We start from the raw sequence: 43,053 nt of genomic DNA on the forward strand, positions 1-43,053 counted from the left end.
CCGTACGCCAACTGCCGCAGCGGTGCCGACGTGCGCACCAACCGCGAGTGTCGCTGGGTGGCGTACACCAACTCGATCCAGGGCTACTGGTCGCAGACCCTGCAGGGCTATCAGATGACCCAGACCAAGATCTTCACCGGCCAGATCAACACCGCGTGCGGTGCCGCGTCCTCGGCTGTCGGCCCGTTCTATTGCCCGGCCGACCGGTTCGTCTATCTCGACACCGGCTTCTTCGACCAGCTCACCCAGCAGCTCGGCGCCAAGGGCGGGGACGCCGCCGAGGCGTACGTGATCGCCCACGAGTATGGCCACCACATCTCCAACCAGATCGGCACCATGGAGCAGGCGCAGGCGGCCGGCAACCAGACCGGTCCGGACTCCCCGCAGGTACGCCTGGAGCTGCAGGCGGACTGCTTCGCCGGGGTCTGGCTGAAGAACGCGACCGCCGACCCGAACAGCCCGATCGCCCAGATCACCAACGACGACCTGGCCCGGGCGGTGGACGCGGCGATCGCGGTCGGTGACGACCGGATCCAGCAGCGCACCCAGGGTCGGGTGGACCGCGAGTCGTGGACCCACGGCTCCTCCGCGCAGCGCAAGAAGTGGCTGTCCACCGGCTACAACTCGGGCAACCCGAACACCTGCGACACGTTCGCCCGGGACGCCCAGGTCGCCTGACCCACTTGGCGCGACCCCGCCCGCTCGGCCCTCGTGCGGCACGGCAGGATGGGTGCCATGAGGATCGTTGAAGAGGCCGCGCTGGCGGCCCGGCTGGGTGCCGTACCCGACGGGTCGCGGGTCGTGGCGACCGGAAACTTCGCCACCCCACGCGCGTTGATGGGCATCGTCGACCGCGCGATCGAGACCTATCGGTTGTGCATGCTGAACGCCCAGCCGGGCATCCCGGACCGCGCGGGGGTGGTGCACGAGTCGTCCTTCGTCGGCCCGGGGATGCGCCGCAGCGACCGGCTGCGCTATCTGCCCGCGCGGCTGTCGATGGTGCCGACCCTGTTCGCCGGGCCGCTGCCGCCCGAAGTGGTCGTGCTGCACGTCTCGCGGCCGCGGGGTTCGATGGTGTCGATGGGCATCGAGGTGAACATCCTGCCGGCCGCGATCGAGGCCTGCCGGCAGCGCGGTGGGCTGGTGATCGCTCAGGTGAACGACCGGATGCCGTTCATCGGCGGGGACGCACTGGTCCCGGTCGACGACATCGACCTGGCGATCGAGGTCGACGAGGAACTCGCGACCCACGCCCCCGGGGCGATCGACGACGAGTCGGCGGCGATCGGCGCGGCGGTGGCCGCCGGCGTCCGCGACGGGACCACCCTGCAGACCGGTATCGGCGCGGTCCCCGATGCGGTGCTCGCCGCGCTCACCGAGCGGCGCGGGCTGCGGGTGTGGACCGAGATGTTCTCCGACGGGGTGCTGGCCCTGGACCGGCAGGGCTGCCTGGATCAGGATCATCCGCTGATCACCTCCTTCCTGTTCGGGTCGGCGGAGCTGTACGCCTGGGCCGACGGCAATCCGCGGGTGCGGATGCTGCGCACCGAAAAGACCAACGATCCGGCGCTGATCGCGCTGAACCGGCAGATGCTGAGCGTGAACACCGCCCTGCAGGTCGACCTGTTCGGGCAGGCGAACGCGTCGCGGATCAAGCACCGGATCTATTCCGGCACCGGCGGCCAGACCGACTTCATCGTCGGCGCGATGCACGCCCCCGGTGGTCGGGCGGTGCTCGCGCTGAAGTCCTGGCACCCCAAGGCGGACGTGTCCACCGTGGTCGGCCACCTCACCGAGGCGACCACGTCGATGCAGATGAGCGCGGTGGTCACCGAGCAGGGCACCGCCGAGTTGTGGGGTCACACCCAGACCGAGCAGGCGGCCAACCTGATCGAACACGCCGCCCACCCGCGCGCCCGCGAAGCCCTGTGGGACGAGGCCAAGAACCTCGGCCTCGCCTGAGCCAGCGGACCGGACCGCTAGCGGCGGGGGCAGATCCAGAGACCGTCGGCGGACCAGAGCCGCCGTTGGCAGTCGAAGTTCTGGGCGAGGGCGGCGGCCACCCGCGGGTTCGCCGTGGCCGGGTCGAACCAGTCGAGCTCGATCACGGCGGCGCCCGCCCGAGGGTCGGAGAGGCAGTCCAGGTTTTCCGCGAAGCTGCGGGTGCCCTCGACCCGAGCAGCCTGCCTGCCGACCGCCCGCTGCAGGAACGTCGGAGAGGCATAGCGGCACGGCGTCGGGTTGCCCAGCACCCACGGCGTACCGAAGGCCAGATAGACCACGGGCACGTCGGGAGCCAGCACCCGGTGCGCCCGCTCGGCGGTGGCACCGGCGTGCTTGGCCTCGGCCAGGTTGACCGCCGGGGTGACGGTGCGGTGGGCCAGCGAGAACGAGTACGCCGCCCGCGGTGAGAGGGTGACCAGCAGCGGCAGCAGGCAGGCCATCGCCATCCAGCCGCGGCCGGTGGAGATCCGGTCCCGCCAGCGGTCGCGGAAGACCGACGGCTGCCACCAGACAAGTCCGACGCCGACGGCCAGCACCACCAGCACCGCGGCCAGCGCCAGCCAGGTGCTCCGCCCCCGGAACTCGTTCCCGGGCACGAACAGCAGCGTGGACATCCCGAAGGCGAGCGCAGCGGTGGTCGGCAGAGCCACCGGTACGCCCTCCCCGATCCGCACCGCGCGGTGCGCGATGGTGGCCACCGACACGGCGGAGAACACCGGCAGCGCAGCCAGGTGATAGAGGAAGTTCTGATGCTGCACCACGAACGGCAGCACCAGCAGCGCCATCAGCGCCAGGTTCCACAACGCCCAGCGCCGGTGCCCGCCACCGCGCTGCCACAGCCACACCTGCGCCACCAGCGCCACGATGGTGATCGGGGACACCACCAGCGCGTTCACCAGGCCTTTGCCGCTGCCCAGCACGGCCCCCACGCTCAGCGGCGGGTTGAGCCGGGGCAGGTCCATCAGCCACTGCCACTCGTGCGGTTCGGCCAGCACCGTCAGCACGAACAGCGCGACGGTGGCGAGCAGCGTGACCAGGGCGGTGAGCCGGGCCAGTCGGGTGTCTATCGCGGCCAGCAGCAGCAGTGCCGCCAACGCCGTCGGAGCCGTGGTGAACTTGAGCAGCACCACGACCGCGAGCAGGATTCCGGCGGCGATCGGCGGCAGGATCCCGTGATCGGCGAGCAGCGCCACCCCGATCGCCAACGCGGCCAAGGCTACGGCGTACCACTCGGGTTCGGCGAAGTCCCAGCCGGGCGCCCAGGCCAGGCCGCCGAAGGTCGCCAACCCGATCCATTCGGCCCCCCGTACGCCGGCCCAGCGGCGCAACCCGACGGCAAGTGACGCCGCGGCGAGGCCGGCGATCACCATCGACCACAACCGGACCAGGATCTCCTCACTCCAGTAGTGGGTGGGGGAGAGCTGATCGATGGCCCACATCAACCCCCGGGAGAAGAAGGGGCGGTGCACCCACACCTCGTACCACTCCAGCCCTCCGGCGCGGGTGGTCTGCAGCGCGCCGAGCACGTAGCGGACGTCCTGATTGATCCCGGGGCGCACCACCTGGATCACCGTGACCAGGCAGACGAGGGTGATCAGCAGCCAGCGCCAGAGCCGGGGAAAGCGCCGTGTCTGCACGCTCCGAACCTAGCGCAAGGGGTTACTGAGGCTACGCTGACGGGGATGATCAAGTACCTGGGCTCGAAGCGGACCCTGGTGCCGGTGCTCGGGGAGTTGTTCGCCCGATCCGGGGCCGGGACCGCCGTCGACCTGTTCACCGGGACGACCCGGGTGGCCCAGGAGTTCGCCCGCCGAGGCGGGTTCGTGCACGCCAACGACACCGCGGCGTACGCCCACCTGCTCGCCCAGTGCTATCTGGAGAGCGACCCCGACCAAATCGACCCGGCTGAGCTCGCCGACGCCCTCGCCCACCTCGCCGCACTGCCGGATCGTCGCGGCTACGTCACCCGGGTGTTCTGCGAGCAGGCCCGCTATTTTCAACCACACAACGGAATGCGGATCGACGCCATCCGCGCCGGCATCGACGAGCACTATGCCGACCACCCGCTGCGCCCACTGCTGCTCACCTCGCTCATCGAAGCCGCCGACCGCGTCGACTCGACCGTCGGGTTGCAGATGGCCTACCTGAAGTCGTGGTCGGCCCGCTCCCACCAACCGCTGCGGTTGCGTACGCCGCAGCCGGCCCCCGGGACCGGGCGGGCCTGGCAGCTGGACGCCGCCGAGGCGGTACGCCGCATCCCCGCGGTCGACCTGGCCTACCTCGACCCGCCCTACAACCAGCACCGCTACTTCACCAACTATCACGTCTGGGAGACCCTGGTGCGCGGCGACGAACCCGAGCACTACGGGATCGCCTGCAAGCGGGTCGACTCCCGCGGCGAGGAGACCAAGAGCCCCTGGAACAGCCGGCGGACGATGCCCGCCGAGTTCGAGCGGGTGCTGGCCGGGCTGCGCGCCGAGGTGCTGGTGCTGTCGTTCAGCAACGAGGGGTTCCTGCCGCTGGAGACGCTGGTCGAGCTGGGTGCGGCCGGTGGCCGGGAGGTACGGGTGCTGCAGTTCGACACCCGCCGCCACGTCGGCGCCCGGATCGGCATCCACAACCTCGCCGGGGTGAAGGTGGGTCGGGTCAGCCACACCCGCAACACCGAATATCTGTTGGTGTGCGGGGAATCCGCCCGGGTGGACGCGATGGTGAACGGGTTGCAGCCGCTCGCCGCGGCGACGTGAGATCCGTCTAGGCTTGCCCCATGGTTCCCAGCGCCATCGCCGACCTGGTCACCGCCGCCCGCCGGATCACCGTGCTCACCGGGGCGGGGATGAGCGCGGAGTCGGGGGTGCCCACCTTCCGGGACGCGCAGACCGGGTGGTGGGCGCGTTACGACCCGATGCAGCTGGCCACGCCGGAGGCGTTCGACGAGGACCCCGATCTGGTCTGGGCCTGGTATCTGCGGCGGCTGCAGCTGGTCCGCGGAGCCCAGCCACATTCGGGACACCATGCGCTCAGTTCCTGGGCGGTGCTGCGCCCGCTGAGCATCGTCACCCAGAACGTTGACGACCTGCACGAGCGCGCCGGCTCCACGGTGCTGGCGCACCTGCACGGCAGCCTGGCCGAGTTTCGCTGCGCTTCCTGCGGGGGTACGCCGCAGCGCCTGCCGGAGCTGCCCGACGAGGTGCCGGAACGGGTCGCGCCGCCGTTCTGCACCGACTGTGGCGGACGGATCCGGCCCGGGGTGGTCTGGTTCGGGGAGGCGTTGCCGCAGCAGCCGTTCGCCCACGCCGAGCAGGCGGTGACCGATGCCGACCTGGTGCTTGTCGTGGGCACCTCCGGGCTGGTCCAGCCGGCGGCCGGTCTCCCGCTGCGGGCGCGCGCCGCGGGCGTACCGACGGTGGAGCTGAACCCTACCGACACCGCGCTCAGCGACTATGTGCAGCACCGTTGGCGGACCACCGCGGCCGAGGGACTGCCGCGGCTGCTCGAGCTGCTCGGCTGAACGCCCTCAGAGGGCCAGCAGCATCGTCTCGGAGGTTCCGCTGAAGCCGACGGTCCGAAAGCCCAGCCGCTCGTAGAGGTCGCGGGCCGGGTTGTCCGGGTCGACGCTCAGGCTCACCCCCGGCAGTCCGCGTTCGCGGGCCAGTTCGAGCAGGGCGCAGAGCAGCTCCCGGCCGGTGCCCTCGGCGCGGTCGTCGGGGTCGGGCACGGCGACGGTCAGCTCGGGGATGCTGGGGCCGACGAACCCGTAGCCGGGGTCCTCCCCGGTGAAGAACCGCAACCAGGCCACCGCGACCGGGCGGTCGTCCTCGGTGACCGCGACCAGGCCCAGGTCGGCCCGCGGATCGTCGCCCGTGGCCTCCGCCGGGCGGGGATCCCGCCAGTAGTGGCTGAGCGCCGGATCGGACGCCACCTGCTCCATGCCGATCTGCTCGGTGGAGGTGAACCGGCCGACCGACCAGTTCACGGCGGCGTACACGGCGTGGCGGAGCAGGTCCTCGTCGGCGGAGGTGAGTGGGCGGTGACGCATGGGGCTCAGGTTAGACTCCGCCCGTGCAGGCACCCGGCTGGTATCCCGATCCGAGCGGTCAACCGCAGAGCTTCCGTTTCTGGGACGGCCAGTGGTGGACACCGGTCACCACCCACGACCCGCGGACGCCGTGGCCGACCCCCGAGGAACTCACCCGACCCGGACTGCAGCCTCTGGGAGCAGACCAGTCCCAACAGGGCCCCCAAACCCAACCTGGCCAACCCGCGCCCGGCCAACCCGCGCCCGGTACTCCCGGGCCGGGCGTACCGGCACCCGCCCGCTCCCGGACCCCGTTGTTCATCGGCCTGGGCGCGGTGCTGGTGCTCGCGCTGGTGATCGCCGGGGCGCTCTGGTTCACCCGCGGCGGTGAGACCACCGGCCCGACCTCCCCGCCGATCGCGCCGCCGACCAGCGGGCCCACCTCGGTCGGGTCGAGCGGCCCGCCGACGCCGACGCGGTTGCGCTGCGACAACGGCAACGGCAACCAGACCTCCCAGCAGGCGGCCAGTTATTCCTCCACCGGTCTGCGGATCGACACGCCACCCAGCTTCACCTTCCGTTTCGACCGCAACTACTGGACCTGGGCCGACGACTTCGCCGCCTGGGGCCGCGGTCCCGAGGGGGCCGGGGTCGTGCTCGCCGGGATCCGCGCCGAGAACGGGTTCTCCGACCCCTCCAGGGCCGGGGAGCAGGTGCTGGAGTGCATGGTCGCCAGCCTGTCCCGGCAGGGCGGCAAGACCACCAGCGAGGGGGCCAGGACCGCGCCGACCACCGTCGACGGGATGCCCGCCCACCGCACCACGGCCCGGCTGCTGTCCAGCGAACCCAAGCCCCTGGTGGTCAGCATCACCGTGATCGACTCCGGTCAGCCGGGCAAGCTCGGTCAGCTGATCGCCTTTCATCCCGAGGGCAGCCCGGTCCAGGCCGAGATCGAGCAGGCGGCGGCGAGCGTACGCCGCGGCTGAGACCGGCTCAGCGCTGCTGCAGCACCGCCACCGACCAGGGGGCGACCGCGTAGTGGTCGTGCAACGCGTCGGCCGTGTCTGGGGACCAGAGGTTTCCGAACGATTCGGCCCAGGCCGCGGTGTCGACGATCCGCAGCCAGTCGACGCCCGGATCGAGTCGGAAGTCGGCGTCGGTGGCGCCGGCGTTGACCAGCAGCAGGAAGTCGGTGTCCCCGCACCCCGAGCCGTCGATGTGTACCGCGACGGCCCGGTCACCGGCGTGGCAGTGCGAACCGTCGGGGCGGCTGAACAGATAGCTCACGTCGTCATCGTCGAGCACGTGATTGCCATATTCGCGCTGCCGCAGCGACGGGTGCGCGTGCCGCAGCGCCATCAGTGAGCGGGTGAAGGACAGCAGCGGGTTGCCCGGCCCCGGGGTCGCACCGATCACGTCGAAATAGGCGTACCCAGGGTTGTCCGGGTCGACCGGCTCGGCGGTCGGGGTGGGGGAGACCGCCTGGGCCCAGTTGTTCCAGATGCCGACGGTGTCCAGTGACCACGGGTTGTTGTTGCCGTTCTGGGTGCGGCCGTATTCGTCGCCGGAGACGATCATCGGCACCCCGCGGGAGAACATCAGCACGGTCCAGAACGCCCGGAAGCGGGCCCGCCGCAGCGCATGGTCACCGCCGGAATCCCAGGCCAGGTTGTCATCGGAGCCGCCGTCGCTGGGTCCGAACGGGTACGCCTGGTCGTTGTGCTTGGTGGTGAAGGAGACCAGATCCATCAGCGTAAACCCGTCGTGGGCGGTGACGAAGTTGATCGACTTCTGCGGGCCACCCTGGTCGTTGAAGTTGGCGTAGTCACCGTTCACCCGCTCGATGAAGTCATCGGTGTTGCCGTCCCCCTTGAGGAATCGGCGTACCGCGTCGCGATATCGGCCGTTCCACTCGCCCCAGCCGGCCGGGAAGTTGCCGACCTCATAACCCCACAGGTCCCATGCCTCGGCGATCATCTCCAGCTCGTGCTGTTCGGCCAGGTCGATGATCTGCGCCAGCAGCGGATGGGGCGGGAAGAACCGCTTCTGCTCCTCCCAGTGCTCGCGCTCGAACGCGTTCGGCGTACGCCCCAGCACCGGCGCCAGGTCGAAACGGAACCCGTCGACGCCCATCCGCTCGGCCCAGTGGGTCAGCGAATCCACCACCAGTCGCTGGCTGGCCGCGGTGGAGAAGTTGACCTGGTTGGAGCAGCCGGTGGCCCCGTCGATCAGCCGGTGGTCCTTGGTCTGCACGTAGTAGTCGTTGACCGCAAATCCACCCACGGTGGCAGCTCGGCCGGTACGTTCTGGATGCCGTCGAAGCCGGCCGCCCGGGCGAACAGCTCGCCGAGCCGGCGGGCGCTCGGGTGGGCGGTCAGGTTGCGGATGTGCGCCTCGTAGATGATCGCGTCCTCGGGCGCCAGTCGCGGACGCTCGCCGGTGGGGGTGTCGTCGACGACCAGCACCGACTTGCCGGCCAGCCGGCCGGTGTCCAGCTCGCGCCGCGGCCGACCGTGGTGCGGGTCGCCGCCGGTTCCGAACCAGCCCCCGTCGCCGCCGGCCGCCCGTACGTCGGGCGCGGCATGGGAGTGGGTGATCTCGGCGGCGTAGGGATCGATGAGCAGCTTGTTCGGGTTGAACCGGTGGCCGTCGGCGTCCACGTCGACGACGAACCCGGCAGCGGATCCGCCGCGGGTCCAGTCAGGGTGGGCCGGCCAGTTCGGACCCCAGCAGCGGAACCCGTACAGGGTGCCGTGCCCGACCCCGGACAGCTCCGCCCGCCAGGCGCCGTCGGGGCCCCGGACCAGATCGAAGTCCGCTATCGGGTCGCTGCCGGTCGCGTCCCGGTGGATCTCCAGCAGCACCCGGGTGGCCTCGGGGGCGTGCACGGCGAAGGTGGTACGCCCAGTCCGTGCGTCGGGCGTCGGGCCGAGCGGCCGGTCGGCCCGCGCCCACTGGTCGGGGGCGAACGCGGTCGGGATGGCGGTGGGAGCGTCGGTCACGGTCGCATCCTCGCAGGCGGGCCGGGTCAGGGGAGTCAGCGGAAGACGGCCAGCTGCTCGGGCAGGGCGACCGCGTAGTGGCCGGGGACCTCCGGGTCGCGTTCGGCGGGCGACTCGGTGGCCGCGACGGCGAGCAGTCCGGCGATGGTGAACTGGGCCGGCTCGGCGGCAGTGGTGCCGCTCGGGTTGCAGGCCACGTGGGTGATCCCGCGGAAGTCGACCAGCGGGCGGGTCGGGTCGGCGCGCTGGTGCCCCCGGAACGTGCGCGGGGCCTCGCAGGCCAGCCAGTGGTCGTCGCCGAGGGTGGTCGGCTCCCCGGTCTCCGGGTCGAGGGTGATCAGCCGGTTGTTGCTGCCGATCACCGGGGTGTTCGCCGGCGAGCGGACCGCCAGCCCGCCGCTGGCCGGGGCTACCGGGTTGGCCACGTCACGGTGCCACAGCTCCTCACCGCCGGCGTCCAGCCCGACATAGCGGACCAGGCCGCCGCCGGGGCGTACGCCGGTGCCGCGGTTGGTGCGGGTGAACCCGAGCCGGTCACCGGTGCAGCTCAACGTCGCGGTGTTTCCCGGGCAGACGAAGGAACGCCCGGTGCGCGACCAGAGCAGTTCACCGTCGCTCAGGTTCACCGACGCCTGCACCACCTCCGTGGCCGGGAAACTGGCAGCGGTACCGAGCGGGGCGATCCGCGCGGTGACCCGCAGTTGGGCGCCGGTGGTGTCGAACTGCAGGTCGAGCCAGCTGGTGGCGGGGTCGAGGTCGCGGCCGAGCCAGGCGCTGACCGGCTTCTCCCAGTGACCCAGTTCACCGTCGACGCCGACAAACGTGGCGTTGCCGCGGCGGATCAGATAGCCGCCGTTGCCCAGGTTGCGTACCTGTTCGACCGGGCCCTGGCGCAGCCGCAACGGGGCCAGGGTGCCCTGCTCCGGGTCGACCCGCAGCAGGGTTCGTTGGGTGCCCTCGACCCGTTCCACGCAGAACCCGCCGATCACCCGGCAGGGGCCGAGGATCCCGGCGGTGCCGACCGGTTGCTGCTGCACGACCCGGCCAGTGGCCACCTCGGCCAGCACCAGCGTCTGCAACCCGCGCTGGGGCGGGGTCAGGTAGGCCACCACCGGGTGCCCGGCGAACGTACCGGAGGTGATCCACGGCTCGCTGCCGTCGCCGACCGACCCCAGGCTGGTCGGCGTACGCCATCGCTCGCGCCCGTCGGCGAGATCGAGAGCGACCAGATCGAGCTGGTCGTCCCGAGCCGATTCATGGACCAGCACCACCCCGCCCGTCACCACGGGTCGAGAGACCGCGCGGAACGGGATCGTCCAGGCCGGGGTGACGTGGTGCAGCATCGCCTCGATCGGGGTGGTGGCGCGCAGCGACAGGTCGACCACCAGCCGCGGCTGCGGGCGGACACAGGAGGTGAGCAGCAGCGCGAGCACGGCGAGCGCGACGATCAACCCGCCCCGCGTACGCCTGCCCACCGGGGCAGACTAAGGGTTGCCCGGTCCGTCTCCCTGAGTGCCGGTCAAAGGACGGCCGGCTGCGCCTGCGGCGGCCTACGCTGGGGGCGTGAGTCAGCCATACGCCGCCGGTCCCAGTGCCCCTTCTTCTGTCGTGATGCCCCCGAGCCCGCTCGATCTCGGTCGGACGATCACCACCGCGTTCAAGGTGGTGCGTTCCCGGATCGGTCAGCTGGTCCTGCTCACGCTGCTGCCGATGGCGGTGGCGATGGTGCTGGTGGCGGCCTCGATCATCCCGTTCGTCATCGGGGTGGTGACCGCGATCCAGCGGGAGCGGTTCAGCCCGATGATCCTCGTCGGGGTGCTGGTGATGTTCGTCGCGATCGTGATGTCCGCGCTGATGCAGCTGAAGGCGCAGGGGATGATGGTGCTCGCCGCCCACGACGCGATCGAGGAGCGTCCCTCCACGATCAACGACCTGTGGGGGCGGACCCAGGGACTGGTGGGTCGGGTGCTGCTGCTGTACCTGCTGGTGATTGGCGCGGTGATGGTGCTCTATGGGGCGGTCGTCACCTTCTTCGTGCTGATGGCTGTCAGCGCGGTGCGCAGCACCAACGGCCGCAGCAACCCCGAGTCGATGATCGCCACCATGATCGGCGCCTATCTGCTGCTGGTCGTGGTGATGATGATCGTCGGACTGGTCGCGGTCTATCTGCAGGTCCGCTTCCTCTACTTCATGCCGGTGCTGGCGGTCGAGGGGAGCGGGGCGATCGACTCGCTGAAGCGGTCCTGGTCGCTCACCCGCAACAACGTGCTGCGCACCCTCGGCTTCTATCTGGTCGGCTCGTTCCTGGTGTCGGCGGCCAGCGGGGTGGTGTCGGCGCTCGGTCAGATCGTCGCGATCCCCGCCGCCGGCTCGAGTGGCAGCCGCAGCAACAGCGATCCGGCTGCCGCGCTCGGCCAGCTCGCGGTCATGGCTCCCGCGCTGATCATCATCATGCTGCTGCAGCTGGCCGTTTCGCTGCTGGCGGTGCCCTTCATGGCGTCCTACATGACCGTGATGTACGTCGACCAGGTCCGCCGCAACCAGCTGCCGAATGGCGGTCGCGGCGGGTCCTACGGCACGGCGTACGCCGGCTATCCCGCCCAGCAGGGCTATCCGCAGCAGCAGGGCTATCCGCAGCAGCAGAGCTTCCCGCAGCAGAGCTATCCCCAGCAGGGCTATCCCCAGCAGCAGAACTCGGGCTGGCAGCAACAGCCCGGGCAGCAGGGGTGGCAGCAACCGCCCAACCAGGGCTGGTGACTGGTCACGGATTGCCACTCAACGCGCCCACCGGGCCGAAAACGGGGCGATACGGGCGTTGAGTGGCACTCCATGACCACCGGTGCGGAACCTCAGCTGCCCGTGAATGCATCGCGATGACCCGCGCCGCGAGTGCCCGGATGTCCAGCCAGCGCCGGCAGTGCCTCGACCGCAGACGCTCCGTGCTCCGTGGTAGAGGTTGTACCCATCGACGTAGACACCCACTTTCATGCAGGCACCGATGGTTCGGATCGCACGCTGTCGGGGGTCACAAGTAGGCAGCGGCAATGAGCTGGAGTGGCTCCCCCAAGAGCAACAGGACTCAGCGCCCGGCCGACCGATCAGATCGGCCCGCACTTCACGCCGGTGGAGTGCACGGGGCAGTAGCCGTTGGGGTTCGCATCCAGGTATTGCTGGTGGTAGTCCTCGGCCCAGAAGAACTCCGGCGCGTCCACCAGTTCGGTGGTGATCTCGCCGAACCCCTTCTCGGCGAGGGCGTCCGCGAAGCGTTCCTTCATCACCTTGGCCGTCTCGGCCTGTGCGGGCGAGGTGGTGAAGATCGCCGAGCGATACTGGGTGCCGACGTCGTTGCCCTGGCGCATCCCCTGGGTGGGGTCGTGGTTTTCGAAGAACACCTTGAGCAGGTCGGCGTACGACACGACCGAGGGATCGAACACCACCCGCACCGTCTCGGCGTGCCCGGTCCGGCCGGCGAAGCACACCTCCTCATAGGTCGGGTTCGGGGTGAACCCGCCCTGATATCCGGCCGCGGTCACCCGCACCCCGTCGAGTTGCCAGAACAACTTCTCCGCACCCCAGAAGCAGCCGAGGGCGAGGTACGCCTCCTCGCAGCCGGCCGGGGTGGAGTGCACCTCGGTGCCGAGCACCCGGTGCATCGTAGGGGTGGCCAGCACCGGTTCGGCGCGCCCCGGGAAGGCGCGCTCGGCGCTCACCATCGTCTGCTTACCAAGTCCGAACACCATGTCCTCCAGTATGCGCGGCCGACCCAGCCGCGGCGCAGCGGTCCAGGGATCAGCGGTTCAGATCCCAGTCGATCGGCTCGGCGCCCTGCCGCTCCAGCAACGCGTTCACCTTGGAGAACGGTCGGGAGCCGAAGAAGCCGTTGTGCGCCGACAGCGGGGAGGGGTGCGGTGACGTCACGTGCGGCATGCCGCCCAGCATCGGGATCAGCGACTGGGCATCGCGGCCCCACAGGATCGCCACCAGCGGGCCGCGTCGTTCCACCAGCGCCTCGATCGCGCGTTCGGTCACCTTCTCCCACCCCTTGCCGCGGTGCGCGGCCGATTTGCCCGGCTGCACGGTGAGGCAGCGGTTCAGCAGCAGCACCCCCTGCTCGAACCACGGCGTGAGGTCGCCGTCGGGGGCCGGCGGGATGCCGAGGTCGTCGCGCAGTTCGCGATAGATGTTCACCAGCGACTTCGGCAGCGGGCGCACCCCGGGTGCCACCGAGAAGGACAGCCCGACCGGATGCCCGGGGGTGGGATAGGGGTCCTGTCCGACGATCAGCACCCGCACGTCGGCCAGCGGGCGGGTGAACGCGCGCAGCACGTGCTCCCCGGCCGGCAGATAGCCGCGCCCGGCCGCGAGCTCGGCGCGCAGGAACTCACCCATCCGCGCGATGTCGTCGGCGACCGGAGCCAGCGCCTCGGCCCAGTCGGGGGCGACCAGTTCGGGCAGGGGCCTGGCGGTCATCGGTTCTCCTTCTCGGTCGGTCCCGGCTTCTCCTGAGGCGTCGGTGGTGAGCTCGGTTCGCTGGCTGGTACGCCCGGCGGCATGCGTACGCTCCAGCCGGCGCCGATCAGCAGCAGCAGCGCACCGGCGGCGTACGCCATCGGCATGCCGACGTGGTCGGCGATCAACCCGGCCACCACCGGACCGAGGATCGCGCCCACATCGGACATCATCGAGAAGATCGCCACCGGCGTACCCCCGCGCGCTCCCGCGGCGTCACCGACCGCGGCGGCCGGCGCGGTGCCGAGGGCGGCCGCGGCCAGCCCATAGACCGCCAGCACCGCGATCAGCACCCAGATGTTCGGCGCGAACGGCACCGCCACCATCCCCGCGGCGCCGACCAGCCCGGCGGCGATCATCGCCGGGCGACGGCCCACGGTGTCCACGAAGCGGCCGATCGGCGTCAGCGCCAGGGTCTGCGAGACCGCGGCGATGGCGAACGCGATCCCGGTCCAGGAGGTGTCGCGGTGCAGCACCTCGACCACCAGTACCGGGGTCAGCGCGGTCCGGGTGCCCATGGAATTCCAACCCTGGCTGAGATTCGCCAGGCAGGCCGCCTGGAAGCGGGGATCCCGAGCCACCTCCGCCAGTGGCCGGACCGGCGTCGGGTCGGCGGCCGTCTCGCCCGGCGTACCGGTGGAACGCAGCATCAGCAGCCCGACCGTGCCGGCCACCGCCAGGGTCGCCGCATAGTAGTAGAACGGGGCGGCCAGGGAGATGTGGGAGATGATCCCGCCGATCGCCGGCCCCGTCATCCCGCCGAGCAGAAACCCGCCCTGGAAGAACCCGGCCGCCCGGCCGCGCAGCTGCGGTTCCACCGAGTTGAGCAGCAGCGTCATCGCCGACACCGTGAACATCGCCGAGCCGATCCCGCCGAGCCCGCGCATCACCAGCAGCCACGGATAGCTGGTCGCCAACCCGCACAACGCGCTGGACAGGGCGACGATCCAGATCCCGACCGCCAGCGTGGTACGTCCGCCGAGCAGGTTGGCGATCCGGCCGCAGAACGGGCTGGTCACCAGCCGGACCAGCGCGAACACCGAGACGACCATTCCGGCCATCAGGTTGTCCACGCCGAACGACTTCGCGAACACCGGCAGCACCGGGATCAGCACCCCGAAGCCGACGGCCACGCAGAACGCGATCACGCCGAGCACCAGCACGTCGCGGGGGAGGGTGGTCCGCCGGCGTACCCAGTTGCGCAGTCCCGAATGCGTTCGGCGACCGAACGAGGCGGGGGACCAACTCACCCGCGCGACGATACTTCACCCGGGCGAGTGGGTATTAGGCTTCCACCGACCGACGACACCAGGAGGGGCATGATCTTCGACAGCCGCGCGCAGGAGGAGAACCGCCTGCTGCGCACCCAGCTGGCCCGGCTGCAGGGGGCCGAGGAGGTCGCCAAGCGGGAGGCGCTGAGCGAGCGGGAGCGCCAGCGCGAGTTCGACCGGGTGGTGCCGCGCGGGCTCCAGGTGGCGGCCGGGTGGGCCTGGCGGCTGCTGCTGCTGGCGGCCCTGGCGTACGGCATCGGCTGGGTGATATCGACCCTGAGCAGCGTCACCATCCCGCTGGCGATCGGCATCATGCTCACCGCCGGCCTGGCCCCGATCGCGGCCATCCTCCGGAAGTGGGGGGTGCCGAGGACGGTGGCCGCTGTGGTCACCCTGATCGGCGGTCTGCTGGTGGTCGGCGGCGTGCTCGCCTACATCGGCGTGACCGTGGCCAGCCAGTCGGCCGAGCTCACCCAACGGGTCACCGAGGGCTGGCGGCAGCTGCTCGGCTGGCTCTCCCAGGGGCCGCTGCACCTGGGCAGCGACCAGCTGAACAACTACTACGAGCAGGCGCTCGGCTACGTGAAGCAGCAGCAGTCCAAGATCGCGACCTATGCCGCGACCGCGGGTGGGGCGATCGGCAACTTCCTGGCCGGGCTGGTGCTGGCGGTGCTGGCCATGTTCTACATGCTCTATGACGGGCACCGGATCTGGGCCTTCCTGCTCAAGCTCGTGCCGAAGGCCGCCCGCGACAAGGTGGACGGTGGCGGCCAGGTCGGCTGGACGTCGCTCGTCGCCTACGTCCGCGCCACGGTGATCGTGGCCGCGGTGGACGCCGTCGGCCCGCTGATCGCGGCCCTGGTGATGGGCGTACCGATGGCGCCCGCGCTGGGGGCGCTGCTCTTCCTGTCGGCCTTCGTACCGATCGTCGGCATCCTGGTCGCCGGGTTCATCGTCACCCTGGTCACCCTGGTCACCGTCGGCTTCGTGCAGGCGATGATCATGCTGGGCGTGATCATCCTGGTCAACCAGATCGAGGGCAACGTGCTGCAGCCGGTACTGATGGGCAAGGCGGTCGCCCTGCACCCGATGGCGGTGATGTTTGGGATCACCCTCGGCATCGCCGTCGGCGGCATCATCGGCGCCCTGTTGGTGGTACCGATCATGGCCTTCGGCAAGACCTTCATCGAATACTGCGCCTCCGGGCGTACGCCGATCGGGGTGGACGACCCCAAGGCGGCGCACACGGAGCCGGACTCCGCACCCGCCTGAGCCTGCGGCGTACGCCCCGGACGCGATCAGTCCGCTGCGTGCCGCGGTGCGGGCGGCGGGTTGCTGACGTCCACCATGTACGCCGCCGTCAGGTCGCTGCTGGCCTCGTGCAATCGGCCCATGTCGACCGCCTCGTAGCGCTTGGCGACCGGCTCCTCGATCACCGCCAGCACGGCGGCCCGGTCCTTCTGGGCGGCGAGCACGGCGAGGTCCTTGCGCACCTCGGGGCTGAGCACCCCGCCGGGGCGGGCGGCCAGGGCGGCCACCTCGGCGGCGTGCGTCTCGGCCTTCGCGACGGCTGACTCGTCCTCGGCGGACAGCATCGTGGCGGTACGCCGCAACAGCGCGATTCCGCGCTCCAGGTCGCCGTGGCCGAGCTCGCGGACCCCCTCGCGCAGCAGCTCGTGGCGGGGGTCGGCGGCCTGGTCGGCGAGCAGGCTGTACTGCAGACCGAGGATCCGCTCCCGGGTGCGGCCATGGCCGCTCAGGGTGGGCACCAACTCGGTGGCCGAGCCGCTGCTCTGGCTCATCGTGGCGAGCACCTCGCGCCCGGCCTCGGTCGGGGTGTGCACGGTGTCGCGCAGCGGGACCGCCTTGATGAACAGGGTCGCCAGCAGGGCGAGGACGCCGACCGGCAGGCCGATCAGGAAGGTGTTGTGCAGGGCGTCGGCGAGTCCCTGGCGGACGGCGGTGGCGATCACCGGCGGCAGCTTGGCCAGCGCGCTCGGATCGAGCACCGAGGAGGCGTTCATCGATCCGCCCAGCTGGGCGCCCGCACCCGGGGGCAGGTATTTCATGATGGCCGAGTGCATCGTGGAGGTCATCACGGTGCCATAGATGGCGATGCCGACCGTCGAGCCGACGTTGCGGAAGAACTGGCTGGAGGCGGTGGCCACGCCCAGGTCCTGGCGGCGGGCGTTGTTCTGGATGACCAGGGTGTAGAGCTGCATGCAGGTGCCGAGGCCGACCCCGATCACCACCATGGCCAGGGTCAACTCGAGCTGGCTGGAGCCGAAGCGCATCCGGGTGAGTAGCCAGTAGCCGATCGTCAGCACGATCACCCCGAGCAGCAGGAACTCCTTGTAGCGCCCGGTCCTGGTGACCAGCTGACCGACCAGCATGCCGAAGATGATCAGTCCGAGCATCATCGGCATCAGGATCAGCCCGGAGTTGGTGGCGTTCACCCCGATCACGCCCTGGGCGTACACCGGGATGTAGATGATCGCGCCGAACATCATGATCGCGATCGCGAAGCTGGCCACGCAGCTCAGGGTGAAGATGGAGCTGCGGAACAGACGCAGCGGCAGGACGGGGTCGGCCGCCCGGGTCTCCACGATGATGAAGATCACGGCGAAGACCGCGCCGATGGCGTACAGGGTCAGGATCTGCCAGGACGACCAGGCCCAGGTGGTGCCGCCGAAGGAGGTCGCCAGCAGCAGGCAGACCAGGGCGATCGCCATGGTGATGATGCCCAGGAGGTCGATCTTCACCTCGCGCCGCTCGTGCGGCATCCGCAGGAAGCGGTGGATCGCGGCCGTGGCCACCAGGCCCACGGGCAGGCTGACGAAGAACAGCCAGCGCCAGCCCCAGTGGTCGGTGATGAACCCACCGGCCAGCGGCCCGGCGACCGAGGTCAGGCCGAACACCGCACCCATCAGCCCCTGGTACTTGCCGCGGGCCCGCGGCGGCACGATGTCGCCGATGATCGTCTGCGACAGCGGCATCAGCGTGCCCATGCCCAGCCCCTGCACGGCGCGACCGGCGACGAGCATCCAGAAGTTCTGGGAGAACCCGCACACCACCGAGCCGAGCATGAACACCACGAGCCCGGCGAGATAGAACGGCCGGCGGCCATAGATGTCGGACAGCTTGCCGACGATCGGCACGGTGATCGCCGAGACCAGCATGGCGGCGGTGGCCAGCCAGGAATAGTGGTCCATGCCGCCGAGTTCGGCGACGATCCGGGGCAGGGCTGGTCCGACGATGGTCTGGCTGATCGAGGCGACCAGCATGCCCAGCATCAGGCCGATGAACACCCGCTTCGAGGCGGGATCGAGCCGGAACTCCGCGGGCTCCTCCCGGGTGGCGGTGGTTGTCTCAGCCATGCTGTTCGTTTCGGGCCCGGGTCGGGTTCTGGTTTTCACGCTGATCGTCGGAATCCTTGTCCAGTAGTGGAGTGCAGGGATGGAAAGTGGATTGCCCGACCTCGTTGGCGAGCCTGGTCATCAACCGTTCGAGGGCGGCGACGTCATCGGCGGACCAGGCGCCGAGACGTTCGGTGAGCAGTTGCCGGCGCTCGGCCCGCGCACGGCGCATCGTCTCTTCCCCGGCGGGGGTGAGGGTGAACAGCTTGGCGCGCCCGTCGGCCGGGTCCGCGTGGCCGACGACCAGCCCTTGGCCCTCCAACTGGCGCACGTGGCGGGAGGTGGTCGACACGTCCAGGTCGGCGGCCTCCGCCAGGCCGGTGAGCCGGAGTTGGCCTCGCTGCTGCAGCACGCCCAGCAGGAAGTAGCTCCCTCGATCCATGGTGAGCCGACTGGAGCGTTGGGCCGATCGGCCGATGCTGACCATGGCGTCGATAAGCCGGTCGGCGACCGCGGTGGAGGTGGGGGAGTTCGGCACCGCCCAAGCCTAGATTGATTACTTGCACTATGCAAATGAGTGGGCCGAGGGATGTGGTAGGCATTCCACCATGCGCATGCCACCCCTGACCGCGGCCGCCGACTGGAGCGTCTGTGTCCGCGACGCCGACGACGACCGCGTGCTCGTCGACCACTGGCCCGAGCGGCTGCTGCGTACCGCCAGCGTCGGCAAGCTGTTCCTGCTCGCCGAGATCGCCCGCCAGTGGGAGACCGGTCGGCTGGACCCCTGCGAACAGCTGGCCTGGCACGACGAGGAGCTGCTCGCCGACTCGGGGCTGTGATACCTGATGGCCAGCCGCCCGCCCTGGTCACCGAGCGGGGTCTGTCGCTGGTGATGATCAGCCACGACCTGTCGGTGCTGGCCGAGACGTGCAGCCGGGTGCTGGTGATGCGGCGCGGCCAAATGGTCGAGGGCGGCCCGGTCGAGCAGGTGCTGCTGGATCCGCAGCACGAATACACCAGGACGCTGCTGGCGGCCGCACCCCGCGGCCTGGGGGAGCGGTGAGCGGAACCGGACGGGGGCCGCTCGGACCGCTGGTGCCCGGCGATCGGGTCGCGCTGGTCGGCAGCGCCGGCCCGCCGCCGCAGGAACGGCTGGCAGCGGCCGAGGCCCTGCTGACCGACTGGGGTCTGCAACCGGTACGCCTCCCCTCGGCCCTGGCGCGGCACGCCCGGGCGGACTATCTCTCCGGTGAGGACGCCGAGCGGGCCGCCGACTTCCATCAGGCGTGGGAGGACCCGTCGCTGTCCGGCATCGTCGTCGTCCGTGGCGGTTACGGCACGGTGCGGATGCTGGACGACCTGGACGTGCACCGGCTCCGCGCGAGCGGGCCGAAGCCGGTCTATGGCAGCTCGGACGTGACCGCCCTGCACGAGCTGTTGCGTGAGCAGGTCGGAGTGCCGAGCTGGTTCACCCCGATGCCGGCGACCGCCGACCTGCTGGACGACCCGGTGGCGGTGCAGCACCTGCGCCGAGCGATGCTCGAGCCGTGGACCGAGCGGGTGCACCGCGGCGGGGGCGCGCTGGCCGAGGGCACGGCCTCGGGCACGCTGATCGGCGGCAACCTCTCGCTGCTGGCGATGACGCTGGGCGCCCGGAGTCGGCCACCGGTGGACAACACCGATGCCCTGGTGGTGCTGGAGGACGTCAACGAGGAGACCTACCGGATCGACGGCTATCTCACCTCGCTGCTGCGGGCCGGCTGGTTCGAGGGCGTGGCCGGCGTGCTGGTCGGCTCCTGGAAGGGGTGTGCGCTCGCGGAGGTGCACGCCCTGATCGCCGAGTTGCTGGGCGAGTTGGGCGTACCGATCGGGACCGGGTTCGAGTTGGGCCACGGGCCCGGGGCGGAGAGCCTCCCGCTGGGCGTACCGGCTCGACTGGAGGCGTCCGCGGAAGCTCGCCTTGTCATCCCGGCCCTCGGGGAAACCCTGAAACCCGCCTGAGTTGGAAAGTTGCCCTTTAGGAATTCGAAAGCCCGTTTTACATTTGATGCATGAGCAGCCCTGATCTCACCCCGATCCTCAAGGATCTGGCCGCCGGCCGCATCGACGCCGCCGAGGCCTCACGCCGAATCGAAGCCGCGACCGGGGAGCCTGCTCCCGAGTCCGGCCCCAAGCCCCCGCCGTCCAATGACGGTCCTGGTGCCGAGCGCGGGGTGCCGCGGTGGCAGCAGTACGCCCGGGACACGTTCAACCGGGTGGTGGGCGAACCGGCCGCCGAGAGCGACCCCAAGCCGGGACCGACCAACCCTGCCGAACCCGCGTCCGGCACCGGAGATGACGAGGTGCCACCGGCCGACCGGCACACCACCAACACCAAGGGGGTCGATCGCGTCTCCATCCGGGCGGTCGGTCGCCGGGTCCGGGTGGTCGGCGAGCCTCGGGTGGCCACCGCCTCGGTGGACGGCGCGCACGTGCTGCGCCGCAACGGGTCGGTGCTGGAGATCACCTCCGACGGAGAGATCGGGGCGTCCATCGACGGATTCACCCTGCTCCGTCCGCCGCGCAGCCTCGATGACGTGCGCAACCTCGGGCTGGGCAAGGAACTGTTCATCCGGGTCAACCCGAACCTGATCGTCGACGTCGAGCTCACCGCCGGCTCGCTGACCTGCGAGGACGTCCGCTATCTCGGCAAGGTGCGCGTCACCGCCGGCGGCGCCAAGCTGACGGGGTTGAGCGAGGCGCACGACGTGCTCGTCCAGGCCGGGCAGGCGACGGTCAAGGGCCGGATCGCCACCGGCCGATCCCGGATCCGCTGCGAGTCCGGCTCGCTGACCGTGCAGCTGGACGATGACTCGAACGTCACCGTCCGCGCCGAATCGCAGCTCGGCAAGGTGGTCTGGGCCGGTGGGCACACCGGCGCTGGCGACGAGGTCGTGATGGGCAACGGCGCCGCCAAGCTCGATGTCGGTGTGGTGATGGGCCATGCCGCCGTCCACGTCGGATCCGAGGGAAGTGGGCAGAAGTGACCGCACACCACCAGCACGCCAACGGGCACAACGAGGCACACCGTCCGCCGAGCGACTGCCCGGTCTGCGGGGACCAGCTGCACGTCACCCGGCTCGGCTGCACCACCTGTGGCTCGGAGCTGGCGGGGGTATTCACCTCGTGCGAGTTCTGCGCGCTGAACGCCAGCGAGATCGAGACCCTGCGGGTGTTCCTGGCCTCCCGCGGCAACCTGCGCGAGGTGGAGAAGCACCTCGGGGTGTCCTATCCGACGGCGCGGCTGCGGCTCACCCAACTGCTGATGAAGCTCGGGCTCTCCGGTGAGGAGAGCGAGGGCGAGGCAACGGGTACGCCCGCGGTGGACCGCGACGAGGTGCTCGGCCGCGTCGCCCGTGGCGAGCTCAGCCCCGCCGAGGCGCAGCGCCTGCTCACGCAGTGACCGCAGGAACGAGCGAGCCGCCCCGGGTGACCCGGGGCGGCTCGCCTGATGGCGGAAATCGCGGGGGTCAGCCGGTGAAGGCCTCCACCTTGGTGATCTTCACCGAGATGGACTTCCCGTTGGGAGTCTCGTAGCTCACGGTGTCGCCCACCTTGCGATCCAGGATCGCCGCCCCCAGCGGGGACTGCGGGCTGTAGACGTTGAGCGCATCGGCCGCGTCGTCCAGACCCAGCAGCTCGCGGGAGCCGAGCAGGAAGGTGTCGGTGTCGCCGGGATCACCGTCGAAGGCGATGGTGATCTTGGTGCCGGGCACGGCCTGGTCGGTGTTGGTCGGCGCCTCGCCGACCTCGGCGCGACGCAGCATGTCCTGCAGCTGGGCGATCCGCGCCTCCTGCTTGCCCTGCTCCTCGCGGGCGGCGTGATAACCGCCGTTCTCGCGCAGGTCGCCCTCTTCGCGGGCCGCGGCGATCCGGTTCGCGATTTCGGTCCGGCCGTCACCCTCGAGGTACGCCAGCTCGTCGGCGAGCTTGTCGTAGGCCTCCTGGGTCAGCCAGACGGTGTTGGTTTCGGTGATTTCTGCCATCGCACGATGCTACCAATAGCCACGGCCGACTCAACGCGACGCGCGACAGATCCGACCGCCGGTCAGGTTTGCTGCCCCGTGGGCGACGAGGATCACTCGGCCACGCACTGACTGACGGCGGCCGATTCCGGCGGACGGAAGGTGCGCAGCGAGGTGCGTTCCCGGGTGACCTCCGCCCCGGCCGGGCGGACGGCGTACCAGATCTCCCCGACCTTCTCCCCGCCGTGCGCGCTGGCCTGGACCAGACACCGACCCGACACCTCGGGGCGGGAGCGATCGATCATCAGCTCGACCTCCATCGCGTTCGGTCCGGTCACCACGAAGCTGGTCACGCTGGCGGTGAGCGGCGGGTTGGCCTTGACGGTGGAGATCCACAGCCAGAAGCCGAGCAGCGGCAGCACCACCGCGGCGATCACCCAGATCAGCCACGGACGCCGCGGCTGGGGATAACGGGCGGCGATCCGCGCGCGATCGGTGGCCGTGGACATGGCCTCCACCCTAGTGCGGCGGCCGAGCGGCCCCGACTGGACAGCCTTCCGGGTGGTCGGGGAATCTGGTGGGTGCCGGCGGTGTTGCTGGTATTGGAACTGCCACCCGATCCGCTGGAGAGACCTGCATGACATCCGCCCCGACCCGCACCGCGACCCGGCGTACCGCAACCGGTGACGACCTGCGCCTGCTGCACGTGCACGCCCACCCCGACGACGAGTCGAGCAAGGGTGCGGCGGTGACGGCGAAATATGTCGACGAGGGCGTACGGGTGATGGTCGCCACCTGCACCGGCGGGGAGCGCGGGTCGATCCTGAACCCGGCGATGGAGCGTCCCGACATCATCGCCCACCTGCCCGAGGTACGCCGCCGCGAGATGGACCGCGCGCGGGCGATCCTCGGCATCGAACAGACCTGGCTGGGTTTCATGGACTCCGGGCTGCCCGAGGGCGACCCGCTCCCGCCGCTGCCCGAGGGGTGTTTCGCGCTGCTGGACCCCGCGCAGGCCGCCGGGGAACTGGTTCGGGTGATCCGCGAATTCCGTCCGCAGGTGCTGACCACCTATGACGAGCTGGGCGGTTATCCGCACCCCGACCACGTGCAGACCAACCGGATCTCGCTGGTCGCCGTCGAGGCGGCCGCCGACCCCGACCAGTGGCCCGAGCACGGCGAGCCGTGGCAGGTGAGCAAGGTCTATTACCAGCACACGTTCAACCGGCAGCGCACCCTGGCGCTGCACGAGGCGATGCTCGAGCGTGGCCTCGAGTCACCGTATGGCGAGCGGCTGGCCAACTGGGACACCTGGAAGCGGGTGCCCGACTCCCGGATCACCACCGCCGTCGAGTGTGCCGACTACTTCGGCGTACGCGACCGCGCGCTGCTCGCCCACGGCACCCAGGTGGACCCGAACGGCGCCTGGTTCCAGATCCCGCTCGAGGTGCAGCGGGAGGTGTGGCCGACCGAGGAGTTCGAGCTGGTCATCGACCACACCGGGCAGCCGGCCCGTGCCGACGGCGAACTGGAGAACGACCTGTTCGCCGGGGTGGCGATCGAGGCGTAGAGTCACCGGTGTGCTGATGCCGCTCGAACTGGACCCCAACTCGGTGGTCGCCGGTTGGATCCCGGTCGTGGTGATCCTGGTCCTGGCGATCGCCTGCTTCTTCCTGTTCCGCAGCATGCGCAAGCAGATGCGCCGCATCGACATCCCCGAGGAGGGCGTGCAGACCCGCCCGGAGCCCGATCGGGACCAGACCCGCAGTTGAGTCGATGATCCCGCGATGACGACGATCGGTGTGGTGGCTCCCGGCGCGATGGGCGCCGCCCTGGGGCGGGCCTGGGTGGCCGCCGGGCATGACGTCGTGGTGACCGTGGCCGGTCGTTCCGAGCGTACCCGATCGCTGGCGCACGGGTTGCGCTGGCTCGACTCGTTGACCGACGTGGCGGCCGCCGCCGACGTGGTGGTGTCGGTGGTACCACCGGCCCGGGCGCTCGGCAACGCCGAGCAGATCGCCGACGCCTGCCGCAGCGCCGGCGTACGCCCGCTCGTCGCCGACCTGAACGCGGTCTCCCCGGCCGAGGCCGAGCAGGTGGCCGCGGTGCTGGCGGCCGCCGGGTGCGACCCGGTCGACGGGGCGATCAGCGGCCCGCCGCCGGAGCTTGGAAAGCGGACCACCGTGTTCGTGTCGGGGGAGCGGGCCGGTGAGCTGGCGGGCCTGGGCGCCGACGGCCTGAGCGTACGCGTGGTCGGCGAGCGGGTCGGTCAGGCGTCGGCGGTGAAGATGTGCACCGCCGCGGTCTACAAGGGGATCACCGCGCTGCTGATGCAGTCGCTGCGCACCGCCGGTGAGCACGGGGTGCAGGAGCTGGTGCTTGAGGACCTGACGCCCGGGCTCGGCTGGATGGCCGAGCAGGCGCCGATGGCGATCGCGGTGGCGGTGGCCAAGTCGGACCGGTTCCCCTATGAGATGGGCCAGATCGCCGACACCCAGGAGCAGGCCGGGGTCGGCGGCGAGCTGTTCCGCGCCTTCGCCGAGGTGTACCAGCGCAGCAACGACACCAGCCTGGCCGAGCTCACCCCCGAACAGGCGGCCGAGCTGGTCGACCTCGACCGCGTGCTGCAGGGGTTGCGTACGCCGCGGCAACGCTGATCAAACACGTTCAGCCGGTTGACGCATTCCAGAATCGTGTCAAGTTTGGCCCGGATTCTTAACAGATTGACTGGATCCTCTACATGGTTGAGGTTGTCCGAGACGCCGCCACACGACAACCCGGAAGATCGGCGCCATCCGCTCCTGCCAGGAGGACATTGCCGAACGGGCGCGTGCTGCAACCCCGGGTGGCCGAGACGCCCAGTTCCTGGCCGTCCTGTTCGAGCAGCCGTACTGCCGGATCAGTCCCGTCGCCGAACGCTGTGACGTTTCGCGGCAGACCGCGTCGACCTGGCTGCGCGCCCTCGTTGCCGCCGGGCTCCTCAGTGACGTCAAGGTCGGACGGGAGATTCTCCTTGTGAATCACGATTTCCTGGAGGTACTGACGCGCCCCGAGTAGGGCACGCCGTCAGCGGAAGGTGGCCAACGCGATCGCGGTGTAGTGGCAGGCCGAGCCCAGGATTGTGAAGCTGTGAAAGATTTCGTGGAAACCGAACCAGGCCGGTGACGGGTCCGGTCGCTTGCGGCCATAGACGACCGCGCCCAGCGAATAGCAGATCCCGCCGGCGACGATCAGGGTGAAGACCAGCGGTCCGCCGTTGGCCCAGAACTGGTTCAGCCAGCCCAGCGCGGCCCAGCCCATGGCCAGATAGAGCACGGTGTAGAGCCAGCGGGGTGCCGACAGCCAGAGCACCCGGAACAGCAGCCCGAGCAGTCCGGCCGACCAGACCACGATCAGCAGCGCGATCCGCGATTTTCCCTGCAGCAGCAGCAACGACAGCGGGGTGTAGGTGGCGGCGATGAATACGAAGATGTTCGCGTGGTCCAGCCGGCGCAGCACGGCGGTGGCTCGGTCGCCCCAGTGGAAGCGGTGATAGATCGCGCTGGTTCCGAACAGCAGCAAGGATCCCGCGAGGAAGACCGCACCGCCGATCCGGCCCAGCAGGGTGGGGGCACCGATCACCAGGATGAGCCCGCCGAGCAGGGCGAGCGGGGTCCAGCCGGCGTGCAGCCAGCCCCGCAGCTTCGGTTTGAGCGGGCCTACCGCATCGGCGACCTCATGCGGCAGGGGTCTGGCCTTCATGTGCCACCTCCGGACGGATTCGCTGGGTCATCGGTGATTCTACTGGTCCGTAACTTACGGTCCCGTAGGTTACTGTAGCTCGCGGCGCGTACGCCCGCCAACCCTGCTGGGCGTACGCCGGTCAACTGCCAAAGCGACGCTCGCGCTGGGCGTACGAGCGCAGCGCCCGGATGAAGTCGACCTTGCGGAAGTCCGGCCACAACGCCTCGTGGAAATAGAACTCGCTGTGTGCGGACTGCCAGATCAGGAAGCCGGAGAGGCGCTGCTCCCCGGAGGTGCGAATCACCAGGTCGGGGTCGGGCTGCCCGGCGGTGTAGAGGTGTTCGGCGATGTCGCTCACGTCGACGGTCTCGGCCAGTTCGGCCAGCGTGGTGCCGCGGGCGGCCTCGGCGGCCAGCAGCGAGCGGACGGCGTCGCGCAGTTCGTGCCGCCCGCCATAGGAGACGGCCACGTTGACGTGCATGCCCCGATTCTCCCGGGTCCGCTCGGCGGCTCGGCGCAGTCGCTCGGCGGTGTCATCGGGGAGCAGGTCCAGTGCGCCGACCGGCATCACGGGCCAACGTCCGGTCGCGGCCAGGTCATCCACCATCTGCTCGATCACGTCCAGCAGGGGGCGCAGCTCCGCGGTGTCGGAGCGCTTGAAGTTGTCGGTGGAGAGCACCCACAGGGTGACCACCTCGACCCCGACCTCGTCGCACCAGCGCACGAACTCCTCGAGCTTGGCGGCGCCGGCGCGATAGCCGGCGACCAGGGGCTGTCCGGGGGCGTTCAACCGTGCCCAGCGGCGATTCCCGTCCGCCATCACCGCGACGTGCTTGGGCAACTGGGCGCGATCCAACTCCGCCATCAACCGCTGCTCATAGGTGGAATAGAGCAGTCCGGAAGGGTGGAGCCGGTCCAGCAGCTCCCGCAACCGGTCGGTACGTGCCATGTGACGCACACTATCCACGCCGAGCCCGGGCTGTGATCGGACCCGGGTCGGGGTGAACGAGGTCTGAACATCGGATTACGGCGACACGCTGGTGCACGAGCCTGCTCCGGTTCGTGCCGGTGATGACCTAGGTTCGGGGTCAACGGGCGGTGGGGAAGCCGCCTGCTACCGGAGGACTCGTCCATGCGTCGTCCTGCTCGATCGAGCGAGACCCGCGGGCCAGCAGGCCCACAGGCCCCCCGGCCAACCACCTGACACAGGTGGGGCCGGGCGCAGAGCTCGCGCGGTCCCATCGGGAGGAAGTGACCGTGCCCCAGTCCAAGACCGCCGCGGCCAACGCCAATCCGGCCCAGTCCGCCCCAGAGTCCCAGTCGGCCCCAGCGCCTCAGTCCGGTCGCCGCACCTACGTCATCGACACCTCCGTCCTGCTCAGCGACCCGCACGCGATGCGCCGGTTCGCCGAGCACGATGTGGTGCTGCCGGTCGTGGTGATCACCGAGCTCGAGGCGAAGCGGCACCACCCGGAGCTGGGTTATTTCGCCCGCACCGCGCTGCGCCACCTGGACGACCTCCGGGTGACCCACGGACGGCTGGATGCGCCGGTACCGGCCAACGATCAGGGCGGAACCATCCACGTGGAGCTCAACCACAGCGATCCGAGCGTGCTCCCCAGCGGCTTCCGGTTGGGCGACAACGACACCCGGATCCTGGCGGTGGCCCTCAACTTCCGCGCCGAGGGACGCAACGTGGTGCTGGTGTCGAAGGACCTGCCGATGCGGGTCAAGGCGTCGGCCGTCGGGCTGCCCGCCGAGGAATACCGCGCCGACGGGGTGATCGAGTCCGGCTACACCGGCATGGTCGAGCTGGAGGTGGCGCCGCAGGTGATCGACGGGTTGTACGAGTCCGGGGTGGTCGACCTCGACGAGGCACGGGATCTGCCGTGCAACACCGGGGTGGTGCTGCTCGGCGGCGGGTCGTCGGCGCTGGGTCGGGTCACCGCTGGCAAGCAGGTACGCCTGGTCCGCAGCGACCGCGAGGCGTTCGGCCTGCACGGCCGCTCAGCCGAGCAGCGGGTCGCGCTGGACCTGCTGCTGGATCCCAGCGTCGGGATCGTGTCGCTGGGCGGTCGGGCCGGCACGGGCAAGTCGGCGCTCGCGCTGTGCGCCGGCCTGGAGGCGGTGCTGGAGCGCCGGCAGCACTCCAAGGTGATCGTCTTCCGGCCGCTGTTCGCCGTAGGCGGGCAGGAGCTCGGCTATCTGCCGGGCACCGAGACCGAGAAGATGATGCCGTGGGCACAGGCGGTGTTCGACACCCTCGGCGCGGTCACCAACAAGAACGTGATCGAGGAGGTCGTCGACCGCGGTCTGCTGGAGGTGCTGCCGCTCACCCACATCCGCGGCCGGTCCCTGCACGACGCGTTCGTGATCGTCGACGAGGCGCAGTCGCTGGAACGGGGTGTCCTGTTGACAGTGCTGAGCCGGATTGGGCAGGATTCCCGCGTTGTCCTCACGCACGACGTCGCCCAGCGCGACAACCTGCGGGTCGGTCGGCACGACGGCGTCGTCGCAGTGGTGGAAAAGCTCAAGGGTCACCCCCTCTTTGGCCACATCACCCTGAACCGCTCGGAGCGGTCGCCGATTGCTGCCCTGGTTACCGAGATGCTTGAGGATCAGGCCGGCTGAGCCGGCCCCCGCAGTCGTGGCGGGGAGGGGTGAAACGATGATCCCCCTCCCCGCCACCCATATTTCGTGCGTCAGCCGGCGTCGAGGGCGGAGCGGTGGCGTACGGCGTTCTCGGCGTAGTGCACCGCGCCGGTCCGCAGACCCGCGCGCTCCTCGTCGGTGAGGGGGCGGCGTACCTTGCCCGGAACGCCCGCAACCAGTGAACCGGCCGGGATCTCGGCCCCTTCGAGCACCACCGCGCCACCGGCGACCAGGCATTCCTCACCGATCACCGCACCGTTCATCAGCACCGCACCCATGCCGATCGTGCAGCGGTCGCCGACGGTGCAGCCGTGCACCACCGCGTTGTGCCCGATCGTCACCTCTTCCCCAACCAGGCAGGGGAATCCGACATCGGCGTGCAGGGTCGCCGAATCCTGCAGGTTGGACCGACGGCCCAGCCTGATCTCGGTCTGGTCGGCCCGGATGGTCGCGCCGTACCAGACCGACGACTCGGCCTCGAGGATCGCCTGTCCGATCACCCGGGCTCCGGGCGCGACGAATGCGGACGGGTCGATCTCGGGCTGGTGCCCGTCCAGGGTGAGGATCAGGGGCTCGTTGCTCATGGCCCCACCCTCTCACCAGCGACGAATTCGCGGCCCCTTGGCCCCTGCGGGAGAATGGCGCGGTGGCGAACAACCAGGCACGCGCATCCGCGGGGGACATGATCCGTTCCTTGGCGGTGATCATGATCCCGATCCTGCTGCTGACCTGGCTGCTCACCTCCAGGCCCAAGGACTACGAGGTCAAGCCCGTCGACTGGCGGCCCGTGCTGGCCCAGGCTCGCGCCGAGGCCGGCTGGCCGGTGCTCGCTCCGGTCGGTCTCCCCGAGACTGGGGGCGCGGCGTGGGTGGCCAACGTCGCCAGCTGGGTACGCCTGGGCCAGGGCACCGCGGCGGGCCCGGCCCCGCGCAACCAGTGGCAGCTCGGCCTGCTCAACTCCGACAAGGTGCACTATGCGGTGACCCAGGGTGACGGCCGCACCGACGACCTGGTCAAGGAGAAGACCCGCGAGGGCCACCAGGTCGGTGAGGACCAGCTGCTGGGCCGCACCTGGCAGCGCCTCGAGTCGCCCGACGGGCGGACCCGCGCGTTGGTGCACCGGACCGAGCAGGTGACCACCGTCGTCTCCGCCGACACCGACTTCAACAGCCTGCTGCAGTTCGCCGGCACGCTCAGCGACCGCTGAGCAGCGCCTCCAGCTCGACCACGTCAGCGGCCACCGCTGACGCCGCGGCCCGCTCCTCGGCGCTGCCGTAGCCCCAGCCGACCAGGATCGTCGGCACGCCGTGGCGCGCCGCCCCCTCGACGTCGTGGCTGCGATCCCCGACCAGCACCGGTCGTTCCGCAAGCACCCCGAGTGCCCGCAGGTCCGCCAGCGCGCGACCGACCACGACCGCCTTGTCCGCGCTCGTCGCGTTGTCGCCGGCGCCCTGGATCACCCGGAACGGCTCCGCCAGCCCGTGCAGCTCCAGCAGCCGCAGCGCCGCCGCCCGCTGCTTCGAGGTCGCCAGCGCCAGCGGCATCCCCGCCGCGTGCAGCCGCTCCAACAACCCGACCACCGGCTGGAACACCGGGGTCTGCGGCAGCAGCTCGGCGTACAACGCGCGATAGGACCGCACCATCCGCTCCACCACCTCGGGCGGCTCCCCGGTGACCTCGCCGAAGGTGAACCACGGCGGCGGGCCGACATAAGGGCGCAGGCTTTCCGGGCTCACCGGGTGACCGAACTCCGCGCAGGTCTGTGCCTGGGCCCGGCAGATGATGTCGGAGGAGTCGGCGATGGTGCCGTCCAGGTCGAACAGCACCGCGTCGAAACCGCTCACTCCGCCTCCGCCGCCTGCTGCTCGCGCGCGGCCCGGGCCTTCTCCACCCGCTCCCGGGCCCCGTCCAGCCAGCGCTGGCAGGTGTCGGCGAGCTGTTCGCCGCGCTCCCACAGTTGCAGCGACTCGGCCAAGGAGACTCCGCCGGCCTCGAGCCGCTGCACCACCTTGACCAGCTCCTCGCGGGCCGCCTCGTAGCTCAGCTCACCCTCGGACTTGTCGGTCTCACTCATCGCTCACCTCGGCTGCCTCCCTGCCTGAACTGCGGTTGTTCGTCTGCACCTCGCGCACCTCGACGACCAGCTGACCGTCGGCCAGATAGACCTGCAGGTCGTCGCCCTCGTCGACCTCGCGGGTCGAGGTGACCCCGTCTCCGGCGCCGTCGGCCAGGATGGCGTACCCCCGCTCCAGCGTGCGCCGCGGGGACATCGCCCCGGCGCGCTCCCGCAGGTGTTGCACGCCGGTCCGCTCGCTGACCAGTCGTTGGTCGAGTGCCCGGTCCAGCCGCCACCGTTGTTGGGTCAGCTGGTCCAGCTCCCGGTCGAATGCGTACAGCGGGTTCTGCAGCGCCGGCCGGCTGCGGTACTGGTCGAGGTGGCGCTGCTCGGCCCGCACCAGCGACTCGACCGCCCGCTCGATCCGGGCCCTGGCCTGACCGATCAGGTCGTACTGCTCGCGCACATCGGGCACCACCAGCTTGGCCGCGTCGGTCGGGGTGGACGCCCGCACGTCGGCCACCAGGTCGAGCAACGGGTTGTCGCTCTCATGCCCGATCGCCGAGACCACCGGCGTCCGCGCCGCGAAGACGGTGCGGATCAGGTGCTCGTCGGAGAACGCCAGCAGATCCTCCAGCGACCCGCCACCGCGCGCCACCACGATCACCTCCACCTCGGCCACCGCGTCCAGCGCCGTGACCGCCGACGCGACCTGCTCGGCGGCCCGCTCGCCCTGGACCAGGGCGTGTCGCACCTCGATCCGCGCGGCCGGCCAGCGGCGGCGTACGTTCTCCTGCACGTCGCGCTCGGCGGCGGAGTCCGCACCGGTGACCAGGCCGATCACCCGGGGCAGGAACGGGAGCCGCTTCTTCAGCGCCGGGTCGAACAGCCCCTCGGCCAGCAGTATCCGCTTGCGCTGCTCGAGCTGGGCCAGCAGTCGTCCCTCGCCGCTGGGGCGCAGGTCTCGACAGCCGAAGCTCAACGAGGCGTTGCGGCTGCTCACGAACGGCCTGAGCTGGGCGACCACGGTCATCCCCTCGGCCACCGGACCGGCCTGGCGCAGCACGTCCTCGGCGATCATCACCGTCGCCGACGTCTCCGCCAGCCGGTCGCGCAGGGTCAGGAAGTGCCACTTCGCGCCCGGGCGGCGCTTCAGCTCGATCAGCTGGCCCTCCACCCACTGCTCGCCGAGCCGCTCCACCCACTGCTTGGTGGCCGCGACGATCCGCCCGAGCGGCAGCGGCTCACTGGGGGAGGAGGTCATCGGCACGGTCTCACCCTAGAGGAGGTCACCGACACCGGTCGGGTCCGCCGGGCCCCCGCGTGGGGGCTTGAGCAGACCGAGCCACCTAGACTGTGCCCCATGAGCGAGCAGACCGAGAAGCGTGTCGTCGTGGCGGCGCCCCGTGGCTATTGCGCGGGAGTCGACCGCGCCGTGGTGACCGTGGAGAAGGCGCTGGCGCACTATGGCCCGCCCGTCTATGTCCGCAAGCAGATCGTGCACAACAAGCACGTCGTGGAGACGCTGGAGGCCAGTGGCGCCATCTTCGTCGACGAACTGGACGAGGTGCCCGAGGGGTCGATCACCGTCTTCTCCGCCCACGGGGTGTCACCGATGGTGCACGCCGAGGCGAGGACCCGGCAGTTGCAGACCATCGACGCGACCTGCCCGCTGGTGACCAAGGTGCACCACGAGGCCAAGCGGTTCGCCCGCGACGACCTGCAGATCCTGCTGATCGGGCACGCCGGTCACGAGGAGGTGGAGGGCACCTCCGGCGAGGCGCCGGAGAACATCATCCTGGTCGAGTCGCCCGACGACGTCGACGGGGTCGAGGTGCGCGACCCGGACAAGGTGGCGTGGCTCTCGCAGACCACGTTGAGCGTGGACGAGACGATGGCGACGGTACGCCGGCTGCGCGAGAAGTTCCCGAACCTGATCGACCCGCCGAGCGACGACATCTGCTACGCCACCAGCAACCGGCAGGCCGCGGTCAAGCAGATCGCCGGCCACTCCGACCTGGTGATCGTCGTGGGTTCCGCCAACTCCTCCAATTCGGTACGCCTGGTCGAGGTCGCGCTGGAGGCCGGCGCCGGCGCCGCCCATCGCGTCGACTCGGCCGCCGAGATCGCCGACGAGTGGCTGGACGGCGTGTCCTCGGTCGGGGTCACCTCCGGCGCCTCGGTTCCCGACGTGCTGGTGCAGGGGGTGCTGGAACTCCTTGAGCAGAAGGGATTTCCGCGGGCGGTCGAGGAGCGGCTCACCGAGGAGAGCCTGGTCTTCGCGCTGCCGCCGGAGCTGCGCAAGGCGGTCGGCGCCCGGTCGCGAAGCTGAACCGATGAGCGAGCCGCGGGTGGTCGTGGTGACCGGTGGCGGGTCCGGGATCGGGCGTACCGTCGCCCGGGAGTTGTTGTCCCGCGGGCACACCGTCGTGGTGGCGGGCAGGCGGGCCGCGGCGCTCGAGGAGACGGTGGCGTCGGCTGATTCTGGTTCCTCCCGGTGCGTGCCCACCGATGTCACCGACCAGAGCCAGGTCGCGACCCTGTTCGCCCGCGTCGACGAGGCGTACGGGCGCTGCGACGTGCTGTTCAACAACGCCGGCGCCTTCGGCCCGAGCGCCCCGGTGGACGAGCTTTCGGCCGCCGACTGGGACGAGGTGTGGCGGGTGAACGTGTCCGGTCCGGTGTTCTGCACAGGCGCCGCGGTACGCCTGATGCGGCGTACCGGTGGTGGCCGGATCATCAACAACGCTTCGATTTCCGCGCACGTGCCCAGGCCGCGCTCGGTGGCGTACACCACCACCAAGCACGCGATCACCGGGCTCACCCGCTCGATCACCCTGGACGGTCGGGCCGACAACATCACCGCCACCCGGCTGGACATCGGCAACGCGGCGACGGCGATGACCGGCGGCTTCGCCGAGGCACTGCAGCCAGACGGTCAGCGGCGCCCCGAACCCACCTTCGACCCGGTGCACGTGGCCCGCCTGGTGGCCGACGTGAGCGAGCTGCCGTTCGAGGTGGCGGTGCCCGAGCTGATGGTGATGGCGGCGGGCATGCCTTTCGCCGGGCGCGGCTGATTCAGCGCCGCGGCTCAGTCAACGACGCAGGCGGCGATATTCGCGGCGCAGCGCCTCGGCCCAGGTCGGCACGAAGAGTCCCTCGGCGGCCATCTGCGCCCGGGTCCGGTGTCGGCTGGAATAGATGCCGACCAGCCCGATCACATACATCGGCACCTGCGCCGCCATCGCCCAGCGATAGTCGTGCAGGCCATAGCCGCCGCCGGGGTTGAGCCCGTCCAGGACCGCGCCGATCAGCAGCACCGCCACCAGCGCGCCGAGGAAGCCGCCCATGATCACCACCGCCGTCGCCGTGCCGAGCCGGCCACGGTCATTGGCGGTGCGCGCGAAGTCGAACCCGATCGCCGACCCCGGCCCGCCGATGGACAACCCGATCACCAGGATCAGCAGCAGCCAGGTGGGCGCCGGTCCCGGCCACAGCAGCACCAGCACCCACGGCACCAGCCCCGCCATCGACGCCGCCAGGACCAGGTTGCTGCGGCGCAGCGGATGGGCCCGGGTGAGTTGGCCGACCACCGGACCGGTGACGATGCTGCCGATCACGAAGACCGTGAGCAACCCGCCGGCGACCGCGGGGGAGCGGCTCTCGCCCTGCACCAGGAACGGGAATCCCCACATCAGCGCGAACGTCATCGGGGCGAAGCAGGTCGTGTAGTGGGAGAAGAACCCGAGCCAGGTGCCGGGCTGGGTGACGACGGCCTGCAGTTGGCGCAGGAAGCTCTCCGGTCCGGTGTCGGTGCGGCGTACCCGCCCTTGGGGACTGTCCCGCAGCAGGATCCAGCAGGAGACCGCCGCGAACAGTCCGGCGCTCGCACAGGCGAGGAAGCCGGTACGCCAGCCCAGGTTGCCGAGCAGCCAGACCAGCGGCACCGCGCTGAGGATCTGTCCGGTCTGGCCCAGCGCCCCGGTCAGCTGGGTGAGCAGCGGGATCCGGCCGGCGGGGAACCACGACGGCAGCAGCCGGACGGCCGAGACGAACGTGGCCGCATCCCCCGCACCGACCAGCACCCGCGCGGCGAACGCGATCGGCAGCGAACCGGAGAGCGCCATCACCAGTTGGCCCGTCGCCATCAGCACCGCACCGATGGTGATCATGGTGCGTGGGCCGGTCCGGTCCAGGGCCAGGCCGACCGGGATCTGGCTGGCGGTGTAGACCGCGACCTGCAGCACCACGAAGATCGACAGCACCCCGGCATGGATGCCGAAGTGGTGCACCGCCTGCGGTGCCGCGACGCCCAGCGAGGTGCGGTGCAGCACGGCGATGGCGTACGCCACCACCGCCACCGCCCAGATCAGCCGTGCCCGCCGGGTGCTCATGTCGCCCCATTGTCCCGTGCGGTGTTGGGGCGGTCCAAGCCGCGTCCCGATGCGCGGTCGGTGGCCGGGTTGGTCGAGGCGGTCAGCTGAGGCGGGCGTTGGCGAGCACCGGCAGGCTCCTGCGGGCCTGCTCCACCTGGCCCAGGTCGAGGTCGACGACGAGCAGTTCGGGGGCCGCGCCGGCCTCGGCGATCACCTGGCCGAGCGGGGAGACCACCTGGGAATGCCCGACCCCGGTCGGGGCGCCCTGCTTGGCGTCCACTCCGGCCGCCGCCGGATCCGCCTGACCGCAGGCGAGCACGAACGCGGTGGCGTCCACCGCCCGGGCCCGGGTGACCAGCTGCCACTGCTCGATCTTGCCGTCCCCGGCACCCCAGGAGGCGCTGACCACGAGCACCTGGGCACCCTCGCGGGCGTGGTTGATGTAGAGCTGCGGAAAGCGCACGTCATAACAGATCGAGAGCCCGACGGTGGCCTCCCCGACGCTGATCCGCACCTGTTCGGCGCCGGCATCCACGGTGTCCGACTCGGCGAAGCCGAACGCGTCATAGAGGTGGATCTTGTCATAGCTGGTGCGTTGCCCGTCCGGGCCGGCGACGAGCAGGGTGTTGCGCACCTTGTCTCCGGAGCCTGCCGAAGGGTGACCAGGGGTGAACATCCCCACCAGGACGGCGATTCCAGCATCGTTGGCGATCCTGGAGACGGCCTGCCCGAACTCACCGTCGATCGGCTCGGCGATCTCGGTCAGGTTGTGGCCGAAGGCGCGCATGGTCGCCTCGGGGAAGACGACCAGCTCGGCTCCCTGGTCGGCCGCGGCCTGCGCCTGCTCGGCGACCAGGCGCAGGTTGTCGGCGACCTCACGGCTGGAACAGATCTGGGCGATGGCAACCTTCATGATGGAGTCCTTTCCTTGTGGGGTGAGGGTGTCTGGGTGGGGTGAGACGTGTCTGGACGTGGGGGGCAGGGCCCCCGACGGTGTATATCTGAGTCATGCAGAACTCCGAGGCCGCACCGACCACGGGTCGGCTGAGGGCGTACGAGTTCATCCGCGACAACATTCTCACCGACCACACCCGGCAGGGCACGTTCCTCAACGAGCAGGAGCTGGCCAGCGAGATCGGGGTGTCCCGGACGCCGGTGCGCGAGGCGCTGTTGCTGCTGGTGGCCGACGACCTGGTGGAGCTGATCCCGCAGCGGGGGGCGTACCTCCCCCGGATGGGTCCGCGGGAGGTGGCCGACCTGTTCGAGGTGCGCCGGGTGGTCGAGTGCCATGCGGCGACCGTGACGATCGCCGAAAGTTGCGTCCCGGTACGCCGAATGGGGGAGCTGCTTTCCCGACAGCAGGAACTCGACCCGGACGACGCCGGCGCCTTCAAGGAGTTCATCACCCTCGACCGGGACTTCCACCAGGCACTCGTCGACGCCGCCGGCAACGGGCTGTTCTCCACCCAGTATGCCAAGCTGCGAGCCCGGCAGATGCTGGTCGGGATCGAGGCCGTGCTCTGGCATCCGCGCCGGATGGCCGAGGTGGACGACGAGCACCAGGCGATCCTGGACGCGCTGATCGCCGGCGACCAGGCCGCGGCCCACGCTGCCATCATCGATCACCTCACGATCACCCACGGCCTGGTCCGGGAACGCAGCGACGGCGCGCTCAGCCCCGACCCTCGTTGAGCGCCTCGTCGGCCTCGTCCACCACTGCTCTGCCCATGAGCAGGCCGATGATGGTTATCACGCAGGCGACGGCGATGTACATCGCGATGTACCAGGAATTGTTGTACTGCTTGATGAACAGGGCGAACATCGTCGGCGCCAGACCACCGGCGAAGATGCCGGCGAAGGTGTACGCCAGCGACGATCCGGTGTAGCGCAACCGGGCGTGGAACTGCTCTGCGATGTGGGCGGCCTGCGGGGCGTACATGAACGAGTGGCAGAGCAGGCCGACCACCACGCCGAAGATGGCGAGCGGGAAGCTGCGGGTGGTCTGCATCGCGATGAACACGAACGCCCAGATCGCGCCGAGCACGGCGGCCACACCATAGATCATCCGCCGGTTGATCCGGTCCGACAGCCAGCCGGCGAACGGCATCGTGACGATCTGCAGCGCGCCGGCGGTCATCGTGCAGGTGAGCGCCTGGGTGTTGGTCAGCTTGTTCGGGCCGGTCTGCAACCAGGTGATCACATAGACCGCGAAGAACGCGTAGAGCACGTCCGGGCCGAAGCGGGTGAAGATCGCGCCGAACAGGGCCCGGGTCTGCTTGGTGAGCACCTCGGTGACCGGCGCCTTGGGCGGCTCGCCCTGTTCGACCAGCTTCTGGAAGACCGGTGTCTCCTCGAGCTTGTGCCGGATCCACAGGCCGAACGCGACCAGCACCAGCGAGAGGCAGAAGGCGACCCGCCAACCCCAGGACAGGAAGGCTTCGGGCGACATCGAGGCGGTCATGATGATCAGCAGCAGGTTGGCGGCGACCGACCCGAGGGGTACGCCGGTCTGCGCGGCGGAGGCCCACAGTCCGCGGGTGCCGGGTCGGGCGAACTCGCTGGAGAGCAGCACCGCGCCGCCCCACTCGCCACCGACGCCGACGCCCTGCAGGAACCGCATCAGCACCAGGAGGATCGGGGCGAGTACGCCGACGGTCCCGTAGGTGGGCAGGATGCCGATCGCGAAGGTGGCCACGCCGATCAGCAGCAGGGTCCACACCAGGACCTTCTTGCGGCCGATCACGTCACCGAGCCGACCGAAGAAGATGCCGCCGATCGGCCGGGCCACATAGCCGGCACCGTAGGTGAGGAAGGCCTTGATGGTGTCCATCGCCGGGTCGGAGCCGTCGAAGAAGAGCTTGCTGAACACCGTCCCGGTGACGGCACCGAACAGGGCGAAGTCATACCACTCCAGGGAGGTGCCGGAAAGGCTGGCGACGAACGCCTTGCGCAGGTTCTTCCGCTCCTCGGCCGTCTGTGGTTGGACCGCGGTCGAGCTGTGGGTCATGGGTGACTCCTTCGGCTGGTGGCCGGTTCGGGCAGGCCGGTGGGCTGCCCCGGTGGCGCGTGATTGTATACATTAGGCACGGAGGCGGGGGTTGAACAGATCTTCCGCCGAGTTTCATCTGCCCGTTACACAACTCGGAGGTTTCGGTGACCACGCTCAGCTTCTCCCTGCCGGACGGTTCCACCCGCGAGGTGGCGGTCCGGCGTACGCTCAACGCCGGCTATGCCGGGCGGAACACCGAGGAGGTGCGGGCGCACATCGACGAGCTGGCCGAGCTGGGCGTGCCGGGGCCGAGCACGGTGCCGACCATGTATCCGATCTCCACCTATCTCGCCCAGCAGGTGGACGTGGTCGAGGTGCAGCACGCGAAGACCTCCGGCGAGGCCGAGTGGGCGCTGGTCATCGCCGACGGAGGCGAGGTGCTGCTCACCGCGGCCTGCGACCACACCGACCGCGCGCTCGAGGTGCACGGCGTGGCCTGGTCCAAGAACGCCAGTCCGGACGTGCTGTCGACCCGCGCCTGGCGCCTCGACGACGTCCGCGACCACCTGGACCAGATCACCCTCAAGGCGTGGGTCACCCACGACGGCGGGGAGGAGCAGTTGATCTCCGACTCCACCTGTGGCGCGCTGCTGACGCCGGACCATTGGCTCGGGGTGCTGGGTGAGCGCGGGCTGGCCGAGCCCGGGACGGTGCTCATGTCGGGCACCGTGCTGATGAAGGAGGGTGTGGACCAGTTCGCCGACCGCTGGCGGGTCGAGCTCGCCGACCCGGTCACCGGCGAGTCGATCGACGTGGCGTACGCCATCGAGATCCTCCCCGACCCCATCGACTGACCCCACCGAGTTTGTCAGTGGTCATGCGGACTTCCCGACCCGGATCACGCTTGATCCCGCCCAACTTGGTCAGTGGTTATCCACGGTTGCGCCGCCCCACGGCCGAGGTGTGTCGCCCTCACAACCGGGCATGACAACTGACAAAGTGCGGGGGTGTCAGACCAAGAAGCGATAGAACGGGGAGTTCGGGTCGACCTGTTCCACCTGCATCGCAGAGGTGTCCATCCGCTCCAGCAGGCCCGGCAGGTCCTCGGGGCTGCCGAGCTCGATGCCGACCAGGGCCGGGCCGGTCTCGCGGTTTGACCGCTTCACATACTCGAACAGCGCGATGTCGTCGTCGGGCCCGAGCACCTCATCGAGAAAGCGGCGCAGCGCCCCCGGTTCCTGCGGAAAGTTCACCAGGAAATAGTGCTTGCGGCCCTCCCAGACCAGCGAACGCTCCACGATCTCCGAATAGCGGGACACGTCGTTGTTGCCGCCGGAGACGATCACCACGACGCTCTGGTCGGCCCCGACGGTGAGCTGACGGCCCAGCACCGACGCCGCAACGGCGCCCGCGGGCTCGGCGATGATCCCGTCGACCTGATAGAGCGCCAACATCTCGTGACAGATCTGCCCCTCGTCGACCGTGAGCAGTTCGGGGTGGTGGGCCAGCGCGATGCCGGTGGTCAGGTCACCGGCCCGGCGCACCGCGGCGCCGTCGACGAAGGTGTCGATCCGCTCCAGGGTGACCGGTTCGCCGGCCGCGACCGCGGCGCCGAGACAGGCGGCGCCGGCCGGTTCGACCGCGACCACGCGGGTGCTCGAGTGGTGCGCGGCGAACCAGGTCAGACAACCCGCGAGCATCCCGCCACCGCCGACCGGTACCACCAGCACGTCGGGGGCGTGCCCGAGCTGATTGACGACCTCGGCGGCCAACGTGCCCTGCCCGGCGATGGTGCGCGCGTCGTCGAAGGCGGGCACCATCGTCGCACCCGACTCCCAGGCCTCGGCGTACGCCGCCTGCGCGGCCTCGTCGTAGGTGTCGCCGGTGACGACGAGCTCGACGTACGCCCCGCCGAGCTGCCGCATCCGGTCGCGTTTCTGTCGTGGGGTGGTGGATGGCACGAAGATCCGCGCGCGGATCCGTAGCCGCGCGCAGGCGTACGCCACCCCCTGGCCGTGGTTGCCGGCCGAGGCGCAGATCACCCCGGCGGCGCGCTCGGCCGCGGAGAGCTGGCTGATCAGGTTGTACGCCCCGCGCAGCTTGTAGGAGCGCACCGGCTGCAGGTCTTCCCGTTTGAGCCAGACGTTGGCGCCGGTCGCGGTGGAGAGCCGTTCGTTGAGCTGCAGCGGGGTCTCGCTGACCACCCCGCGCAACCGCTCGCTGGCCACGGCGATGTCGGCGGCGGTGACGTGGGCGGCGGTGACCGCGGGATCGGGCACGCCGGTCACCGGTTCGTGGGGCGGCGGGCGAGCAGATAGAGGTTGGTGTCCGCCTCGTCGGGCAGCGGCCCGCGCAGGTACCACTCAAGGATCTCCAGGCCGGACTCGGTGACCGCCCGCCGAACCGTGTCCGGGTCGTGCAGCACCAGCTCGACCTCGAACGGTTGCTCCCACAGCGTGTCGAACCGGCGTACCTCGTCCCCCACGTGGATGGCGATCGCGAGCCAGCCACCGGGGGCCAGCACGCGAGCCAGCGAACCCAGGGTGGGGGAGAGTTCGGAGGGAGCCAGGTGCACCAGCGACTGCCAGGCGGTGATGGCACCCCAGGCCGCGGCGGCCGGTGGGCGGAGGAGCCGGGTCAGGTCGCCGACCTCGAACCGCAGCTCGGGGTGCGCGGCCCGGGCGGTCTCGATCATGGCGGGCGAGAGATCAAAGCCGGTCACGTCGGCCCCGGATGCGGCGAGCAGCGCGGTGGTACCGCCCGGTCCGCAGCCGACGTCGGCGACCGGTCCGCTGGTGCTGGCGGCGACCCGTTCCAGCAGCCAGCGGTCGAAGGGCAGTCGGTCGAGGGCTGCGGTCTGCCGGTCGGCGTACGCCTCGGCGACGGAGTCGTAGGCGCTCACGACGCGCTCGTTGCGGGCCTGGCTGCCGTGCTCGAGGAGCTGCTCCCGATCGACGGTCGGTGCGGGGGCTGTGGGTTCGGCCGCGCCGGCGACGGTGCCGAGGAGGTGGATCCAACGCGGGTCGTGCTGTCCGGCGGTACGCCCGGTCTCGAGGGTGAGCGGCTGGTCGCGGGCGGCGAGCCGGCGCAGGCACTCCTCGACGGATTCCTTGTCAGAGAAGGGGAAGAGGCGTTCGGTTCGGGTTTTCAGTGCGCCCGCGGACTGGGGCCCGCGGAGCAGCAGCACGGTGATCAGTGCGCGCTCGTCGTCGGCCAGGTCGAGCTGTTCGTCGAGGCGCTGGTGGTACTTCAGGGCCCGAGAGCCCTTGCCCGCCCAGACGAAGCGGACCAGCTCGCGGTCCTTGAGCCCGCGCAGGCACTGGTCGAGCTGCTGGTCGGAATAGTCGGTGACCGGCTCCCGGCTCGAGGTCTGGTTGCACGCGGTGCGCAGCCCGTTCAGCGACAGCGGATAGGAGGCGGGCACCGTCTTCTGCTTCTCCAGCAGGGAACCCAGCACCCGCTGTTCCACGGCATCCAGTTCGATCTCGGCCACGGCGGCAGCCTAGCGGGCCAGCCCTGCCATCCAGCGACCCTTCCTGTCACTCATCGAACCCTCGGGGGTTCGCTGGATAGCCCTACGGTTCGCTGGATGGCGCCAAGGCGGTTCGCTGGATGGCGCCAACACGGTTCGCTGGATGGCGCCAAGGCGGTTCGCTGGATGGCGCCAAGGCGGTTCGCTGGATGGCCCCTGGTCAGCAGGTGCCGTTGTCGCGGCGCTCGACCGAGGGCGGGTCCGCCCAGTCGAGCAGGTTGGGCTCGGAGCGGGTGAGCTCGGACTGCTCGGGCAGGCCGCGCCGGCGCCGCGAACCCCGCCCGATCATCGGCTCCACCTTGGCGGCGTCCTCGACCAGCTCGGGGGCGGCAATGTCGCGGGTGTTCTCGTCGACGCTCTGCGGGGCGACCAGCTCGGCGTCGGTGACGCTCAGGTCGCGGAAGCGCCGCGCGGTGACCAGCACCCGCGCCTCCATCGAGCCGACCGTCGAGTTGTACGCCCCCACCGCGGCCTTGAGCGAGCGGCCGACCTTGTCCAGGTGGCCACCCATCGCGGACAGCCGGTCGTGCAGCTCACGGCCCAGCGCGAACACCTCGGCGGCCGACTCGGCGAGCGCCGCCTGCTTCCAGCCGTACGCCACCGCGCGCAGCATGGCGATCAGCGTGTTCGGGGTGGCCACCACGACGTCACGGGCCGCGGCGTACTCGTGCAGGTCGGGCACCTGCTCGAGCGCGGAGAAGAGGAACTGCTCGTTGGGCAGGAACATCACCACGAACTCCGGCGAGCCGGTGGCCGCCTTCCAGTATTCCTTCTTGGAGAGCTGGTCCACGTGCGCCTTCACGTTGCGCCCGAACAGGGTGAGCTTCTCGGTCCGCAGCCGTTCGTCGTCGGTCTCGTGGGCGTCCAGGAAGGCGCTCAGCGGCACCTTCGCGTCGACGTAGAGGAACTTGCCGTCGGACAGGTTCACCCGCATGTCCGGCCGGATGGTGCGGTCTGCGGTGGTGGTCGTGGTGGACTGCTCGTCGAAGTCGCAGCGGTCGACCATCCCGGCGTATTCCGCCACCCGGCGCAGCTGCAGCTCACCCCAGGCGCCGCGCACCTGGGGTTTGCGCAGGGCGGTGGCCAGGGCGTGGGTCTCCCGCCGGAGGTGCTCCCCGGTCGCCTGCACCGCCTGCACCTGGTTGCGCAGGTCGGTGGCCATCGCCACGCGGTCCTTCTCCACGGTGGCCAGCCGATCGGAGAACTTCACCATCAGCTCGGTCAACGGATCGATGATGGCGCGGGTCTTCTCGTCCGACACCTTGCCCTGGCGCTCCAGGGTCTCCCCGGAGAGCACCTTGAACTGGTTGGCCAGCGACTCCCGGTCCTCGGCGAGTCGCTGCGCCCGTTCGATCGCGGCGTCGCGCTGGGCCTTGGCGGCCGCCAGCTGGGAGCCGACCTCGGCCGCCTCCGCCTGGGCCTGTGCGGTCTCCGCCCTGGCCTCGGCGATCTCGCCGCGCACCTGGGCCGCAGCGGTCTCGGTCTGCGCGAGCTGGGCCCGCAACCCGGCCGACTCGGCCCGCGCGTCGGCGGCTTGGCTGCGCGCATCGGCGGCCTGGGC

Annotated in this window: 46 protein-coding genes (1 of these 46 running past the window's edge); 22 read left to right on the forward strand and 24 right to left on the reverse strand. The window is 70.4% G+C overall.

Going from position 1 to position 43,053, the window contains the following annotated elements; translation table 11 throughout:
• Both ypfJ and CGZ93_RS16325 read left to right on the forward strand, forming a co-directional pair.
• Positions 1-678, forward strand: partial view of a KPN_02809 family neutral zinc metallopeptidase gene (gene ypfJ, locus CGZ93_RS16320; protein ID WP_094365201.1) — the 3' portion only. It extends 195 nt beyond the left edge of the window; only the last 678 of its 873 coding nucleotides appear in the window; its start codon lies beyond the left edge, outside the window; it ends in the stop codon at positions 676-678.
• A 63-nt stretch (positions 679-741) separates the two neighbouring features.
• Positions 742-1,962: an acetyl-CoA hydrolase/transferase family protein gene (locus CGZ93_RS16325; protein WP_407643954.1), complete on the forward strand. Its 1,221-nt coding sequence runs from the start codon at positions 742-744 to the stop codon at positions 1,960-1,962.
• A 17-nt stretch (positions 1,963-1,979) separates the two neighbouring features.
• On the opposite strand, the gene CGZ93_RS16330 is transcribed toward CGZ93_RS16325, so the two are convergent.
• Positions 1,980-3,641 (reverse strand): hypothetical protein, encoded by a 1,662-nt coding sequence (locus tag CGZ93_RS16330; RefSeq protein ID WP_094365203.1) that lies wholly within the window; start codon positions 3,639-3,641, stop codon positions 1,980-1,982.
• Positions 3,642-3,686: 45 nt separating this feature from the next.
• Here CGZ93_RS16330 and CGZ93_RS16335 point away from each other — a divergent pair, with 45 nt between their 5' ends.
• On the forward strand, positions 3,687-4,751 hold the full coding sequence (locus tag CGZ93_RS16335) for a DNA adenine methylase (RefSeq protein WP_094365204.1): 1,065 nt from the start codon (positions 3,687-3,689) through the stop codon (positions 4,749-4,751).
• Positions 4,752-4,771: 20 nt separating this feature from the next.
• Positions 4,772-5,515 carry an SIR2 family NAD-dependent protein deacylase gene (locus CGZ93_RS16340; protein WP_094365205.1) on the forward strand — a complete coding sequence of 248 codons (744 nt, stop codon included), beginning with the start codon at positions 4,772-4,774 and terminating at the stop codon, positions 5,513-5,515.
• 6 nt (positions 5,516-5,521) lie between these two features.
• Here CGZ93_RS16340 and CGZ93_RS16345 read toward each other — a convergent pair whose 3' ends face one another.
• Positions 5,522-6,043, reverse strand: a complete 522-nt coding sequence (locus CGZ93_RS16345) for a GNAT family N-acetyltransferase (RefSeq protein WP_094365206.1) — start codon at positions 6,041-6,043, stop codon at positions 5,522-5,524.
• Between the two features lie 23 nt (positions 6,044-6,066).
• Between CGZ93_RS16345 and CGZ93_RS16350 the strand changes: the two genes are divergently transcribed.
• Positions 6,067-7,008, forward strand: a complete 942-nt coding sequence (locus tag CGZ93_RS16350) for a DUF2510 domain-containing protein (RefSeq protein ID WP_094365207.1) — start codon at positions 6,067-6,069, stop codon at positions 7,006-7,008.
• A gap of 7 nt (positions 7,009-7,015) precedes the next feature.
• Here the strand turns inward: CGZ93_RS16350 and CGZ93_RS16355 are convergent, their stop codons facing one another.
• Genes CGZ93_RS16355 through CGZ93_RS16365 form a run of 3 tightly spaced genes read right to left on the reverse strand, consistent with a single transcriptional unit; the run spans position 7,016 to position 10,499 of the window.
• Entirely contained in the window at positions 7,016-8,305 is a 1,290-nt protein-coding gene (locus CGZ93_RS16355) for an alpha-amylase family protein (protein ID WP_141211256.1), read from the reverse strand.
• Entirely contained in the window at positions 8,251-9,024 is a 774-nt protein-coding gene (locus CGZ93_RS16360; protein WP_176451811.1) for a hypothetical protein, read from the reverse strand. Before CGZ93_RS16360 ends, CGZ93_RS16355 begins: the two co-directional genes overlap by 55 nt.
• Before the next feature lie 35 nt (positions 9,025-9,059).
• Positions 9,060-10,499: an outer membrane protein assembly factor BamB family protein gene (locus CGZ93_RS16365; RefSeq protein WP_141211257.1), complete on the reverse strand. Its 1,440-nt coding sequence runs from the start codon at positions 10,497-10,499 to the stop codon at positions 9,060-9,062.
• A 136-nt stretch (positions 10,500-10,635) separates the two neighbouring features.
• On the opposite strand from CGZ93_RS16365, the gene CGZ93_RS16370 reads away from it, so the two are divergent.
• Positions 10,636-11,781 carry a glycerophosphoryl diester phosphodiesterase membrane domain-containing protein gene (locus CGZ93_RS16370; protein ID WP_094365211.1) on the forward strand — a complete coding sequence of 382 codons (1,146 nt, stop codon included), beginning with the start codon at positions 10,636-10,638 and terminating at the stop codon, positions 11,779-11,781.
• A gap of 341 nt (positions 11,782-12,122) precedes the next feature.
• On the opposite strand, the gene msrA is transcribed toward CGZ93_RS16370, so the two are convergent.
• Genes msrA through CGZ93_RS16385 form a run of 3 tightly spaced genes read right to left on the reverse strand, consistent with a single transcriptional unit; the run spans position 12,123 to position 14,783 of the window.
• Entirely contained in the window at positions 12,123-12,764 is a 642-nt protein-coding gene (gene msrA, locus CGZ93_RS16375) for a peptide-methionine (S)-S-oxide reductase MsrA (protein ID WP_176451812.1), read from the reverse strand.
• Positions 12,765-12,813: 49 nt separating this feature from the next.
• Complete coding sequence (locus CGZ93_RS16380; protein ID WP_094365212.1) at positions 12,814-13,494, reverse strand: uracil-DNA glycosylase; 681 nt, start codon at positions 13,492-13,494, stop codon at positions 12,814-12,816.
• Positions 13,491-14,783, reverse strand: a complete 1,293-nt coding sequence (locus tag CGZ93_RS16385; protein ID WP_229117532.1) for an MFS transporter — start codon at positions 14,781-14,783, stop codon at positions 13,491-13,493. Before CGZ93_RS16385 ends, CGZ93_RS16380 begins: the two co-directional genes overlap by 4 nt.
• Before the next feature lie 69 nt (positions 14,784-14,852).
• Here CGZ93_RS16385 and CGZ93_RS16390 point away from each other — a divergent pair, with 69 nt between their 5' ends.
• Complete coding sequence (locus tag CGZ93_RS16390; RefSeq protein WP_171195115.1) at positions 14,853-16,076, forward strand: AI-2E family transporter; 1,224 nt, start codon at positions 14,853-14,855, stop codon at positions 16,074-16,076.
• A gap of 26 nt (positions 16,077-16,102) precedes the next feature.
• Here CGZ93_RS16390 and CGZ93_RS16395 read toward each other — a convergent pair whose 3' ends face one another.
• Together CGZ93_RS16395 and CGZ93_RS16400 are read right to left on the reverse strand one after the other, a co-directional pair.
• The gene (locus CGZ93_RS16395) at positions 16,103-18,181 is read right to left on the reverse strand and encodes an MDR family MFS transporter (RefSeq protein ID WP_094365214.1); all 2,079 of its coding nucleotides are present in this window, start codon (positions 18,179-18,181) and stop codon (positions 16,103-16,105) included.
• Positions 18,174-18,698 (reverse strand): MarR family winged helix-turn-helix transcriptional regulator, encoded by a 525-nt coding sequence (locus CGZ93_RS16400; protein ID WP_094365215.1) that lies wholly within the window; start codon positions 18,696-18,698, stop codon positions 18,174-18,176. The genes CGZ93_RS16395 and CGZ93_RS16400 overlap by 8 nt, the downstream gene beginning before the upstream one ends.
• Before the next feature lie 70 nt (positions 18,699-18,768).
• Between CGZ93_RS16400 and CGZ93_RS16405 the strand changes: the two genes are divergently transcribed.
• From CGZ93_RS16405 to CGZ93_RS16425, 5 genes are read left to right on the forward strand one after another with little or no spacing between them, the layout of a single operon-like run.
• On the forward strand, positions 18,769-18,999 hold the full coding sequence (locus CGZ93_RS16405) for a serine hydrolase (RefSeq protein ID WP_094365216.1): 231 nt from the start codon (positions 18,769-18,771) through the stop codon (positions 18,997-18,999).
• Positions 18,996-19,223, forward strand: a complete 228-nt coding sequence (locus tag CGZ93_RS16410; protein ID WP_094365217.1) for a hypothetical protein — start codon at positions 18,996-18,998, stop codon at positions 19,221-19,223. The genes CGZ93_RS16405 and CGZ93_RS16410 overlap by 4 nt, the downstream gene beginning before the upstream one ends.
• The gene (locus CGZ93_RS16415; RefSeq protein ID WP_229117533.1) at positions 19,220-20,161 is read left to right on the forward strand and encodes a S66 peptidase family protein; all 942 of its coding nucleotides are present in this window, start codon (positions 19,220-19,222) and stop codon (positions 20,159-20,161) included. The genes CGZ93_RS16410 and CGZ93_RS16415 overlap by 4 nt, the downstream gene beginning before the upstream one ends.
• Before the next feature lie 50 nt (positions 20,162-20,211).
• Positions 20,212-21,186 carry a hypothetical protein gene (locus CGZ93_RS16420; protein WP_094365218.1) on the forward strand — a complete coding sequence of 325 codons (975 nt, stop codon included), beginning with the start codon at positions 20,212-20,214 and terminating at the stop codon, positions 21,184-21,186.
• On the forward strand, positions 21,183-21,602 hold the full coding sequence (locus CGZ93_RS16425) for a DUF2089 domain-containing protein (RefSeq protein ID WP_094365219.1): 420 nt from the start codon (positions 21,183-21,185) through the stop codon (positions 21,600-21,602). Before CGZ93_RS16420 ends, CGZ93_RS16425 begins: the two co-directional genes overlap by 4 nt.
• A gap of 67 nt (positions 21,603-21,669) precedes the next feature.
• Here CGZ93_RS16425 and greA read toward each other — a convergent pair whose 3' ends face one another.
• Both greA and CGZ93_RS16435 read right to left on the reverse strand, forming a co-directional pair.
• Positions 21,670-22,185, reverse strand: coding sequence for a transcription elongation factor GreA (gene greA, locus CGZ93_RS16430; RefSeq protein ID WP_094365220.1), 516 nt, complete (start codon positions 22,183-22,185; stop codon positions 21,670-21,672).
• 92 nt (positions 22,186-22,277) lie between these two features.
• Entirely contained in the window at positions 22,278-22,673 is a 396-nt protein-coding gene (locus CGZ93_RS16435; RefSeq protein ID WP_176451813.1) for a DUF4307 domain-containing protein, read from the reverse strand.
• Positions 22,674-22,801: 128 nt separating this feature from the next.
• On the opposite strand from CGZ93_RS16435, the gene mca reads away from it, so the two are divergent.
• The 4 genes from mca (at position 22,802) to CGZ93_RS19920 (ending at position 25,221) form a co-directional block, all read left to right on the forward strand.
• A complete protein-coding gene (gene mca / locus CGZ93_RS16440; RefSeq protein ID WP_094365221.1) occupies positions 22,802-23,734 on the forward strand; it encodes a mycothiol conjugate amidase Mca in 933 nt (310 codons plus the stop codon).
• 10 nt (positions 23,735-23,744) lie between these two features.
• The gene (locus tag CGZ93_RS16445) at positions 23,745-23,936 is read left to right on the forward strand and encodes a hypothetical protein (protein ID WP_094365222.1); all 192 of its coding nucleotides are present in this window, start codon (positions 23,745-23,747) and stop codon (positions 23,934-23,936) included.
• Between the two features lie 15 nt (positions 23,937-23,951).
• Positions 23,952-24,821 (forward strand): DUF1932 domain-containing protein, encoded by an 870-nt coding sequence (locus CGZ93_RS16450; RefSeq protein ID WP_094365223.1) that lies wholly within the window; start codon positions 23,952-23,954, stop codon positions 24,819-24,821.
• 217 nt (positions 24,822-25,038) lie between these two features.
• The gene (locus CGZ93_RS19920) at positions 25,039-25,221 is read left to right on the forward strand and encodes a hypothetical protein (RefSeq protein WP_324252456.1); all 183 of its coding nucleotides are present in this window, start codon (positions 25,039-25,041) and stop codon (positions 25,219-25,221) included.
• Positions 25,222-25,230: 9 nt separating this feature from the next.
• Here CGZ93_RS19920 and trhA read toward each other — a convergent pair whose 3' ends face one another.
• Complete coding sequence (gene trhA / locus CGZ93_RS16460) at positions 25,231-25,905, reverse strand: PAQR family membrane homeostasis protein TrhA (protein WP_094365224.1); 675 nt, start codon at positions 25,903-25,905, stop codon at positions 25,231-25,233.
• 121 nt (positions 25,906-26,026) lie between these two features.
• A complete protein-coding gene (locus CGZ93_RS16465; protein WP_094365225.1) occupies positions 26,027-26,836 on the reverse strand; it encodes an isoprenyl transferase in 810 nt (269 codons plus the stop codon).
• A gap of 410 nt (positions 26,837-27,246) precedes the next feature.
• Here CGZ93_RS16465 and CGZ93_RS16470 point away from each other — a divergent pair, with 410 nt between their 5' ends.
• The gene (locus CGZ93_RS16470; protein WP_267489748.1) at positions 27,247-28,518 is read left to right on the forward strand and encodes a PhoH family protein; all 1,272 of its coding nucleotides are present in this window, start codon (positions 27,247-27,249) and stop codon (positions 28,516-28,518) included.
• A 71-nt stretch (positions 28,519-28,589) separates the two neighbouring features.
• Here the strand turns inward: CGZ93_RS16470 and CGZ93_RS16475 are convergent, their stop codons facing one another.
• Positions 28,590-29,123, reverse strand: a complete 534-nt coding sequence (locus tag CGZ93_RS16475; protein ID WP_094365227.1) for a gamma carbonic anhydrase family protein — start codon at positions 29,121-29,123, stop codon at positions 28,590-28,592.
• A 62-nt stretch (positions 29,124-29,185) separates the two neighbouring features.
• Between CGZ93_RS16475 and CGZ93_RS16480 the strand changes: the two genes are divergently transcribed.
• A complete protein-coding gene (locus CGZ93_RS16480) occupies positions 29,186-29,746 on the forward strand; it encodes a DUF4245 domain-containing protein (protein ID WP_094365228.1) in 561 nt (186 codons plus the stop codon).
• Here CGZ93_RS16480 and CGZ93_RS16485 read toward each other — a convergent pair.
• From CGZ93_RS16485 to xseA, 3 genes are read right to left on the reverse strand one after another with little or no spacing between them, the layout of a single operon-like run.
• On the reverse strand, positions 29,733-30,383 hold the full coding sequence (locus CGZ93_RS16485; protein WP_094365229.1) for an HAD family hydrolase: 651 nt from the start codon (positions 30,381-30,383) through the stop codon (positions 29,733-29,735). The two genes, CGZ93_RS16480 and CGZ93_RS16485, sit on opposite strands and share 14 nt — an antisense overlap.
• Positions 30,380-30,613: an exodeoxyribonuclease VII small subunit gene (locus CGZ93_RS16490; protein ID WP_094365230.1), complete on the reverse strand. Its 234-nt coding sequence runs from the start codon at positions 30,611-30,613 to the stop codon at positions 30,380-30,382. Before CGZ93_RS16490 ends, CGZ93_RS16485 begins: the two co-directional genes overlap by 4 nt.
• Positions 30,606-31,859, reverse strand: a complete 1,254-nt coding sequence (gene xseA / locus CGZ93_RS16495) for an exodeoxyribonuclease VII large subunit (protein ID WP_094365257.1) — start codon at positions 31,857-31,859, stop codon at positions 30,606-30,608. The genes CGZ93_RS16490 and xseA overlap by 8 nt, the downstream gene beginning before the upstream one ends.
• Before the next feature lie 99 nt (positions 31,860-31,958).
• Between xseA and CGZ93_RS16500 the strand changes: the two genes are divergently transcribed.
• Positions 31,959-32,927, forward strand: coding sequence for a 4-hydroxy-3-methylbut-2-enyl diphosphate reductase (locus CGZ93_RS16500; RefSeq protein ID WP_094365231.1), 969 nt, complete (start codon positions 31,959-31,961; stop codon positions 32,925-32,927).
• 4 nt (positions 32,928-32,931) lie between these two features.
• The gene (locus CGZ93_RS16505) at positions 32,932-33,672 is read left to right on the forward strand and encodes an SDR family oxidoreductase (RefSeq protein WP_094365232.1); all 741 of its coding nucleotides are present in this window, start codon (positions 32,932-32,934) and stop codon (positions 33,670-33,672) included.
• 18 nt (positions 33,673-33,690) lie between these two features.
• Here the strand turns inward: CGZ93_RS16505 and CGZ93_RS16510 are convergent, their stop codons facing one another.
• A complete protein-coding gene (locus tag CGZ93_RS16510; protein WP_094365233.1) occupies positions 33,691-34,989 on the reverse strand; it encodes an MFS transporter in 1,299 nt (432 codons plus the stop codon).
• Between the two features lie 82 nt (positions 34,990-35,071).
• Positions 35,072-35,884, reverse strand: coding sequence for a carbon-nitrogen hydrolase family protein (locus CGZ93_RS16515; protein WP_094365234.1), 813 nt, complete (start codon positions 35,882-35,884; stop codon positions 35,072-35,074).
• A 95-nt stretch (positions 35,885-35,979) separates the two neighbouring features.
• On the opposite strand from CGZ93_RS16515, the gene CGZ93_RS16520 reads away from it, so the two are divergent.
• Positions 35,980-36,663, forward strand: coding sequence for a GntR family transcriptional regulator (locus tag CGZ93_RS16520; protein ID WP_094365235.1), 684 nt, complete (start codon positions 35,980-35,982; stop codon positions 36,661-36,663).
• Here the strand turns inward: CGZ93_RS16520 and CGZ93_RS16525 are convergent.
• A complete protein-coding gene (locus tag CGZ93_RS16525) occupies positions 36,644-37,978 on the reverse strand; it encodes an MFS transporter (protein ID WP_094365236.1) in 1,335 nt (444 codons plus the stop codon). The genes CGZ93_RS16520 and CGZ93_RS16525 overlap by 20 nt on opposite strands.
• 146 nt (positions 37,979-38,124) lie before the next feature.
• Here CGZ93_RS16525 and CGZ93_RS16530 point away from each other — a divergent pair, with 146 nt between their 5' ends.
• Positions 38,125-38,814 carry a DUF2848 domain-containing protein gene (locus CGZ93_RS16530; protein WP_094365237.1) on the forward strand — a complete coding sequence of 230 codons (690 nt, stop codon included), beginning with the start codon at positions 38,125-38,127 and terminating at the stop codon, positions 38,812-38,814.
• A 156-nt stretch (positions 38,815-38,970) separates the two neighbouring features.
• Here the strand turns inward: CGZ93_RS16530 and ilvA are convergent, their stop codons facing one another.
• From ilvA to rmuC, 3 genes are all read right to left on the reverse strand, one after another.
• Entirely contained in the window at positions 38,971-40,239 is a 1,269-nt protein-coding gene (gene ilvA / locus CGZ93_RS16535; protein ID WP_094365258.1) for a threonine ammonia-lyase IlvA, read from the reverse strand.
• A 5-nt stretch (positions 40,240-40,244) separates the two neighbouring features.
• Positions 40,245-41,453, reverse strand: coding sequence for a DUF480 domain-containing protein (locus tag CGZ93_RS16540; RefSeq protein WP_229117534.1), 1,209 nt, complete (start codon positions 41,451-41,453; stop codon positions 40,245-40,247).
• A 199-nt stretch (positions 41,454-41,652) separates the two neighbouring features.
• A partial coding sequence (rmuC, locus tag CGZ93_RS16545; RefSeq protein WP_324252453.1) for a DNA recombination protein RmuC occupies positions 41,653-43,053 on the reverse strand: 1,401 nt, incomplete at its 5' end.

The organism is Enemella dayhoffiae (genome assembly GCF_002250625.1).
Lineage (GTDB): Bacteria > Actinomycetota > Actinomycetes > Propionibacteriales > Propionibacteriaceae > Enemella > Enemella dayhoffiae.

Bases quoted from the DNA above. Each gene is read 5' to 3' on its own strand.
- CGZ93_RS16335 (WP_094365204.1), top strand. From the start codon at position 3,687: ATGATCAAGTACCTGGGCTCGAAGCGGACCCTGGTGCCGGTGCTCGGG.
- CGZ93_RS16340 (WP_094365205.1), top strand. From the start codon at position 4,772: ATGGTTCCCAGCGCCATCGCCGACCTGGTCACCGCCGCCCGCCGGATC.
- CGZ93_RS16345 (WP_094365206.1), bottom strand. From the start codon at position 6,043: ATGCGTCACCGCCCACTCACCTCCGCCGACGAGGACCTGCTCCGCCAC.
- CGZ93_RS16370 (WP_094365211.1), top strand. From the start codon at position 10,636: ATGCCCCCGAGCCCGCTCGATCTCGGTCGGACGATCACCACCGCGTTC.
- msrA (WP_176451812.1), bottom strand. From the start codon at position 12,764: ATGGTGTTCGGACTTGGTAAGCAGACGATGGTGAGCGCCGAGCGCGCC.
- CGZ93_RS16380 (WP_094365212.1), bottom strand. From the start codon at position 13,494: ATGACCGCCAGGCCCCTGCCCGAACTGGTCGCCCCCGACTGGGCCGAG.
- CGZ93_RS16390 (WP_171195115.1), top strand. From the start codon at position 14,853: ATGATCTTCGACAGCCGCGCGCAGGAGGAGAACCGCCTGCTGCGCACC.
- CGZ93_RS16395 (WP_094365214.1), bottom strand. From the start codon at position 18,181: ATGGCTGAGACAACCACCGCCACCCGGGAGGAGCCCGCGGAGTTCCGG.
- CGZ93_RS16405 (WP_094365216.1), top strand. From the start codon at position 18,769: ATGCGCATGCCACCCCTGACCGCGGCCGCCGACTGGAGCGTCTGTGTC.
- CGZ93_RS16420 (WP_094365218.1), top strand. From the start codon at position 20,212: ATGAGCAGCCCTGATCTCACCCCGATCCTCAAGGATCTGGCCGCCGGC.
- greA (WP_094365220.1), bottom strand. From the start codon at position 22,185: ATGGCAGAAATCACCGAAACCAACACCGTCTGGCTGACCCAGGAGGCC.
- CGZ93_RS16435 (WP_176451813.1), bottom strand. From the start codon at position 22,673: ATGTCCACGGCCACCGATCGCGCGCGGATCGCCGCCCGTTATCCCCAG.
- mca (WP_094365221.1), top strand. From the start codon at position 22,802: ATGACATCCGCCCCGACCCGCACCGCGACCCGGCGTACCGCAACCGGT.
- CGZ93_RS16450 (WP_094365223.1), top strand. From the start codon at position 23,952: ATGACGACGATCGGTGTGGTGGCTCCCGGCGCGATGGGCGCCGCCCTG.
- trhA (WP_094365224.1), bottom strand. From the start codon at position 25,905: ATGAAGGCCAGACCCCTGCCGCATGAGGTCGCCGATGCGGTAGGCCCG.
- CGZ93_RS16465 (WP_094365225.1), bottom strand. From the start codon at position 26,836: ATGGCACGTACCGACCGGTTGCGGGAGCTGCTGGACCGGCTCCACCCT.
- CGZ93_RS16475 (WP_094365227.1), bottom strand. From the start codon at position 29,123: ATGAGCAACGAGCCCCTGATCCTCACCCTGGACGGGCACCAGCCCGAG.
- CGZ93_RS16490 (WP_094365230.1), bottom strand. From the start codon at position 30,613: ATGAGTGAGACCGACAAGTCCGAGGGTGAGCTGAGCTACGAGGCGGCC.
- xseA (WP_094365257.1), bottom strand. From the start codon at position 31,859: ATGACCTCCTCCCCCAGTGAGCCGCTGCCGCTCGGGCGGATCGTCGCG.
- CGZ93_RS16500 (WP_094365231.1), top strand. From the start codon at position 31,959: ATGAGCGAGCAGACCGAGAAGCGTGTCGTCGTGGCGGCGCCCCGTGGC.
- CGZ93_RS16505 (WP_094365232.1), top strand. From the start codon at position 32,932: ATGAGCGAGCCGCGGGTGGTCGTGGTGACCGGTGGCGGGTCCGGGATC.
- CGZ93_RS16510 (WP_094365233.1), bottom strand. From the start codon at position 34,989: ATGAGCACCCGGCGGGCACGGCTGATCTGGGCGGTGGCGGTGGTGGCG.
- CGZ93_RS16515 (WP_094365234.1), bottom strand. From the start codon at position 35,884: ATGAAGGTTGCCATCGCCCAGATCTGTTCCAGCCGTGAGGTCGCCGAC.
- CGZ93_RS16520 (WP_094365235.1), top strand. From the start codon at position 35,980: ATGCAGAACTCCGAGGCCGCACCGACCACGGGTCGGCTGAGGGCGTAC.
- CGZ93_RS16525 (WP_094365236.1), bottom strand. From the start codon at position 37,978: ATGACCCACAGCTCGACCGCGGTCCAACCACAGACGGCCGAGGAGCGG.